We start from the raw sequence: 57,046 nt of genomic DNA, 5'->3' as shown, positions 1-57,046 counted from the left end.
CAATGTGACTTGTCTCAAGGTGGCGCGTCAATGTTTCCAGCGTATGAATCTCGTGGTTAGAGTGAAGTTCTAAACTTTTGGAGGTGTGGCGGCGTGCGACTGACCCCGACGGAACGCGACCGGCTGCTGCTGTTCGGAGCTGCCGAGCTGGCGCGTGCGCGCCGGGCGCGCGGGCTGCGGCTCAACGTGCCGGAGGCGACCGCGCTCATCGCGGACACGGTCTGCGAGGCGGCCCGCGACGGGCGGCGGCTCGCGGAGGCTATCGAGGCGGCACGGTCCGTGCTCGGCCCCGACGATGTGCTGCCGGGTGTGGCCGATGTGGTGACCGAGGTGCATGTGGAGGCCGTCTTCGACGACGGGTCCCGGCTCGCGGTCGTCTCGTCCCCGATCGGCGGCGGCGCCACACTGGGCGAGGACGCCCCGGGCGCGGTCCTGCCCGGTCCCGCGGACGCGGAGCCGGAGCCGGCGGTGCGGCTGACCGTACGCAACACCGCGACCGTCCCCGTCAGCGTCACCTCCCACTTCCACTTCTTCGAGGCCAATCCGCGCCTCGACTTCGACCGCGCGGCGGCGTACGGCATGCGGCTGTGCGTACCGGCGGGTTCTTCGGTCCGCTTCGACCCGGGCGGCGAGGCCGAGGTCGGTCTCGTCCCGATCGGCGGCGGCCGGATCGCCATCGGTTTCGCCGGGCTCGTCGACGGTTCGCTGGACGCGCCCGGCGCGAAGGAAGAGGCCCTGCGCAGGGCGGCCGCCTGCGGCTATCTGGGAGCAGCAGGAGCAGCAGGAGCAGCAGGAGTAGAGGGAGCTGAGGCATGAGCATCGATCCGCATGAGTACGCCGCCGTGCACGGCCCCCGCGCCGGGGACCGCGTCCGCCTCGGCGACTCCGGGCTGACCGTGCGCGTCGAGTCGGACGCGCAGAAGCCGGGCGAGGAGTTCCTGGCCGGCTTCGGCAAGACGGCCCGCGACGGGCTGCACCTCAAGGCCGCCGCCGTGCGCGAGACCTGCGACGTGGTCATCAGCAATGTGCTGGTCATCGACGTGGCGCAGGGCATCCGCAAGGTGTCGATCGGCATCAGGGAAGGCCGCATCCACGCCATCGGGCGGGCCGGCAACCCGGACACCCTCGACGGCGTGGACGTCGTCGTCGGCACCGGTACGTCGATCGTCTCCGGCGAGGGCCTGATCGCGACGGCGGGGTCCGTCGACACGCACGTTCACCTGCTGTCGCCGCGCATCATGGAGGCCTCGCTCGCCTCCGGCGTGACGACGATCATCGGCCAGGAGTTCGGCCCGGTCTGGGGCGTCGGTGTGAACTCGCCGTGGGCCCTGCGCCACGCCTTCGGCGCCTTCGACGCCTGGCCCGTCAACATCGGCTTTCTCGCGCGCGGCTCGTCCTCCGACGCGGCCCCGCTCGTCGAGGCGCTCGCCGAGGGCGGCGCGTCCGGCTTCAAGGTGCACGAGGACATGGGCGCGCACACCCGCGCCCTGGACACCGCGCTGCGGGTCGCCGAGGAGCACGACGTACAGGTCGCACTGCACAGCGACGGCCTGAACGAGTGCCTGTCGGTCGAGGACACCCTGTCCGTCCTCGAAGGCCGTACGATCCACGCCTTCCACATCGAGGGCTGCGGCGGCGGGCACGTCCCCAACGTGCTCAAGATGGCGGGCGTACGGAACGTCATCGGCTCGTCGACCAACCCCACGCTCCCCTTCGGGCGGGACGCGGTCGCCGAGCACTACGGGATGATCGTCTCCGTACACGACCTGAAGACCGACCTGCCCGGCGACGCCGCCATGGCGCGCGACCGGATCCGCGCCGGGACGATGGGCGCCGAGGACGTGCTGCACGACCTGGGCGCGATCGGCATCACGTCGTCCGACGCGCAGGGGATGGGGCGCGCGGGCGAGACCGTGCGCCGTACCTTCCAGATGGCCGGGAAGATGAAGGCCGAGCTGGGCCCGATGGAGGGCGACGGCCCGGACGACGACAACGCCCGCGTCCTGCGCTACATGGCCAAGCTGACCATCAACCCCGCCATCGCCCACGGTCTCGCCCACGAGATCGGGTCGATCGAGGTCGGCAAGATGGCCGACATCGTGCTGTGGCGGCCGCAGTACTTCGGCGCGAAGCCGCAGATGGTGCTGAAGTCGGGCTTCCCGGCGTACGGCGTCACGGGCGACCCGAACGCCGCGACCGACACCTGCGAGCCGCTGGTCCTCGGGCCGCTGTTCGGTGCGTACGGCGCCACCCCCGCCGACATCTCGGTGGCCTTCGTCGCGCAGGCCGCCCTCGACCAGGGCAACGACCTGATGCCCACGCGCCGGCGCCGAGTCGCCGTGCGCGGCACGCGCGGCATCGGCCCGGCCGACCTGCGCCTGAACTCCCGTATCGGACAGGTGGGGGTGGACGGACACAGTGGGCTGGTCACGCTCGACGGCGACCCGCTCCGCTCCGAACCCGCCGACTCCGTCTCCCTGAACCGCCTCTACTTCCTCTGATCCTCGGATCCCCTGATTCCAGTAAGGACCCCCCATGGCTTTCCGTATGCCCGCCGAGTGGGCCCCGCACGAGCGCACCTGGATGGCGTGGCCCAGCCCCAACGTCACCTTCTCCGACCCCGAGGAGCTCGCCGCCTCCCGCGAGGCCTGGGCGAGCGTCGCCCGCGCCGTACGCGCCTACGAGCCGGTCACCGTGGTCTGCGGACCCGGTCAGTCGGCCGGCGCCCGCGAACTGCTCGGCCCGGACATCGAGCTCGTCGAGCGTGAGCTGGACGACGCCTGGATGCGGGACATCGGCCCGACCTTCGTCAAGGACGACGAGACCGGCGAACTGGCCGCCGTGGACTGGGTGTTCAACGGCTGGGGCGCGCAGGACTGGGCGACCTGGGAGCACGACTCGAAGATCGCCGGCATGATCGCCGACCTCGCGGGCGTAGCCACGCTTTCGTCCCCGCTCGTCAACGAGGGCGGCGGCATCCACGTCGACGGCGAGGGTACGGTCCTGCTCACCGAGACCGTCCAGCTCGGCCCCGAGCGCAACCCCCAGTGGACGCGCGAGCAGGTCGAGGCGGAGATCCATGCCAAGCTGGGCACGACGAAGGCGATCTGGCTGCCGCGCGGCCTGACCACCGACTACCCGCCGCACGGCTTCGGCACCCTCGGCCACGTCGACATCGTCGCCGCGTTCGCCGCGCCCGGAGTGGTGCTGGTCCACACCCAGCCCGACCCCTCCCACCCCGACCACGAGCCGTGCAAGGCGAACGTCGAGCTGCTGCGCGCCCAGACCGACGCCAAGGGCCGCCCGCTCAAGGTCATCGAGGTGCCCGCCCCGACGAAGGTGAAGGTCGACGGCGACTGGGTCGACTACTCGTACATCAACCACTACCTCTGCAACGGCGGTGTGGTCCTCTGTGCCTTCGACGACCCGCGCGACGAGGAGGCGGCCGAGATCTTCCGCGGCCTCTTCCCCGACCGTACGGTGACGCTGGTCGACGCCCGCGAGATCTTCGCCGGCGGCGGCGGAATCCACTGCATCACCCAGCAGCAGCCCGCGACGCACAGCTGATCGGGTAAAACATACGAGTGAACGAGAACGCCTCATGACCGGGTCCGCGTCCGCGTCCGGCGACGCCGGCTCCGCGAAGCCGCCGTCCCGCCGTCGCAACTCCGCCCCGCCCCGCGAGACCGTGCTCGCCGCCGCCATGGCGAGCATCGCCGAGCACGGGCTGGAGCGGCTGACCATGGCCGGGCTCGGTCGTGAGGTCGGTATGAGCAGCGGGCACCTGCTCTATTACTTCCGCAGCAAGGACGAGCTCCTCCTCCAGACCCTGGAATGGAGCGAGGAGCAGCTCGGCATGGACCGCAGGGCCGCGCTCGCGCGGCAGGTCCCGGTGCGCGAGCGCCTCGACGCGTACGTCGATCTGTACGTGCCGTCGGGGCCCCGCGATCCGCACTGGGCGCTGTGGCTGGAGCTCTGGAACCGTTCGCACGCCGTCGACGAGGAGGCCCGCGCCCGCCTCCTCGACATCGAGCTGTCCTGGCACCGCGACCTGGTGGCCCTGCTCGTCGAGGGCGCCTCGCGCGGCGAACTGCGCACGGTGGTCGACGCCGACCGCTTCGCGACGCGGATACGGGCGCTGCTCGACGGCTTCAGCACGCATGTGGCGATGGGGCTGCCGGGTTCGGAGCGGTCGCAGGTGCTGGCGCAGATCGCGGAGTTCCTCGACGAGACGCTCCACTGAGCGGTTCTCGTACGTACGAACGCGGCCGCCCGCATCGTGAGACGGGGATACCACGCCACGCCAGACGTGCGAGACTGCCCTCGTGTTCTCGTTCGCCATGATTATCGGCAGCAGGCGCGCCGGTCCCCAGTGACCGCCCCGTACCACCCCGTGCGGCGCGGCCACCGTGCCCCAGACCCGCGCGCAGACCTCTCGCACCCGCGAGAGGTTTTTTCGTTTCCCGGCCCCATCAGGGCCGGAACGAGGTGCGCGCGATGATGGGGGCAAGTGGAGCCAGTCCTTCCACTCGACAGGAGTCCAGAAAGCCATGACCTCTTCAGGCCCCGACGACAGTTTTCACGTCTTCGACACCACGCTGCGCGACGGCGCCCAGCGCGAAGGCATCAATCTGACGGTCGCCGACAAGCTGACCATCGCCCGGCACCTGGACGACTTCGGCGTGGGCTTCATCGAGGGCGGCTGGCCGGGCGCCAACCCGCGCGACACCGAGTTCTTCGCCCGCGCGAAGGCCGAGATCAAGTTCAAGAACGCGCAGCTCGTGGCCTTCGGCGCCACCCGCCGCCCCGGCGCCAGGGCAGAGGACGACCCCCAGGTCGCGGCCCTCCTGGAGTCCGGCGCGCCCGTCATCACCCTGGTCGCGAAGTCCCACGACCGCCATGTGGAACTCGCCCTGCGTACGACGCTCGACGAGAACATCGCGATGGTCCGCGACACGGTCTCCTACCTCCGCGCCCAGGGCCGCCGCGTCTTCGTCGACTGCGAGCACTTCTTCGACGGCTACCGCGCCAACCCCGAGTACGCCAAGTCGGTCGTACGGGCCGCCTCGGAGGCCGGCGCCGACGTCGTCATCCTCTGCGACACCAATGGCGGCATGCTCCCCGCCCAGATCCAGGCCGTCGTCGCCACCGTCCTGGCCGACACCGGCGCGCGCCTGGGCATCCACGCGCAGGACGACACGGGCTGCGCGGTCGCGAACACCCTCGCCGCCGTCGACGCGGGCGCCACCCACGTCCAGTGCACGGCCAACGGCTACGGCGAGCGCGTGGGCAACGCCAACCTCTTCCCGGTAGTGGCAGCCCTGGAGCTGAAGTACGGCAAGCAGGTGCTGCCGCCCGGCGCACTCGCCGAGATGACCCGCATCTCGCACGCCATCGCCGAGGTCGTCAACCTGACGCCCTCCACCCACCAGCCGTACGTCGGCGTCTCCGCCTTCGCGCACAAGGCCGGCCTGCACGCCTCCGCGATCAAGGTCGACCCCGATCTCTACCAGCACATCGACCCCGGCCTGGTCGGCAACCACATCCGGATGCTGGTCTCCGACATGGCCGGCCGCGCGTCGATCGAGCTCAAGGGCAAGGAGCTCGGCGTCGACCTGGGCAACGACCGCGAGCTGGTCGGCCGCGTCGTCGCCCGCGTCAAGGAGCGCGAGCTCCAGGGCTACACGTACGAGGCGGCCGACGCCTCCTTCGAGCGCCTCCTGCGCGAGGAGGCCGAGGGCCACGCGCTCAGCTACTTCCGTACGGAATCGTGGCGCGCCATCACCGAGGACCGCCCCGACGGCACCCACGCCAACGAGGCCACGGTGAAGCTGTGGGCGAAGGGTGAGCGCATCGTCGCCACGGCGGAGGGCAACGGCCCGGTCAACGCCCTCGACCGCGCCCTGCGCGTCGGCCTGGAGCGGATCTACCCCCAGCTCGCCAAGCTGGAACTGGTCGACTACAAGGTCCGCATCCTGGAGGGCAAGCACGGCACCGAGTCCACGACCCGCGTCCTGATCACCACGGGCGACGGCGAGGGCGACTGGTCCACGGTAGGCGTCGGCGAGAACGTCATCGCGGCGTCCTGGCAGGCCCTGGAGGACGCGTACACCTACGGCCTCCTGAAGGCGGGCGTCGAGCCGGCGGAGTAGGCCGGCCGCCGGACGGGTGTGTGCGCGGACGGTGCCCGCGTCCGCGCACACACTGCTAAACCCATATGTCTTAAAATGCGGCCATTCGGGTAGCTTTTAAGTATGAGGACACGACTGTTCTCCACCCTGTCAGGGCTGCTGCTCTCGATCGCGGCGGCCGTACTCGCTGTGGCTCCCGGCGCGCAGGCTGCCACGGGGCTCGATGCTGCGGCGGACTCGCTGCGTCAGGGACCGGTGTACGTCGATCAGCGTGCCCGCGATCAGCTGCCGCCCCGCGAGGCCGACGCGCTGGAGGAGAAGATCCTCGACGCCGGAAAGCCGGTCTTCGTCGCCGTACTCCCGCAGACGGCGGAGTTCCCTGAGGACGGCCTGCTGGCTGACCTGCGGACCAAGACCGGGATCACCGGGGTGTACGCCGTCAGGCTCGGTGACGCGTTCGACGCCGGCGCCGACTCCGTCGTGATGTCGCGCCAGGCTGTCGCCAACCTCACCGCGTCCGTCGAGCCGGCGGGCGGCCTCGACGCCGTCACCCAGCTGAACACCTTCGTCGACGACGCACTTGATCAGGCCAGGGGCAGCGCCCCCAACACCTGGGACGGCGCCGGCCAAGGGCCCTCCTCCGTCGTCGGACTGGTCACCTTCGGTCTGGTGCTCGTCGCCGGCGCGGCCGGTGTGTTCCTGGTGGCGAAGCGCAATCGGCGGCGGCGGGCGGCGCTGGAGCGGGCCGCGCTGGAGAAGGTGCGGGTCGTCGTCGACGAGGACATCACCGCGTTCGGCGAGACCCTGGAACGCCTCGACTTCCATCCCGCAGAACCGGGCGCGGACGACGCGATGCGCGCCGACTACGAGCGGGCCCTGGACGCGTACGAGAGGGCCAAGTCGGCCATGGCCAAGGCTACTGAGGCCAGTGACGCCCGCGCGGTCACGGAGGCGCTGGAGGACGGCCGCTTCTCGCTGGCCGTGCTCGCCGCGCGCCGCGAAGGCAAGCCGCTGCCCGAACGACGCCCGCCCTGCTTCTTCGACCCGCGCCACGGCCCGTCCACGGCCGACGTCGACTGGGCCCCGGCCGGCGGCACCACACGCAGGGTGCCCGTCTGCGCGGCGGACGCGACCCGGCTGGCGGAGGGCCAGGACCCGATGTCCCGCATGGTCGAGACGGCGAACGGCCGACGCCCGTACTGGGAGGCGGGACCGGCGTACGCACCGTGGATCGGCGGCTACTACGGCGGCGGCCTCCTGCCCGGCCTGCTGATGGGCACGATGCTCGGCTCGATGCTCTCCACCCCCGCGTACGCCGACTCCGGCATGAGCGGTTACGAGGGCGGAGACTTCTCCGGAGGCGACTTCAACGCCGGGGACTTCGGCGGCGGAGGCGACTTCGGCGGTGGCTTCGGTGGCGGAGACTTCGGCGGTGGCGGCTTCTAGGCCCGGACTTCGCGGGTCGCTGAAAAGGTTCGCCGCAGCGGCTCTTCGGCGTCCGAACCCGACCGGATCGGACCGGCATTGCGATCGCCGTTGCGGACCGGACTGAGCGGCGATCGGTCGTGACCAGTTGATCTTCACGATCGGGTGACCTGCGAAGTACGGGTCTAGGCGGTCGCGCCGAGGAACGCCGTCCAGGCGGTCCATGCGGTGGGCGAGACCGTGAGTACGGGCCCGTCCGTGACCTTCGAGTCACGGACGCGGACGGCGTGGGGCTCGGCGGCGACCTCGACGCAGTTACCGCCGGTGTCGCCGCTGTAGCTCGACTTGAACCAGACCGGACCGTCCGAGCGGTCCAGGTGTGCTGCGCAGGTCATGTCACTCCTAGCAGTTCGTCCAGCAGGCCCATGCTGTCCTGAACCGAAAGAGCCTGCGAGCGCAGCATCCCATATTTCTGTTGATACACACTGACCTCGTCGGGGTCATCGGCGAGGAAGCTGGCGTACTGCACCTCCAGGTAGGCGAGTTGATCGTGGTCGGGAGTCTCCAGCAGCACGAAGGGACCTGAGAGGCCGGCGTGGATCTCCCGCTCCGTCGGCATGATCTGAAGCCCCAGAAAGGGCAGTTCGGCGCACTGGCGCAGTCGCAGGATCTGCTCCCGCATCACCGCACGCCCGCCGATCGGGCGCCGTAAGACCGACTCCTCCAGCAAGAAGCTCATCATCGGCGGCCACGGTGTGCGCTGAAACAGCTTCTGCCGGTCGAGCCGTGCGGACACGCTCTCGTCCAGCTGCTCCTTGTTGAGCGGCGGGTAGAGGCAGGAGAACACGGCTCGGGCGTACTCCTCGGTCTGGAGCAGTCCGGGCACGACGTGGTTCTCGTACGAGAGCAGGGTCAGCGCCAGCGCTTCGTAGTCGATGAAGTCCTGGGCGAAGACCGGGTATCGCTCCCGCTCCGGCATCTGCTCCACACCGACCGCGAGGGCCCCGCCCGTGTTCAGGAGTTCGTCAAGTTGATGGGCGAAATCGGGCTGCAGGGGGCGTCTGCCCTGCTCGATGGAGGCGATGGTGTCCACGTGTACGCACACGCGCTCGGCGAGCTGCGGCTGCGTCAGGCGTGCGCGCCTGCGGAAGTGGCTGAGCTGGGCGCCGACCAGGTGCCATGACGGGTTCTTCTTGCGCTTGTTCGCCGGGTGCATGGATGCTGCCTTCCCGCCCGCGGCCGTACTCGACCGGTTCTGGGTCGTACCAACGATCTGTACGACTTCACTCATTGGTCCACTCTAGTCACGGACTGTGACAGTGGATGCATGAATGAAGGAACCCAACAGCGCTGCTTCCGCGAAGTGTTCTACCGGCGCGAGCGCCGATCCGTGCCTGCCGCCAGGGGGTTCGCCGCGCAGGCGCTCCGCGCCTGGGCGGTCGTGGACCGGGCGGACGAGGTGCTGCTCTGCGTGAGCGAGCTGACCACCAATGCCCTGCTCCACGGCGTCCCGCCCGGCCGGGGCTTTCGGCTTCACCTCTGCCTGGAGTGCGACGGCCGGCTTCGCGTCGAGGTCCACGACAGTGGCCCGGGGGAGGTCCGTACCCGGCAGTCGGACGGCCCGATGGGCGTCGGCGGCCGGGGGCTGCCGCTGGTGGCCGCACTCGCGGACAAGTGGGGCGTGACGCAGCGGCACCCGGGCAAGGTGGTGTGGTGCGAGTTCTCAGACCTGCGGGGCCGCGTTCCTGATCGCGGAGATGTCGAAGGTCAGCTTGACCTTGTCGCTGACCATCACGCCGCCGGTCTCCAGCGCCGCGTTCCAGGTCAGGCCCCAGGCGGAGCGCAGGATCTCCGCGCTGCCCTCGAAGCCGACGCGCTCGTTGCCGTACACGTCGGTCGCGGAGCCGTTGAATTCCAGGTCGATGGCGAGCGGCTTGGTGACGTCCTTGATGGTCAGGTCGCCCACGATCCGGTAGTTGTCGCCGCCGAGCTGTTCCGCCGACGTGGAGCGGAAGGTCATGAGGGGGAACTGCTCCGCGTCGAAGAAGTCGCCGCTGCGCAGGTGACCGTCGCGGTCGGCGATGCCGGTGTCGATGCTGGCGATCTTGACGTCGATCGCGGCGGCGGAGCGGGACGGGTCGGAGCCGTCCAGGGTCAGCGTGCCCTCGTAGTCGGCGAAGTTGCCCCGGACGTTGGTGACCATGGCGTGGCGGACCGTGAAGCCGATGCTGCTGTGCGCCGGGTCGATGGTGTAGTCGCCGGTCAGGGCGGCCAGGGTCGGGTCCACCGCGAGGGTGGTGGTCGCGGCCGGGGTGGTGGTGTTCTTGCGGTTGAACAGAGCCATGGCTCCTCCTCGGATGGTTTGTTTAAGGTTCAACGAGATTCACTGTAGACCCGTGTTGTTCAAAATTCAAGCATCTGCTCCCCGAAGGCTTCCCGAAGCGCGCGGGGAGCTAGGGGCTTCGCCCCAGGGAACAGCGCCGCAGGCCCAGCGGCAAGCGCTTTCCGCCGGCTCTGTCCTAGTCATTGATTGCTCACGGAACCCCGTGCTACACCAGCGGGCACAGGTCTAAACCACCGCTCCTCCGGAGGCCCCCGTGCCGCTCTGGTCCCGCCGTACCTTCCTCGCCGCCACGTCCGGCACCACTCTCGCCGTCGCCCTCGCCGGCCCGGCAAAAGCGGCCGGCGTCGCCGACGACTTCGACAGCCTCCGCCTACGCTGGGTCGAGCTCTCCCTCGGCACCGGATTCGACCCGGCCACCGAGCCCTACGCCTCGCGACTCAAGGAGACCGGACGCCTCGCCACCGGCTTCCAGGCCGCCATGGCTCCGGCCGACACATCCCTGTGGCCCGGCTACAGCTTCGACCCGCCCGCCGGCATCACCCAGAGCTACGGCCGCCTGTGGACCATGGCCCAGGCCTATCTCCAGCCCGGCACCGGCCTCACCGCCGACGCCGCCCTCCTCGCCGACATCATCAGGGGCCTCGACCACCTCTCCGCCAAGATCTACAACCCCTCCACCACCCGCCACGGCAACTGGTGGGAGTGGCAGATCGGCAGCCCCCGCCTCCTCATGGACATCGTCGCCGCCCTCCACGACAAGCTCACGGCAGGCCAGCGCCAGGCCGCCTGCGCCGCCGTCGACCACTTCATCCCCGACTCCGCACTGACCAACTACTCCGGCACGAGCACCGGCGCCAACCGCGTCGACCTCTGCCGCTCCGTCGCCCTGCGCGGCGTCCTCGGCCGCAGCCCGGCCAAAATCGCCCTCGCCCGCGACGCCCTCTCGCCCGTCTTCCCGTACGTGACCAAGGGCGACGGCCTGTACGCCGACGGCTCGTTCGTCCAGCACACCTGGGTCGCCTACTCCGGTACGTACGGCCAGGTCATGCTCGACGGGCTCGGCAGGCTCTTCACCCTCCTCGCCGGCTCCACCTGGGCCGTCACCGACCCGAATCGCCAGATCATCCTCGACTCCGTCGAGAACGCCTACGCGCCCCTCATCTACAACGGCTTGATGATGGACAGCGTCAACGGCCGCGCCATAAGCCGCGGTTACCTGAAGAGCGACGACCGCAAGGTCATGCGCAGCGACCACTTCCACGGCCAGGGCCTCATCGCCGCCATCCCGCTGCTCGCGGGCGGCGCGTCGGAAGCGGAACAGCGGCGCTGGACCGCCATCGTCAAGGGCTGGATCGAGCGCGACCGTACGACGCCACTGCTCACCGCACCGCAGTTCAACGTCGCCGACCTCTCCAGACTGCACGCGGTCGCCGCGTCGCAGGTCGCCGCCGCCCCCGAGCCCGTCGCACACAAGCTCTTCGCCTCCATGGACCGGGCCGTGCACCGGCGCCCCGGCTGGGCGGCCGGCATCTCGATGGCCTCGGAGCGGATCTCGTACTACGAGTGCGGCAACGGCGAGAACCCGCGCGGCTGGCACACGGGAGCCGGAATGCTCTACTGGTGGCCGGGGGAGAAGGAGAACGACCAGTACACGAACTGGTTCTGGCCGACCGTGGACTTCTACCGCCTCCCCGGAACGACCGTGTCCACCAAGCGACTTGCCGACAAGGCGGGCGGCGAATGGGGAGCGCCCAAGCCCGCCACCAAGTGGGTCGGCGGCTGCACCGACGGCGAGTTCGCCGCCGTCGGTCAGCACCTCAAGGGCCTCGGCTCCACCCTCGAAGCGCGCAAGTCGTGGTTCTGCGTGGCCGATACGGTCGTCTGCCTCGGCGCCGGCATCACCTCCACCGACGGCGTACCCGCCGAGACGATCGTCGACAACCGCATGCTGGGTGAAAGCGGTACGAACCCCCTCACGGTCGACGCCGGCCACGCCGCTCCCCGCTGGGCCCACCTCGAAGGCCACGGCGGCTGGGTCTTCCCCGGAGCGGGCGGGGCCGGCGGCGCGGAGCTGAAGATTCTGCGCGAGGACCGCACCGGCTCCTGGAGCGACATCAACACCACCAGCACCACCGAACGGCAGACCCGCCGCTACCAGACCCTCTGGCTCGATCACGGCACCGACCCGGTGGACGCCGACTACGCCTACCTCCTGATGCCGGGCGCCTCCCGCCGCACCGTCGTCGCCCGCGCGGCCGACCGCGACTGGCTCCACATCCTCGCCAACACGCGCGCCGTCCAGGCCGTGGCGATCCACTCCCTCGGCGTCACGGCCGCCAACTTCTGGCAGCCGGGCACGGTGGGCACGGCCGGGCGGCTGACGGCGACGGCTCCGGCGAGTGTGCTCGTACGCAGGAGGCGGCGCACCGCGACCGTCGCCGTCAGTGAGCCGGCGCGCAGCGGCCGGCCCCTGGAGGTCACCTGGGAGCGCCGCGGCGTCCGCGTCATCTCAAAGGATCCGGGCGTCGAAGTGCTGTCCACCGGCCGTACGCTGAAACTGCGCGTGACGCCGGGTACCGCCGGGGCGAGCCACCGTTGTGAGGTGGCTCTCAGCTGAAGTCCCGCGTCCCCTTGTCGGACCCCCACAATCCCCGGCGGCTCTGAGCTGGTGCTTAGGCTGCATGGCGGGATGGTTCTGTCCAGTGGTGACAGGAGAACGGGCCGGAGACTGTGAAGAGTCGACGGCCTGTTTTTCTTGTACTCCTTCGTAGGGTCAGTACATGACCGTTTTGGACGAGACGCCGCGCGAGCCCACCGACACCCGTGGCCGGGTGGCCGAGCTGCTCGCGCTGCGTGAGCAGGCCCACCGCGGCCCCAGTGACCGGGCGACCGAAGCTCAGCACGCCAAGGGCAAGCTGACCGCCCGTGAGCGCATCGAGCTGCTGCTCGACCCGGGTACGTTCAAGGAGGTCGAGCAGCTGCGCCGGCACCGGGCGACCGGGTTCGGCCTGGAGGCGAAGAAGCCGTACACCGACGGTGTCATCACCGGCTGGGGCACGGTGGAGGGCCGCACGGTCTTTGTCTACGCCCACGACTTCCGCATCTTCGGCGGCGCGCTGGGCGAGGCCCATGCCACCAAGATCCATAAGATCATGGACATGGCCATCTCGGCCGGTGCCCCGCTGGTCTCGCTCAACGACGGCGCCGGCGCCCGTATCCAGGAGGGTGTTTCCGCCCTTGCCGGATACGGCGGCATCTTCCAGCGCAACACCCGCGCCTCCGGTGTCATCCCGCAGATCAGCGTGATGCTCGGCCCGTGCGCGGGCGGCGCGGCGTACAGCCCGGCCCTCACCGACTTCGTCTTCATGGTCCGCGAGACCTCGCAGATGTTCATCACGGGCCCGGATGTCGTGCGCGCCGTGACCGGTGAGGAGATCACGCAGAACGGGCTCGGCGGCGCCGACGTGCACGCCGAGATCTCGGGCGTCGCGCACTTCGCGTACGACGACGAGGAGACCTGCATCGCCGAGGTCCGCTACCTCATCTCGATGCTGCCCTCCAACAACCGTGAGAACCCGCCGACGGTCGAGTCCGAGGACCCCGAGGACCGCCGTTCCGAGGTACTGCTGGACCTGGTCCCGGCCGACGGCAACCGCCCGTACGACATGCGCAAGGTCATCGAGGAGCTCGTCGACGACGGCGACTTCCTGGAGATCCACGAGCGCTGGGCGACCAACATCCTGTGCGCGCTGGCCCGCCTCGGCGGCCAGGTGGTCGGCATAGTCGCCAACCAGCCGCAGTCCCTGGCCGGTGTCCTCGACATCGAGGCCAGCGAGAAGGCCGCGCGCTTCGTGCAGATGTGCGACGCGTTCAACATCCCGATCGTCACTCTTCTGGACGTACCCGGCTTCCTGCCGGGCGTCGATCAGGAGCACGGTGGGATCATCCGCCACGGCGCGAAGCTGCTCTACGCGTACTGCAACGCCACCGTGCCGCGGATTTCGCTGATCCTGCGGAAGGCCTACGGAGGTGCGTACATCGTCATGGACTCCCAGTCCATCGGTGCCGACCTCACCTACGCCTGGCCCACCAACGAGATCGCGGTGATGGGCGCCGAAGGTGCCGCCAACGTCATCTTCCGCAAGCAGATCGCCGAGGCCGAGGACCCCGAGGCCATGCGCGCCCGCATGGTCAAGGAGTACAAGTCCGAGCTGATGCACCCGTATTACGCCGCCGAGCGCGGCCTGGTCGACGACGTCATCGACCCGGCCGAGACGCGCGAGGTGCTGATCGCCTCTCTCGCCATGCTCCGCAACAAGCACGCAGACCTGCCGTCGCGCAAGCACGGCAACCCCCCGCAGTAATCCTGCGACGAAGACGAAGACGAGACGGAGAACTCAATGAGCGAATCCTTGCTGCGGGTCGAGAAGGGCCACGCCGAGCCCGAGGAGCTGGCCGCGATCACCGCGATCCTGATGGCCCGCGCCGCCGGCCGCCCGCAGGCCCCGGCCCACCACGGCCGCTCCACGGCCGGCTGGCGCCGCCTGGAGCGCACGCCCGGCTTCCGCGCCCCGCACAGCTGGCAGGGCTGAGCACCACCGCTTGCTTCAGCGCGTACGACGAAGGCCCCCGTCCACTCCTCGGAGTGGCGGGGGCCTTTCTCGTACGTACGTTACGTACGCCGGTTCCTACCGCAGCCGCGCCATCAGCGCGTGCTCGACGAGCGTGATCAGCGCGCTCTTGGCGTCCGCGCGGTGGCGGGCGTCCGTGGTGAGGATCGGGGTGTCGGGGCCGATCTGCAGGGCCTCGCGCACCTCGTCCGGGTTGTACGGCTGGTGTCCGTCGAAGCCGTTGAGGGCGATGACGAACGGAAGGCCGCTGTTCTCGAAGTAGTCGACGGCGGGGAAGCAGTCGGCGAGCCGCCTCGTGTCGACCAGGACCACCGCGCCGATCGCACCGCGCACGAGGTCGTCCCACATGAACCAGAAGCGGTCCTGACCGGGCGTACCGAAGAGGTACAGGATCAGGTCCTGGTCCAGGGTGATACGGCCGAAGTCCATGGCCACCGTGGTGGTGGTCTTGTCTCCGGTGTGAGTGAGGTCGTCGATGCCCGCCGAAGCGGAAGTCATGACGGCCTCGGTGCGCAGCGGGTTGATCTCCGAGACGGCTCCGACGAACGTGGTCTTGCCCACGCCGAAGCCGCCCGCCACCACGATTTTCGCGGAGGTTGTGGAGCGGGCTGCTCCGCTGCTAGAGCTTGCGAAGTCCACTGAGCACCCTTTCGAGCAGTGTCACGTCTGGCTGACCACCGGCGGACTCGTCGCCGCCGGGCTGGTGAATGGCTACAAGTCCGGCCTCTGCCAGGTCGGCGACGAGGATCCGGGCAACCCCGAGGGGGATGGTGAGAAGTGCCGAGATCTCGGCGACCGACTTGATCTCCCGGCACAGATGGCAGATCCGCTGATGCTCGGGCAGCTGCCCTTGCAGACGTGACGGATCCGCCGTGGTACTGACCAGCGCCTCGATGGCGAGCTGATAGCGCGGCCTGGTGCGCCCACCGGTCATGGCGTACGGCCGGACCAGCGGGTTGTGATTCGCCTGCGAGGCGGCGGGCGCGGGGGCCCGCCGCGACTGCGTCGGCTGGACGCGCTGCTGCGGCGGCTGCCGATGCTGCGGCGGCTGCTGCTGCTCGTACGGCTGCGCGCGGCTCGGCGCGGAGGGGAAGTTGAACCTGTTCTGCGAGGTATCACCCTGATTCTGACCCTGGCCGTAAGGCCAGTTGGCCGAAGAACCGTCCGGGGGTGTTGCCACGTTTCCTCCTCCGACTGCCGGGCGCCACATTGCTGTTGGTGCCGCGTTCTCGAACATTAAAGCCCGCGCACACCAAAGCGCACTCTACGTCTGCTAGTTGAGAAGACTTCCTTGCAGCTCGGCGCGCAGGTCCGGGGTGAGGACACTGCCGGCCCGGTCCACCAGGAGGGCCATCTCGTAACCCACGAGGCCGATGTCGGCCTCCGGGTGGGCGAGTACGGCCAGCGAGGAGCCGTCCGAGATCGACATGAGGAAGAGGAAGCCGCGCTCCATCTCCACCACGGTCTGGTTGACCGCGCCGCCCTCGAAGATCCGGGACGCACCGGCCGTCAGCGAGGTCAGTCCGGAGGCCACCGCCGACAGCTGGTCGGCGCGGTCCCGGGGGAAGCCTTCGGACATCGCCAGCAGGAGTCCGTCCGCGGAGACCACCACCGTGTGGGACACCCCGGGGGTGTTGTCCACGAAGTTGGTGATCAACCAGTTCAGATTCTGCGCCGCCTGGCTCATCGGGCTCACACTAACGCTCCTGGTTGTAGGTGTTGCCATGGCCACCGTTCTGATCGTAGGTGGCCGCCGTGTTCGTGTCCGTTCCCGCGTTGCGACCCTGCTGGACACCGCGGCGCAGGTTGCTCAGCCTGCCCCGTACGTCCTCGGGAGCGCGGGAGACCTGGGGGCCGCCCTGCGGGGTCTGCTCCGCGGTTCCCTCGACCAGGTTGGCCTTGGGCACCCGCCGGGGGAGACCGGAGGAGGTGACTCCGCCCGCCTTGGGCTCACGGAGCTTCTCCGCCCGCTGCCAGCGCTCGTCGTTCGACGAACGCCAGTCATCGGTTCCGGGCCCGTTCCCGTTTCCGTCCTGCTGCGGCGCGTCCTGCTGCGGCTGCGGGGCGGCGACCGGCTGCCGCGCCGCTTCCTGTCCGAAGGACTGCCCGGCCGGCTCCGCACCGGGCTGCCAGTGCTGCTGGCCGCCACGCCGCGGGAGGCCGACGTCGGTCACCTCGGGGCCGGGCGCCGGGGTGGAACCCGGACGGTCGAAGCCTACGCGCTCCCGGTCGCTCGCGGGAGCGCCCGGCGCAGATTCCGCTTGGGACCCGAACTCCGGCTCGTACGCGCCCTGGTAGGAGTTCTGGTCCTGCCAGGGTCCCTGGTGGGAGGTGGAATCGTACGAGTCTTCGTACGTCGCCTGCGGTGCCGCCGGTTCCTGGTACTCGGCCTCCGGATACGTCTGGTAGGCCGGGTAGTCGTCGTACCCGCCCTGGTCGTACGCCGGCTGCTGAGGCTGCTCGTACTGCTGCTGGGGGTCCTCGTACGACTGCTGCGGGTCGTCGTACGAACCCTGCTGCAGCTCGTCACGGAACAGCGGGCGGTCGCCGGTGGCCTGCGCCTCCAGCTGCGCACGCCGCTCCTCGCGGATCAGCGAGCGGCCGACCGGGTCCAGCTTCGTGTCGTCGCCGTCGTTGCCGTACGCCGAGTCGTCGAAGCCCAGCTCGGCCGCGGTGCGCATCGGAGCGCTCTCGTACGACTGCTGCTCGGGAATGATCGAGGAGACCGTGAAGTCGTCGTGCGGCAGCGGCTCGCCACCGCCACCGTGCGTGATGGCGTCGGGAAGCATGACCAGCGACGTGGTGCCGGCCTGCTCGCCCGAGGGGCGCAGCTGGACGCGGATGCTGTGCCGGTCCGCGAGGCGGCCGACCACGAACAGGCCCATGCGCTGCGACACGGCGGCGTCCACGGTCGGCGGGTTCGCCAGCTTGTGGTTGATGTCCGCGAAGTCCTCGGCGGTGAGGCCGATGCCCTTGTCGTGGATCTCGACCATGACACGGCCGTCCGGCAGCCGGGTCGCGGTGACGCGCACCTTGGTCTGCGGCGAAGAGAACGTGGTGGCGTTCTCCAGCAGCTCGGCCAGCAGGTGCACGAGGTCGGTCACGGCCTGGCCGTGAATCTCCGACTCCGGTACGCCGGTGAGCTCGATGCGCTCGTACATCTCCACCTCGGAGGCGGCGGCGCGCAGCACGTCGACCAGCGGAACCGGCTGGTTCCAGCGGCGGCCCGGCTCCTCGCCGGCGAGCACCAGGAGGTTCTCGCCGTTGCGGCGCATACGGGTCGCGAGGTGGTCCAGCTTGAAGAGGTTCTCCAGCTGGTCCGGGTCCGCCTCGTTGTTCTCGAGGTCGGTGATCAGCGTCAGCTGGCCCTCGATGAGGGACTGGTTGCGGCGCGAGAGGTTGGTGAAGATCGCGTTGACGTTGCCCCGCAGCATGGCCTGCTCGGCGGCGAGCCGGACAGCCTCACGGTGCACCTGGTCGAAGGCGCGGGCGACCTCGCCGATCTCGTCGTGCGACGTTATCGGGATCGGCTCCACGCGGGTGTCGACGCGGCCCGGCTCCGTACGCGAAAGCTGGTCGACCAGCATCGGCAGGCGCTGCTCGGCGATGCCGAACGCGGCGGTGCGCAGCTGGCGCATCGCGTTACTCATCTGACGGGCCATCATACCCGCGAGGATGACGGAGGTGAGCAGCGCGATGACCACGATCAGGCCGTTGGTGATGGCGTCGGTCTTGGCGTCGGAGGAGATCGCCCCGGCCTCTTCCACCGCCTTGTCGACGAGGTTGTTCTCGATCTCGCTGTAGCCGTCGAACTTGGCGGTCGAGGCCGCCATCCACACCTCGGGCGTGACGCCCTTCTGCTTCAGCCCGGTGGGTTTGCCCTGGCCGATCTCCGCGGCCATGCCGTCCAGGATCGAACCGTTCTTGCTCGGCGGCGGCACGAAGGGGACGCCGGCCTGGTCGGCCTGCTGCTTGGCGGCGGCGAGCTTCTTGGCGCCGTCCTCCGCCTTGCCCTTCATGATGCGCTTGAGCTCGTTGACGTCCCCCTCCGTACCACCGGAGCGGAACTCGGCGAGGGCGATCTGCTCCAGGTAGTTGTACGAGTTGAAGGCGACCGTCTGCTGGGCGAGCTTGGCCGGGTTGCCGCTCGGGCGGATCAGGAGGTGCATGCCGATGGAGCGCTGGAGCGACGCGGCGGCCTTGGCGAGCTGGACGGCGTAGACCGTACGGCCGTAGGCGGTGATGTTGCCGGTGCCCAGGCCGAGCTCGTTCGACAGCTCCATCAGCGAGTGCTGGATCTGGACGTAGCCCTCTTCGGTCTTCACCGGGTCGAGGGCCTGGGTGTACGCGGCCTTGCGGAGCGCCCCGAGCTTGGGCTCCTCGTCGGCGAAGAGGCCGAGACGGCGCTCAAGCCCCTGCCCCTCGGGGAGGTCCTTGGTGGCTTCCTTGAACTTCTTCGCGGCCTCGTCGGTCAAGGCGTACGCCTGGGTGACCTCGGAGCTTGTGCGCTTGCCCTGGAGGAGCGGGGCGGCGGTCAGGTCACGCTCGTTGAGGAGCGCCTGGCCGTACTCCGAAGCGGCGCGGATGAGAACCGCGGTCTTCTCGGCGTCCTGCGCTTCCTGCCAGGTGTCGACAGAGCCCTTGACCTGGAAGCCGCCCATGACGAGGCCGACCAGCACGGGTATGAGAAGGATGGCGTTCAGCCTGGTGGGTACACGCCAGTTGCGCGGCGCGAAGCGGCTGCTGCTGCCACTGCCCTTGCCACCGTTGCCCGCCGGGGCGGCCGCGGCGGGCGAGGTCGCGTGCGACGTCGCTGTGCGCGGCGGCGGGGTGAAGTTGCCCCGCGCGCCCTGCTGCTGTGCGGAGCTCGTCTTGCTACGCCTCACTCGACCAACAACCTCTCGGCGCCGGCACCTACGTTGTGCCGTTTTTCTCGTTCAGGGCCGTACTACTCGGGAGTTCGACGAATTCCAGCACGTCAACCGGCTGCGTTCCAAACACCAGGAACCGGCCATTCCGAGTGGTGTAAGCCTCAGACAAAACGGTCAAACAGCGCGAGCCGCGCCAAATGGCGAGGCCAATGTGAGCGCAGCGGCACCGCGCGAACGCGTGCGGTGGCCGTGGCGGAGTAATTCTCTGTCGAAACGTTATGAACAGAGGGGCGGAGAGTGTCGAAGGACACAGTCCGCCCCCCAGCCCGCTACGACAACTGCCGTATGCGAGGGACTACTTGAGACGTGCCATCAGTGCGTGCTCCACGAGCGTGATCAAACCGCTCTTGGCGTCCGCCCGGTGGCGCGCGTCGGTGGTGATGATCGGGGTGCCGGGGCCGATCTGCAGGGCCTCGCGCACCTCGTCGGGGGTGTACGGCTGGTGTCCCTCGAAGCCATTGAGGGCGATCACGAAGGGCAGCCCGCTGTTCTCGAAGTAGTCGACCGCGGGGAAGCAGTCGGCGAGACGGCGGGTGTCCACCAGGACTACGGCGCCGATCGCGCCGCGTACCAGGTCGTCCCACATGAACCAGAAACGGTCCTGACCCGGCGTACCGAAGAGGTACAGGATCAGGTCCTGGTCGAGGGTGATGCGGCCGAAGTCCATGGCGACCGTCGTCGTCGTCTTGCCGCCGGTGTGCGTGAGGTCGTCGATACCGGCGCTCGCGCTGGTCATGACGGCCTCGGTGCGCAGCGGGTCGATCTCCGAGACGGCGCCCACGAACGTCGTCTTGCCGACGCCGAAGCCACCCGCCACCACGATCTTCGCGGAGGTGGTGGCACGGGCCGTTCCGCCGCTAGAGCTTCCGAAGTCCACTGAGCACCCTTTCCAGCAGCGTTACGTCCGGCGTGCCGCCGGCCTCTCCATTGCCCGGCTGGTGGATCGCCACCAGGCCGGCCTCCGCCAGGTCGGCGACGAGGATCCGCGCGACTCCGAGCGGCATCGACAGCAGCGCCGAAACCTCGGCCACCGACTTGACCTCGCGGCACAGGTGGCAGATCCGCTGGTGTTCTGGCAGCAGCGTGGACAGGTGCGCCGGGTCGGCGGTCGTGCTGACCAGCGCTTCGATGGCGAGCTGGTAGCGCGGCCGGGTCCGGCCGCCGGTCATCGCGTACGGACGTACCAGCGGCTGGTCGCCCTCGTGGTCGTACGACGCGTCGAGGCGCGCTCCGTACGGATCACGAGAGGCGGGGGGCGGGGTCATGGATCGATCCTCCGGGCATGACAGCAGGGGATGGGCCTGCCGTCTGACGGGGCCGGGGTGGGGGGCTTCTGCGCGGCCTGACGGTTTGTTTCTCGGCAATACCTGAGGTGCGCGGCCTAGTGGAGCAGGCTGCCCTGGAGCTCCGCACGGAGATCCGGGGTGAGTACGCTGCCGGCCCGGTCGACCAGCAGCGCCATCTCGTAACCGACGAGGCCGATGTCGCAGTCGGGGTGTGCGAGTACGGCGAGGGAGGAACCGTCGGAAACGGACATGAGGAAGAGGAAACCGCGCTCCATCTCGACGACGGTCTGGGTCACAGCCCCGCCCTCGAAAATCCGGGAAGCCCCCGCGGTCAGCGAGGTCAGGCCGGAGGCGACGGCCGCCAGCTGGTCGGCACGGTCCCGCGGGAAGCCTTCGGACATCGCCAGAAGGAGTCCATCGGCGGAGACCACCACCGTGTGGGACACCCCTGGGGTGTTGTCCACGAAGTTGGTGATCAACCAGTTCAGGTTCTGGGCCGCCTGGCTCATCGGACTCAACTAACGCTCCTGCTGGTGAGTGGGGTCAATGTTGAAACTCCCGGTCGCTGAGCCGTTGTTGCCGGCCTGGCGACCTTGCTGGATACCCCGACGAAGATTGGTCAGCCGGCCGCGTACGTCATCTGGCGCACGCGAAACCTGCGGACCGGTCTGGTGGTTCTGCTGCTGCGCTGTACCCGGCACCAGATTGGCACGGGGGACGCGACGCGGCAGACCCGAGGTCGTGACACCGCCGGCTGCGGGCTTTTTGACCCGCTCGGCCTGCCGTACGAGTTCGTCGTTCGGCGAGGTGCGCCAGGCGGCGCCGTTGGTGGCGTTCGTACCGTTGGTGGTGCTGCTCGCGGCACCCGTGTCGCGCGCCTGGGCGCGCTGCGGCATCGGAGGGGTGGCGGCGGGCGCGGCAGGTGACTGCTGCGCGGGCCGCCCGGACTGCTGGTGGGGCTGCTGCGCCGCGGCGGGCGACTGCTGCTCGCCGGCCTGCTGCTGGAACCAGTTCGACTCAAGCGTGTCGAACAGCGGCGTACGTCCGTCACCGCCGCCGGGAGCCGGCGGCAGCTCGTGCTGCGGCTGCGGAGGCAGGTGCGCGGCGGGCTGACGCGGCGCGGGTGCGGCTGTGTTCTCGGGGGGCCGGGTGCTGCGGCCGTTGTCGCGACCGTGCCTGCGCGGCGCCGGGGGCAGGGCCTGCGGTCCGCCCTGGGCCTGGCCGGCCTGGGGACGGGACTGGCCGGGCCGCCGGGCGTGGCCCTGACCCTGATCCTGGCTCTGGCCCGGACCGCCGTACGCGCCGGCCGGGTTGGCCTGCTGCGGGGCGTTGAAGTCCGGCCGGGGGAGCTGGGCGGTGGACGCGGGGTCCAGCGGGCCGGGAAGCTCGGGCCGCTGGTACTGACCGGTCGAGCCGTTGCCCTGCGGAGCGTTGCCCTGCGGACCGCGCTGACCGGGGCGCTCGTACTGCCCGGTGGCCGCCGGTCCCACGGGACCGCGTACGTCGGAACGCTCGAACACACCCGTGGAGGCGGGCGCGTCCAAGTCGGGCCGCTGGAACTCGGCCGTGGAGCCGAGCCCCTGCTGCGGGGAGGCCGTGTCCGCCTCTTCGTGACCGCGCGGCAGGTCGTTGCCCCAGCTGGTGGTCTGCGGACGCGCCGGACGCTGCGCGGCGCCGTGGGAGCCGGGCAGCTCGGCGCGAGCGCCGCCGCCGCGGGGCGGCTGCTGCTGCGGACGGCCCTGGTCGCCCTGGGCGGGACCGTTCTGCTGGAAGGCATTGGGGCGTACGTCGGAACGCTCACGGTTCCCGCCCTGCCGACCGCCGCCGCCACCGAAGGCACCGCCGGGCCCGCCGCCCTGACCGGAGCCGGGCTGCTGACCGTGACCCTGGGCCGGGCCCCCGTCGCGTCCGGGCAGCGCCGCACGCTGACCCGAGCCGGAGACCTGGCCGCGCGCGCCGCCGGAACCGGCGGGCAGCCGTCCCGCCGGAGCGGGGCCGGCGCCGACCGCACCGGGACCGGCCGCCTGACGGGCGCCGGGGCCGGAAGGCACCTGCGGCTGAGCGGCGGCGCCGGTCTTCGCCGGGGCCTTCTTGCCACCCTGGGCGACATCGACGGGCAGCATGACCAGCGCGGTCGTACCACCGGAGTCGGAGGGACGCAGCTGGATACGGATGCCGTGTCGCAGGGACAGGCGGCCGACCACGAACAGACCCATGCGGCGCGAGACCGAGACGTCCACGGTGGGGGGCGAGGCGAGCCGCTCGTTGATCGCCGCGAGGTCTTCCGGCGACAGACCGATACCGGTGTCGTGGATCTCGACCAGGACGCGCCCGTCGGGCAGCGCGTGTCCGGTGACGCGGACCTTGGTCTGCGGGGAGGAGAACGACGTGGCGTTCTCCAGCAGCTCGGCGAGGAGGTGCACGAGGTCGTTGACGACGCGGCCGGCGACCTCGGTGCCGGGCACCGACGACAGCTCGATGCGCTCGTACTGCTCCACCTCGGACGCGGCGGCACGCAGTACGTCGACGAGGGGCACGGGCCGGGTCCAGCGACGGCCGGGCTCTTCACCGGCGAGAACGAGCAGGTTCTCACCGTTACGGCGCATGCGGGTCGCGAGGTGGTCGAGCTTGAAGAGCGAGGACAGCTGGTCCGGGTCGGCCTCGCGCGACTCCAGCTCGGAGATGAGCGAGAGCTGACGCTGGATAAGACCCTGCGAACGCCGCGACAGGTTGGTGAACATCGCGTTGACGTTGCCTCGCAGCAGCGCCTGCTCGGCGGCCAGTCGGACCGCCTCACGGTGCACGTCGTCGAAGGCCGCGGCCACCTGGCCGATCTCGTCGCGCGAGTGCACACCGACGGACTCCACGGACGTGTCGACGTCCTGCGGGTCGGCCTCGGAGAGCTGCTTGACGAGCTCGGGGAGACGGTCCTGGGCGACCCTGGTCGCGGTGTCCTGGAGGCGGCGCAGCGAGCGGATCATGGAGCGGGCCACGACGAACGCGCCGACGAGGGAGACGCCGAGGACGAGCAGGATCAGTACACCGTTGAGGATGGCGTCCTGCTGCGACTCGTTGCGCAGCTCACGGGCCTTCTGCTCCATCTCGTTGAGGAGCGTGGCCTCGATCCGCTTCATCGCGTTGATCTTGGTGGTGCTGGCGTCGGTCCAGTCCATGTACGAGCGCTCGGGCTCGGACTTGAGCCGGCCCGGCGTCGACAGCACGCGGTGCGCGTACTTGTCGGCGGCGTCGATCGTGGGGCTGCCGGTCTCCAGCGTGGCGGTCAGGTCCTCGTTGTCGCCGACGTAGACCTGGTCGAACGACTTGAGCGCCGCGTCCTCGCTCTCCATCGCGGACCTGGCGTAGAGGCGGTCGTTCTCGGTGAGCTTGCCGGGCTCGCGGTTGTTCGCCGGCAGCGAGGCGGCGATGATCGCGCGCTGGATGGAGGCGTACTCCTTGGCGGAGGAGAACGCGGACAGGGCGCGCGTCCGCTTGATCATCTCCGGGTTGGAGGTGGCCTGCGCCATGTCCTGGGAGAGGCTCAGCAGCGAGTTGATCAGCTGGCTGTAGTTGTTGACCGTCTGCGAGTTGGTCGTCTTCTTCGCGTACGCGCCTTCGCGGATCTGGCGAATCGAGTTCAGCCGGGACGCGATCTGGTAGAGGCTCGACCTGATGCTCAGCAGGCTCTCGTCATCGCCCGGGTCGATGTTCTGCGTGCCGGCGATGAACGCGTTCTTGGCCCGGTCGGTCTTCTCCCGGGGGCCCTTGACCTTGAAGTCGGCCGGGCTGGTGCCGTTGGCGAGCGGACCGGCCGACTTGTCGCGCTCCTCCTGGAGCGCGAGGGCGAGCTCGGTCGCCTGCTTGGTCATGTCGGTCAGCAGCTGCATGTGCTCCAGCTGCTCCATGTCGTTCATGGACTCGTTGATACGCAGCCCGCCGAGCGTGGTCGCGGCGACCACGGGCAGGGCGAGCAGGGAGACCAGACGGGTGCTGATGCGCCAGTTGCGCAGGGCTATTCGTGAGCCCGTGGAAGTGGGCTCCTTGGCTCTGGCGGGAGTCGCCTGCTCGCCGCCGCCCTTGACCCCGGTGCGCACGGCACGATCGCCGCCGTCGCCGGCCGCCGGAGCTGTGTTTCCGGCGTGTTGGGCGCGCTGGGCGTGCTGGGGCGAGGATCCGCGGTCTGTGCCGCGCGGCTCCTGCTCCGCCGCAGCGCTGCCATCCCTCTTGAAACGTCCCTGCACTAGCGTCGCAACCTCTGGACCAGGCGTTCCCCCGCGCAAACGGCGGAACGGTGTCGAGTCGTGGGGCACCGAGCGGCCCCATGGGTGGTCGTGAGTGACCGGCGCTTCTCCCCTTCCCGCCGCCACTCGGCGCTGCGTTGCGCCCTGCGCGCCGGCTGGAATCTCGCGGCGGTCCGGGGAATTCCAGCACAGTGCCGGATCTCCAACAAGGCCCGCGTGTCGGGTCGTAACCTGAGTGACACCGTGTGACTGGTGAGTAACCAGGAGTAGAAGATGTTCATGGTTAAAAGGGGCATAAGGCGACGAGTCGCTTAGGGGTGGGGGGTGTCCCAGTCCTGATGATCAGGAGCGGAATGATGGCTTCAATAGCGCAATGTCCGTTTCGCGGACCCACGTCCACCGCCTGAAATGGTCGATATGCCCGCCATCTCGTGAGGAAACTCACACACTGTTCTTCCGTGCTTCACATCTTTGGCGGGGAATCGGGTGTTTAGCCTGACGCTTTGCAGAGATGGCGAATCCGACAACACCGCGCCCAAGCGGCGCCCGTACCGAACAGGCCCGAACACCAGATGAAGACCGCGACGACGACCACGTTGAAGATTCGCAGCACCGCCAACCCCCGCCGCACCACGCTGGCGCACCTCGACGACGCCGCGGACCTGTTGGTGGCCGAGCGGCCCGAGCACCCCGTCGACCTCCCCGCCGAGACCGCCAACCCGCGCCGCACCATCCTCATGGAAGCCCCCGCCGCGTAGCCGGGCACGGCGCCAATACGGCAGGTCGGGGCCCTCGTCCGCGTTAGCCTGGAGCGTCAGTCTCCAGCCAGCCAGCAAGTAAGGGGCGGCAGCATCCCGTGCGCATCGCCAGGTTCTCCATCGACGGCAATGTCGCCTTCGGCGCGGTTGAGGGTCCCAGCGCCCCCGGCGCAGAGGCAGACCTCGTCCTCGACATCATCAAGGGCATCCCGTACGCCGACTTCGAGCTCTCCGGCGTCAAGGTCCCGCTGAGCAAGGTCCGCCTCCTGCCGCCCGTGCTCCCCAGCAAGGTCGTGGCCATCGGCCGCAACTACGCGGAACACGCGGCGGAACTGGGCAACCAGGTCCCTGACGAACCCCTCATCTTCTTCAAGCCGTCCACCTCGGTGACCGGCCCCGGCGACGACATCGCGTACCCCTCCTTCTCCAACGAGGTGCACTACGAGGCCGAACTGGCCGTGGTCATCGGCCGCATGTGCCGCGAGGTCCCGCGCGAGCGCGTCAAGGACGTCATCTTCGGCTACACCTGCGCCAACGACGTCACCGCACGCGACGTCCAGCAGCGCGAGAAGCAGTGGGCCAGGGCCAAGGGCTTCGACACCTCGTGCCCGCTCGGCCCCTGGGTGGAGACCGACCTCGACCCCGGCGACCTCGCCATCCAGTGCACGGTCAACGGTGAACAGCGCCAGCTGGGGCGTACGAGCGACATGGTCCGCTCCGTCGAGGACCTGATCGTCCACATCTCCGAGGCCATGACGCTGCTCCCGGGCGACGTCATCCTCACGGGGACCCCGGCCGGAGTCGGACCCCTGAACGTCGGCGACGAAGTCGCCGTCACCATCGAAGGCATCGGCACTCTCACCAACAAGGTGATCAAGCGTGGCTAGCGCACCCGTACGTGTACGTTTCTGTCCCTCGCCGACCGGCAACCCGCACGTGGGCCTGGTCCGCACCGCCCTGTTCAACTGGGCGTTCGCCCGGCACAACGGCGGCACGATGGTCTTCCGCATCGAGGACACCGACGCCGCCCGCGACTCCGAGGAGTCGTACCACCAGCTGCTCGACTCGCTGCGCTGGCTGGGCCTCGACTGGGACGAGGGTCCCGAGGTCGGCGGCCCGCACGCCCCGTACCGCCAGTCGCAGCGGATGGACATCTACCAGGACGTCGCCCAGAAGCTGATGGCCGGCGGCTACGCGTACGAGTGCTTCTGCACCGCCCTTGAGCTGGAGGTACGCCGCGACGCCGCCCGCGCGGCCGGCAAGCCGTCCGGCTACGACGGCACGTGCCGCAACCTCAGCGAAGACCGCATCGCCCGCTACAAGTCGGAAGGCCGCGAAGCCATCGTGCGCTTCCGGATGCCCGACGAGCCGATCACCTTCACGGACGTGGTCCGCGGCGAACTGACCTTCAACCCGGACAACGTGCCGGACTACGGCATCGTCCGCGCCAACGGCGCCCCCCTCTACACGCTCGTCAACCCCGTCGACGACGCGCTGATGGAGATCACCCACGTGCTGCGCGGCGAGGACCTGCTGTCCTCCACCCCGCGCCAGATCGCGCTCTACAAGGCGCTGATCGAGCTGGGCATCGCCAAGGAGATCCCGCGGTTCGGGCACCTCCCGTACGTCATGGGCGAGGGCAACAAGAAGCTCTCCAAGCGCGACCCCGAGGCATCCCTCAACCTCTACCGCGAGCGCGGCTTCCTCCCCCAGGGCCTGCTCAACTACCTCTCCCTCCTCGGCTGGTCCATCGCCGAGGACCGCGACATCTTCACGATCGAGGAGATGGTGGCGGCCTTCGACATCAAGGACGTCAACGCCAACCCGGCGCGCTTCGACCTGAAGAAGTGCGAGCACATCAACGCCGAGCACCTGCGCAAGCTGTCGGTCCAGGACTTCATCGCGGCCTGCGAGCCGTGGCTGAAGGCGCCGTACGCCAACTGGAAGCCGGAGTCCTTCGACCGCGCCGCCTTCGAGGCGATCGCCCCGCACGCCCAGACCCGCGTGACGGTCCTGTCCGACATCACGGCCAACGTCGACTTCCTCTTCCTCGACGAGCCGGTGGAGGACGAGGCGTCCTGGGCGAAGGCGATGAAGGGCGAGCCGGTACCGCTGCTCACCACCGCCCGGGCCAATCTGGAAGCGGCCGACTGGACCAGCCCGGAATCCCTCAAGGAGGCCGTCCTGGCCGCCGGCGAGGCCCACGGCCTGAAGCTCGGCAAGGCCCAGGCCCCGGTCCGCGTAGCGGTCACCGGCCGCACGGTGGGCCTCCCGCTCTTCGAGTCCCTGGAAATCCTGGGCAAGGAGAAGACGCTGGCCCGCATCGACGCGGCCCTGGCCAAGCTCACCGCGTAGTCGCGCCCGTACGCACGAAAGGCCCGGAAGCCGCACCGGCTTCCGGGCCTTTCCCGTACCGTCGGATCATGCCGATCCGCGCGGTGGTCTGGGACATCGATGACACGATCTTCGACTACGCGAGCGCCGACACCGCCGGCATGCGTGATCATCTCGCGACCGAAGGCCTGCTCAGCGGGTACGAGTCCGTCGGCCGGGCCCTGGACCACTGGCGCGAGACGACCGCTCTCCACTGGGCGCGCTTCGCCGCCGGGGAAGTGACCTTCGAGGAGCAGCGGCGCGACCGGGTGCGGTCCTTTCTCGGCACGCCGCTGCTGAGCGACGACGCGGCGGACGAGTGGTTCACGCGGTACGTCGCCCACTACGAGGCCGCGTGGAAGCTGTTTCCCGACACCGTCCCGGCGCTGGATGTCCTGGCGGCCGACTACCGCCACGCCGTGCTGTCGAATTCCAGCGTCCACAACCAGGACCGCAAGCTGCGCGTCCTCGGTGTGCGGAGCCGTTTCGAGGCGCTGCTGTGCGCCGCCGAGCTGGGCTTCTCCAAGCCCGCCGCCGAGGCCTTCCACGCCGCCTGCGACGCGCTCGCCCTGCCCCCGCACGAGGTCGCGTACGTCGGTGACCAGCCCGACATCGACGCCAGGGGCGCCGACGAGGCCGGTCTGGCCGGGATCTGGCTCGACCGCGGCGGTCTCGGCGGCCGTCCGGAGCTCGTCCGGATCACCGGCCTTGAGCAGCTACCTGGGCTGTTGCGGGGCGATACCCGTTTTGGAGCGCCGTCCACCTTCGGGTAATGTTCTTTCTGCGCCGCCCGAGAGGGCCGAAAGGTCCGGCCGGGAAGCGCGAGCCAAACAAGCCCCCATCAGGGGGTTGTGTTTTGGTGGGCTATGGTGTAATTGGCAGCACGAGGGTTTCTGGTTCCCTTAGTCTAGGTTCGAGTCCTGGTAGCCCAGCTCGCAGAGCTTCTTCTGCACAGGCCCCCGTTGTGTAGCGGCCTAGCACGCCGCCCTCTCAAGGCGGTAGCGCCGGTTCGAATCCGGTCGGGGGTACAGATCCTTTCTTTCCATCGCCTTCGGGTCGCTCCCGGATGCGCTGACGCAAGGATCGCTAGGGCCCCCGTTGTGTAGCGGCCTAGCACGCCGCCCTCTCAAGGCGGTAGCGCCGGTTCGAATCCGGTCGGGGGTACGGGTTGGGACCGATTGGTCTAAACCATTTTGGGCTATGGTGTAATTGGCAGCACGAGGGTTTCTGGTTCCCTTAGTCTAGGTTCGAGTCCTGGTAGCCCAGCTCGCAGAGTTCATATCTGCAAGGCCCCCGTTGTGTAGCGGCCTAGCACGCCGCCCTCTCAAGGCGGTAGCGCCGGTTCGAATCCGGTCGGGGGTACGTACGAGAAGAAGGCCTTCCGCACTGCGCGGGGGGCCTTCTTGCGTGGCCAAAGCACTACGCTGGGCCGCGTATCGAAGCCTTCGCATCCGTCCGCCTGAGGAGCGCCGAAGTTGGAACCCCTCGTACACGCCGCGGAGTTACGCGTCGTCCGCACCTGCCGGCCGGACGGACTCCGTGTCGAAGGCGTCGTGGACGCACACGGGCACCAGCACCTCCGTACCGCCCTGGAGGCGGTCGAGCGGACAGCCGGAGACGTCCAACTCGACCTGTCCGGGCTGGAGTTCCTGGACCTCGGCGGGCTGCGGCTGCTGGTGGCTTTCGCCCGAGCGCGCCCTGCGGGAAGCCAGGTGGAGCTGGTGGGTCTCGCTCCGCATCTGCGTGAAGTGATCTCACTGGTCGGCTGGGACGAGACCCCCGGCCTGCGGCTGGGAGCCAACCATGTCAACTGACAGCGGCCCGAACGGTGGGGGCTTCGTACATCACGCCTCCCTGTACGACGGCGACGAGGCATTCCTCGCGATGGCTCTGCCCTTCGCCGAGGAGGGGTTGGACGCGGGGGAGCCGGTGCTCGCCGCGACCACGCCCGCCAACATCGAATTGCTCCGTGACGCCCTCGGCGCGCGGGCCCACGGCCTCGACACGGCGGAGACGGCCTACTTCGGCCGCAGACCGGTGGAGCGCGTCTCGTCCTTCCTGCGGTACGTGAAACGCCGCGAGGTGCCGGGGCGGCGGACGCGGATCATCGCCGAGCCGCTGTGGGCCGGAAAATCCGCCCGCCAGATCGCGGAGTGGAAGCGCATGGAGTCCGGGCTGAACGTGCTGCTCGCGGACGCCGACCTCTGGATGATCTGCCCGTACGACACCAGGACCGCCCCCGAGGACGTCGCGGAGGCCGCCCGCGCCACGCACCCCGCTCATGTGGTCGGGGCGAAGATCCTGCCTTGTGCGGCGTACGTCGATCCGAACGCGTACGCCGCGGTGGCCGACGCCCCGCTGCCTCCGCCGCCGCTGGGCGCGGACCGGTTGGCCGGGCCGGCCACACCTGCTGCCGTACGCGCCTTCGTGCGCGGCAGCGCGGCTGCGGCGGGCCTTTCCGGGGCGCGTCTCGCGATGGCCGAGATCGTCGCCAACGAGGCTCTGGCCTTCCTGCTCGACCGAGGCGCGGCGGGGGCGGAGGTGTGCGCCTGGGAAGAGCCCGGCATCGTCACCTGGGACCTGCTCGCCACCCGCCCGGCCACCTCGGCTCCGGCGCCCTGGGCGGGTTTCGCACCGCCCGGCGAGCAGGCCGATCCGTTCGACGGGCTGTGGCTGATGCGGAGCCTGTGCGAATCGGTGGAGATCAGGACGGTGGAGGGCCGCATGCGGCTGCGCTTGCGGTACGGGGGGAAGGGCAACGCGGAGCGCCTCTGAGCCGGCCCTGCGGGCGTGTCCTCAAACGCCGGACGGGCTGGGTTCGGCCGCACTGTCCAGCCCCTCCGGCGTTTGAGGAGCGGGGTCCGGGGCGGAGCCCCGGTTCGGGAAGGGGCGGGTCGGGGAAAGCGCCGCAGGCACCCGCACCGCACCCCGCCCCCGCGCAGCCGCTCGCTCAGCCGCCGGAGCGGCGCAGCGCCTCCGACAGGCGGGCCGCCGAGTCGATGACCGCCTGGGCGTGCATACGCCCGGGGTGGCGCGTCAGCCGCTCGATCGGTCCGGATACCGAGACGGCCGCGACGACACGGTTCGACGGCCCGCGCACGGGTGCGGAAACCGACGCCACACCCGGCTCGCGCTCGCCGATCGACTGGGCCCAGCCCCGCCGCCGTACACCCGAAAGCGCCGTCGCCGTGAAGCGCGCGCCCTGAAGCCCGCGGTGCAGACGCTCCGGCTCCTCCCAGGCCATCAGGATCTGCGCGGACGAGCCCGCCTTCATGGTGAGCGTCGAGCCCACCGGGACGGTGTCCCGCAGTCCGGACAGCCGCTCGGCCGCCGCGACGCAGATGCGCATGTCGCCCTGCCGGCGGTAGAGCTGCGCGCTCTCGCCGGTGACGTCACGCAGATGCGTGAGTACGGGGCCGGCCGTGGCCAGCAGCCGGTCCTCACCCGCCGCGGCGGAAAGTTCCGACAGTCGCGGGCCCAGGATGAACCGGCCCTGCATGTCCCTCGCCACCATCCGGTGGTGTTCCAGTGCCACGGCAAGACGGTGTGCCGTGGGTCGTGCAAGCCCTGTCGCCGCGACCAGCCCGGCGAGGGTGGCCGGACCGGACTCCAGTGCGCTCAGTACCAGAGCTGCCTTGTCGAGAACGCCGACGCCGCTAGAGTTGTCCATGCGTCGATACTCGTGTCTCACTCTGTGAAACGCAAGTTCAATTTTTCCGGGAACTTGCGAATCTGTAGGGGAGGCCGCACAACGGCTCAGCAGCCACCGCCCCGTACGGGGGTCCGGGGCGGGGGCGATCCGATCTCTAGATGGGCCGGCGAAGACGCCGGTCGAAGGGAAAGCGATGGGTAGGACACTTGCGGAGAAGGTCTGGGACGACCATGTCGTCAGGCGCGCCGAGGGCGAGCCGGATCTCCTCTTCATCGATCTGCACCTGCTGCACGAGGTGACCAGCCCGCAGGCCTTCGACGGCCTCCGCAAGAGCGGCCGGCAGGTACGGCGGCTCGACCTCACCATCGCCACCGAGGATCACAACACCCCGACCATCGACATCGACAAGCCGATCGCGGACCCGGTCTCCCGGATCCAGCTGGAGACGCTGCGCAAGAACTGCGCCGACTTCGGTGTGCGGCTGCACCCGCTCGGCGACGTCGAGCAGGGCGTCGTCCACGTCGTGGGACCGCAGCTGGGCCTGACCCAGCCCGGCACCACCGTGGTGTGCGGCGACAGCCACACCTCCACGCACGGCGCCTTCGGCGCGCTGGCCTTCGGCATCGGTACCTCGCAGGTCGAGCACGTCCTGGCCACGCAGACCCTGCCGATGGCGCCCCCGAAGACCATGGCGATCACCGTCGAGGGCGAACTGCCCGCCGACGTAACCGCCAAGGACCTGATCCTGGCGATCATCGCGAAGATCGGCACCGGCGGCGGTCAGGGTTACGTACTGGAATACCGCGGTTCCGCCATCGAGAAGCTCTCGATGGAGGCCCGGATGACCATCTGCAACATGTCGATCGAGGCCGGTGCGCGCGCGGGCATGATCGCCCCCGACAAGACCACCTTCGACTACCTCCAGGGCCGTGCCCACGCGCCGAAGGGCGAGGACTGGGACGCCGCCGTCGCCTACTGGCAGACGCTGCGCACCGACGACGACGCCGTTTTCGACGCCGAGGTCGTCATCGACGCCGCCGAACTGGCGCCGTTCGTCACCTGGGGCACCAACCCGGGCCAGGGCTCGCCGCTGTCGGCGAACGTCCCCGACCCTGCTTCGTACGAGGACGCTTCGGAGCGCTTCGCCGCCGAAAAGGCCCTGGAGTACATGGGGTTGACCGCCGGGCAGCCGCTGCGCGACATCAAGGTCGACACCGTCTTCGTAGGTTCGTGCACCAACGGCCGCATCGAGGACCTGCGGGCCGCCGCCGCGCTCATGGACGGCCGTAAAGTCGCCGAGGGCGTACGGATGCTGATCGTTCCAGGCTCGGTGCGGGTCGCGCTGCAGGCGATCGAAGAGGGCCTGGACAAGGTGTTCACCGCCGCCGGGGCCGAATGGCGGCACGCGGGCTGCTCGATGTGTCTGGGCATGAACCCGGACCAGCTGGCGCCCGGTGAGCGCTCCGCGTCCACCTCCAACCGCAACTTCGAGGGCAGGCAGGGCAAGGGCGGCCGTACCCACCTGGTGTCGCCGCAGGTTGCCGCCGCGACGGCGGTGCTGGGCCACCTGGCCGCTCCCGCCGACCTGTCCGACGTTCCGACGCTCGTGGAGGCCTGAGCATCATGGCCATGGAAGCTTTCACCGCACACACCGGCCGGGCCGTTCCGCTGCGCCGCAGCAACGTCGACACCGACCAGATCATCCCCGCGCACTGGCTGAAGAAGGTCACCCGCGACGGTTTCGAGGACGGGCTGTTCGAGGCCTGGCGCAAGGACCCGCAGTTCGTGCTCGACCGCCCCGAGCGGGAAGGTGCCACGGTTCTGGTGGCGGGTCCGGACTTCGGTACCGGCTCCTCGCGTGAGCACGCCGTGTGGGCGCTGCAGAATTACGGCTTCAAGGCCGTCATCTCGTCGCGGTTCGCCGACATCTTCCGCGGCAACTCGCTCAAGAACGGCCTGCTGACCGTCGTGCTCGACCAGAAGGTCGTGGACGCGCTCTGGGACCTGGTCGACGCGGACCCCACCGCCGAGATCACCGTGGACCTGGAGGACCGTCAAGTCCGTGCCGAAGGCATTACGGCTGATTTTGAACTTGACGAGAACGCCCGCTGGCGACTGCTGAATGGTCTGGACGACATCAGCATCACCCTCCAGAACGAGCCGTCCATCGCTGCTTACGAGGCCGGCCGGCCGTCGTTCAAGCCCAGTACGACGCAGGTCTGACGCCCTCGCATCACTCCGTTGCCCCCTGCCGTTCGCGGTGGGGGGCAACGGCATGTTTGCGCCCCAACTCCCGTGGTAAGCGAGGGACATGGGGGCGAAATGGCAAGGATCTAGGAGGGCTTTCGGACACCCGGATTCCATTAGTTGCCCCCGCCGGAGGCGACAACTCGCCCCAGATGGCACAATCGGTGCATGGAACGCGACAGCCAACTCAAGCTCTATGCGGCAGTCGCGGACCGGTTGAAAGAAGCACACACAAGAGTGCGCACACTGCAAGTCCCGGAGGGCGTACGGATGGCGCTGACCCGGAAGCTGCTGGTCATAACGGCCGCGGCGAAACACGATCTCGCCGATGCGGCAAGGCGCCTGGACAGGTTGATGAAGGACCTCGATGAGGGTCGATTCCCTGAAGGTGACTGAGACCTCTGGAAGTCCTCAAGGTCTACTTCGTTGCGGCACTAGGGTGATTAGCCCGTTTCGTGTTTGATTTGCGGTATATATCTGCCTAACGTGCGAAAAAGCTTGAACACATTCGTTCTGGCAATGTCTCCGAAGGGGAAGACGTGAACAAGGCGCAGCTCGTAGAAGCGATTGCAGACAAGGTCGGCGGCCGTCAGCAGGCCGCGGACGCGGTCGACGCGGTACTCGACGCGATCGTCCGTGCAACGGTCGCCGGCGACCGCGTGTCGGTCACCGGCTTCGGATCGTTCGAGAAGGTTGAGCGTCCGGCCCGTTACGCCCGCAACCCGCAGACGGGCGAGCGGGTACGGGTCAAGAAGACCTCGGTTCCGCGCTTCCGTGCAGGTCAGGGCTTCAAGGACCTGGTCAGCGGCTCGAAGAAGCTCCCCAAGGGTGGCGAGGTCGCCGTCAAGAAGGCGCCCAAGGGCAGTCTTTCCGGCCCGCCCCCCACCATTGCCAAGTCCGCGGCCAAGAAGGCCGCCACCAAGCGGGCCGCCGCCAAGAAGACGACCCCGGCGAAGAAGGCGGCCCCGGCCAAGAAGACCACCGCCGCCGCGAAGAAGACGGCCCCGGCCAAGAAGGCCACGGGCGCCGCGAAGAAGGCCGCCGCCGGGAAGAAGGCGGCCCCGGCCAAGCAGGCCGCGGCCAAGAAGGCCACGCCTGCGAAGGCCACCGCCAAGAAGACCGCACCGGCCAAGAAGGCCACCGCGAAGAAGGCGCCCGCCAAGAAGACAACGGCGCGCAAGACCACCGCCAAGAAGACCGCTGCCGGGAAGTAGCAGGGCAGCAAGGACTCACGCGCCGGGCCGGGCTCCCTCCGGGGAGCCCGGCCCGCGGTGTGTTCCGGTCCGGCAGCGGGCCCCGGCAGGGGGCGCCCCTCAGAAGGTCTGCAGCGTCACCAGAGTGATGCGCAGGTCCGCGCCCTCACCGTCCCCCTCGATACGCACCCGCTGCCCGGGACGCAGCAGCCGCAGGCCGCCCGCGTCGAAGGCCCGGGCGTCGAAGTCCACCGGGGTGCCGTCGTCGAGCAGCACACTGCCGCTGCGGGTCTCGGAGTCGTACGTGTACGCGGTCGCCTGCATAACAGCAGCGTATCCGGCGGTGACCGCCGCGCTCAGCCGGGCCGTGCGCGGGCCCACGCCGAGCGCCACCGCCGCCCGCAGATCGTCGCCCGTGTCCACGTCCTGGCGTACGGAATCGACTCCGTCGAGCGGTATTTCCCGGGCCCCCGCGGCCGAATGCCGGGCGCGCGAAGGGCCGCCGAAGAACGGCGCCAATTCCACCCCCGGCGCCGCGGAAAGAAGCGTCGTGCCGATTCCGGCGGCATCCGCCAGAAATGCGCGGGGAAATGCGGCGGCGTAATCGAGCACCTGCTGCAATTCCACCGGCCGCAGTGCGGGAAGATCCGCATTCAGCGCCGCGACGGCCGCCCCCGGCCGCAGCGCCCGCACCGTGCGCGCCCCGTGCGCCAAAGCGGCATTGAGACCGGCGGCCGGCGTGTCCGGGGCGATACGCGCCCCCAGCGCGGCCAGCGCGGCGCCCGCGGGACCGTCGTCCGTGACGACCACCACATCCCGTACGGCGGGGCACGCCAGCACAGCCGCCACGGTGTCCTCGGCGAAGGCGAGAGCGAGCCTCCGGCGCAACGCGTCGCCCGCCGCGGGGGCAAGCCTGCTCTTGGCCAGCAACAGGGGCTTCAGGGGGACGACCAGGGACCAGGGAGCGGTCCGGAGCGTGTTCAGTGGCGAGCCCTCCGTCCAGTGCGCGTCGGGCCCTATTGTGGCCTGTTCGTACGGCCGGCAGGGGATCCGGGCCCTGCCCCGGGGCGTACGGTGTTCTCGACAGACAGGGGACCTGGGGCGAGACTTGTGCGGCTGACCAGGCGCATAAGCACAAGCAGCCAGGTCCTAGAGGAAGGTGTCCGAGTGTCCCGCCGCAGAATCGGCTTCTGGTACCGCCTGGCAGCGGTCATCGCCAAACCCCCGCTGGTGGTTCTGTTCAAGCGGGACTGGCGCGGAATGGAGAACATTCCGGCCGAGGGCGGATTCATCACCGCGGTCAATCACAACTCGTACCTCGACCCGCTCTCCTACGGGCACTTTCAGTACAACACGGGACGTGTTCCCCGGCTGCTGGCCAAGGCGGCCCTCTTCAAAACCCCCTTTGTCGGGATGATGCTGCGCGGTACCGGCCAGATTCCCGTCTACCGCGAGACCACCAACGCACTCGACGCTTTCCGCGCGGCGGTCGACGCCATCGAGCGCGGCGAATGCGTCGCCTTCTACCCCGAAGGCACGCTCACCCGCGACCCCGACATGTGGCCGATGGCGGGAAAGACCGGAGCGGCGCGCGTGGCCCTCATGACGAAGGCCCCCGTTATCCCGGTCGCCCAGTGGGGAGCCAACTTGGCAATGCCGCCGTACGCCAAAGAGAACAAGCTTCAGCTGTTCCCGCGCAAGACCCTCTCGGTGCAGGCGGGTCCGCCGGTGGACCTCGACCGGTTCTACGACAGGGAACCGACGCCCGAAGTGCTGCGCGAGGCGACCGAGGCGATCATGAGCGCCATCACGGAGCAGCTCGCCGAGCTGCGCGGCGAGCCCGCGCCAGTCGAGCTGTACGACCACCGCAGGGCGCGCGCGCAGCAGCGCCACACAGCGGAGCAGCACCGCAAAGCCGAGGGAGAGAACGCAAAGTGACACGCCAGCCGGTCAAGGCGGCCGTATTCGGAACAGGCTCCTGGGGCACTGCCTTCGGCATGGTGCTGGCCGACGCGGGCTGCGAGGTGACCCTGTGGGGCCGCCGCGCCGAAGTCGCCGACGCCATCAACAACGGCCGTACGAACCCCGACTATTTCCCGGACGTCGAACTCCCCCCCTCGCTGCGCGCCACCACCGACCCGGCCGAGGCCGCCGCGGGCGCCGACTTCACGGTCCTCGCCATCCCCTCGCAGACGCTGCGCGGCAACCTCGCCGCGTGGGCGCCGCTGCTGCGCGCCGACACCGTCCTCGTCTCCCTCATGAAGGGAGTCGAACTCGGCACCGCCAAGCGCATGAGCGAGGTCATCGAGGAGGTCGCCAAGGCGCCCGCCGAGCGGGTCGCCGTGGTCACCGGACCCAACCTCGCCAAGGAGATCGCGGCCCGGATGCCCGCCGCCGCGGTCGTCGCCTGCGTCGACGAGTCGGTAGCCACCCGGCTCCAGTCCGTCTGCCACACCCCGTACTTCCGCCCGTACACCAACACCGACGTCGTCGGCTGCGAACTCGGCGGCGCCGTCAAGAACGTCATCGGCCTCGCCGTCGGCATCGCGGACGGCATGGGCCTCGGTGACAACGCCAAGGGCTCGCTCATCACCCGCGGCCTCGCCGAAACGACCCGCCTGGGACTGGCGATGGGCGCCGACCCGCTCACCTTCTCCGGTCTCGCCGGCCTCGGCGACCTGGTCGCCACCTGCTCGTCGCCGCTCTCGCGCAACCACACCTTCGGCACCAACCTCGGCCGCGGCATGACGCTCGAAGGGACCATCGCGGTCACCAAGCAGACCGCCGAGGGCGTCAAATCCTGTGAGTCGGTGGCCGATCTGGCCCGCCGGCACGGCGTCGACATGCCCATCACGGACACGGTTGTCGACATCGTTCACCACGGGAAGCCGCCGATCGTTGCGCTGAAGGAGCTGATGTCACGCAGCGCCAAGCCCGAGCGCCGCTGACGCAGTCCCTACTACCAGGTACCCTCAACGCGATATGAGCAGCGAGAACCTCCCCCAGAGCCCCGCACAGGAGCCCCGCAAGCCGCGGGTGGCCGTCGTTTTCGGCGGTCGCAGCTCCGAGCACGCCATCTCGGTCGTCACGGCCGGCGCCGTACTGCGGTCCATCGACCGCGAGAAGTACGACGTACTGCCGATCGGCATCACGACGGACGGCCGCTGGGCGCTGACCGCCGACGAGCCCGACCGGATGGCCATCGCCGACCGGACCCTGCCGAGCGTCGAGAACCTCGCCGAATCGACCGAGGGCGGCGTGGTGCTCTCGGTCGACCCGAGCGTCCGCGAAGTGCTCTACACCGAGCCTGGCTCGGTGCCCAAGGCGCTGGGCGAGGTCGACGTGGTCTTTCCCGTGCTGCACGGCCCGTACGGCGAGGACGGCACCCTCCAGGGCCTCCTGGAGCTCTCCGGCGTCCCGTACGTCGGCTCCGGTGTGCTCGCCTCGGCCGTCGGCCAGGACAAGGAGTACATGAAGCGGGTGTTCATCTCCTTCGGGCTGCCGGTCGGCCCGTACGAGGTCATCCGCCCCCGGGAGTGGGAAAACGATCCTTCCGCCGCCCGCGAGAAGATCGTCGACTTCGCCGGCGAGCACGGCTGGCCGCTGTTCATCAAGCCGGCCCGCGGCGGCTCCTCGATGGGCATCACCAAGGTCAGTGACCTCTCCGGCCTCGACGCGGCGATCGAGGAGGCGCAGCGCCACGATCCCAAGATCCTCGTCGAGTCGCTGCTGCGCGGCCGCGAGATCGAGTGCGGTGTGCTGGAGTTCGAGGACGGGCCGCGCGCGAGCGTGCCCGCCGAGATCCCGCCCGTCACGTCCCACGACTTCTACGACTTCGAGGCGAAGTACATCGACTCGGCGGCGGGCCTGGTGCCCGCCCCGCTCACCGAGGAGCAGACCGCCGAGGTGCGGCGGCTCGCGGTCGAGGCGTTCGACGCCGCGTCCTGCGAGGGCCTGGTGCGGGCGGACTTCTTCCTGCTCGACAGCGGCGAGTTCGTGATCAACGAGATCAACACGATGCCCGGCTTCACGCCGATCTCCATGTACCCGCGGATGTGGCAGGAGACCGGGGTGTCCTACCCGGAGCTCGTCGACCTGCTCATCCAGGCCGCGCTGCGCCGCCCGACGGGCCTGCGCTAGAGGCTGCCGGGCACTGCCTTCTTCACCGGCCCCGCGAAGGCCGCCAACGGCGTGACGTCGTGGGCGTACTTCGCGGGGAGTGTGACTTCGACGTACGCCTCGCGGTAGGTCGTGGTGAAGCGCGGGCTGCCGTCCTCCTGCCGCTCCAGCATCCAGTTGACGCCGTCCGCCTCCACCGCCTGCGCCGCCGGATCGCTCATCTTCTCCGGCCGGGGGACACCACAGCGCAGTACGATCGCCGGATCTCCCCATACGGCGGTGAGGTCCGACTCCGGGTCGGCGGTGCGCCGCTGCTGCCCCTCGACGGACTCCGGCAGCTCACGGTGCAGCGCCCGGCACACCTCGGCCTCTTCCGAGGACGGGGTGGGAACCGGGATCGCCACGGCGTCGTGTGTGAGGGACGCGAGGGAACAGCCGGCGGCGGCAGCGAGCAGCAGGGCGGCGCACGCCATCGACGAATGCGACAAAAGCCGGCGGGAAGTGGAAGTCACCGGCCAAGAGTAGACGGGGGCTAGATGTGCACGACCGGGCAGGTCAGAGTGCGGGTGATGCCGTCCACTTGCTGGACCTTGGCGACCACCAGCCGGCCGAGATCATCGACCGTGTCGGCCTGCGCGCGCACGATCACGTCATAGGGTCCGGTCACGTCCTCGGCCTGGATCACTCCCGGAATCTTGCCGATGGTCTCGGCGACGGACGACGCCTTGCCCACCTCGGTCTGGATGAGGATGTACGCCTGTACCACGGAACCTCCAGGGCGGCCACGAGGATCATGTGGGGAGATAAAGAGACGCCACCGTATCGCGTCGTCGTGGCCGGCGGGGAGACTTGCGCGGCCGTCGGCTTACGGAGCGTGGCGTACGGAGACCAGAAGTTGACGTATGTGTTGACGGTACCTACAGCAGTGATGGCTCGCGACCGCAAGCGCACTGGGGCAGAAGGGGCACATCCATGAAGGGCACTGTGGGCGAACTGGGGGAGTTCGGGCTCATCAGAGAGCTCACCTCCCGGCTCACCACCACCCCGGCGGTACGGCTGGGGCCCGGCGACGACGCCGCCGTCGTGGCCGCACCCGACCGGCGGGTCGTGGCGAGTACGGACATCCTGCTCGAAGGGCGTCACTTCCGGCGCGACTGGTCGACGGCGTACGACGTGGGCCGCAAGGCCGCCGCCCAGAATCTGGCCGATATCGCCGCCATGGGAGCGGTGCCGACCGCTCTGCTCCTCGGCCTCGTCGTCCCCGCCGAACTCCCGGTCAGCTGGCCGACCGAGCTGATGGACGGCATCCGGGACGAGTGCCAGGTCGCGGGGGCGGCCGTCGTCGGCGGTGACGTCGTACGCGGCGAGACCATCACCGTGGCGATCACCGCGCTCGGCGACCTGCGCAACCACGAACCGGTGACGCGGTCCGGCGCCAGGCCCGGCGATGTCGTCGCCGTCACCGGCTGGCTGGGCTGGTCCGCGGCGGGCCTCGCCGTTCTCTCGCGCGGCTTCCGCTCGCCGCGCGCCTTCGTCGAGGCACACCGGCGCCCGGAGCCGCCGTACCACGCGGGTCCCGCGGCCGCCGGGCTCGGCGCCACCGCCATGACCGACGTCAGTGACGGGCTCGTCGCCGACCTCGGGCACATCGCGGAGGCCAGCAAGGTCCGTATCGACCTGCGGTCCGGGCTCATCGACATTCCGACGCAGATGTCGGACATCGGGCAGGCGGTCGGCGTGGACCCGCTGCAATGGGTGCTGACCGGGGGAGAGGACCACGCGATCGTGGCGACGTTCCCGCCGGACACGAAGCTGCCCGCCCGCTGGAAGATCATCGGCGAGGTCCTCAACCCGTCGGCGCTGCCGCAGGTGACGGTCGACGGGGCGCCGTGGACGAAGAAGGGCGGCTGGGACCACTTCGAGGACATCGAGACGGCCCCCTAGTCCCACGGCCGTGGCCCGGGCGTACCGGAGGCGTACTAGATTCGCCCGTATGCGAATACTTCCTTGCGTCCTCACCGTCGCCGGATCCGACTCCGGCGGCGGTGCGGGTATCCAGGCCGACCTCAAGACGATGCTGGCGCTCGGCGTGCACGGCATGAGCGTGCTCACCGCCGTGACGGCGCAGAACTCGCTGGGGGTGCAAGGCGCCTGGGACCTGCCCGTGGAGGCCGTACGGGCGCAGTACCGCAGCGTCGTCGACGACATCGGCGTACAGGCCGTGAAGACCGGGATGCTGTCCTCCGCCGACCTCGTCGAGACGGTGGCCGAGCTGCTGGCCGGCACCGACGCCCCGGTGGTCGTCGACCCGGTGGGGGTGTCGAAGCACGGGGACCCGCTGCTCGCCACGTCCGCCCTCGAATCCGTACGGACGAAGCTGCTGCCCACGGCGACCGTCGCGACCCCGAACCTCGACGAGGTGGCCCAGCTCACCGGCGTACGCGTGGAGTCCGAGGCCGATCTGCGGCGGGCCGCCGACGCACTCCTGGAATTCGGACCGCGCTGGGTGCTCGTCAAGGGCGGACACCTGCCGGGCGACGCGATCGACCTCCTCACGGACGGCACCGAGGAGCACTGGCTGCGTGCCCCCCGCCACGACAACCGGCACACGCACGGCACGGGCTGCACGCTGGCGTCCGCGATCGCCTCGGGCCTGGCGAAGGGCCTCGACGTACCGCAGGCCGTGTCCGCCGCCAAGGAGTACGTGACCGAGGCGATCGCGGCAGGATTCGCGCTGGGCGCGGGGATAGGCCCGGTGGACCACGGCTGGCGGCTCAGGAACAGCCAGGAGTAGTCAGGCGTAATCCTTCAGCCTGATGTTGGTCGCGGCCCGCTCCGTGAGCTTCTTGAAGAACCCGGCGAGAAGACGCGAACTCAGAACGCGGTACGCCCGGTCGCGCTGCCGGATCTTCTTCTCGGTGGGCGGCGCGAGGAACGGGCCCGCGTTGCCCGCGATCTTCTGGCAGCCCTTCGCGAAGTCGCGTACCTCCGCCTCGTACGCCGCGAAGGCGATGCGGTGGTCCCCGTGTGCGCGGGCGAGTTCGCCGGCGAGCACGTAGGCGCAGACGACCGCCGCACCGGTCCCCATGCCGCCCATGGTGGCGCCGTAACCCGCGTCGCCGATCAGGACCACCCGGCCCTTGGACAGCCGGTCGATGTGGATCTGCGCGATCGCGTCGAAGTACAGGCTGTCGGCGTCGTCGAGGGCGTCCAGCGCCTTGGGGGTCTCCCACCCCATGTCCGCGAACTTCGCGGCGAGGATCTTCTTCTGCCGGCCGAGGTCGTTGCGGTCGTACGCGAGCTGCTCGGAGGCGAAGACGAAGCTGGCGCCGGCCCGGTCGGGGTCGCCGTCGTAGTTTGCGATGGAGAGCATGCGGCCCGGGTCGCTGTAGACGCGGGCGGTGCGGTCCAGTCCGAGGTGGTTGGGCATGTCGAAGCCGGCGACGTAGTAGCCGAGGTAGCGCAGATACCGCGACTCGTCGCCGAAGGCGAGGCGGCGGGTGTTCGAGTGCAGTCCGTCGGCGCCGACGACGAGGTCGAAGCGGCGGGGGGCGCCGTGGTCGAAGGTGACGTCGACGCCGTCGACGTCCTCTGCCATGGTGGCGACCGAGGCCCCGAAGACGTACTCGACGGTGTCCAAGGTGCGCTCGTACAGGATGGCGGAGAGATCGCCGCGGAAGATCTCCACGTCGCCGCTCATCATGGCGGAGGGCAGGTCGACGCGCGGGCTTCCGTCGATGTCGACGACGGTCTGCGTGCCCATGTGGGTCTGACGGCGGTGGACGTCGTCCCAGATGCCGAGCTCCTGGAGGACCTTGCGGTGGACGTGACCGCGGAAGTCGACGGCGAAACCGCCGGTGCGCAGGGCCGGTGCCTTCTCCACGACGGTGACGTGAGCGCCGTACCGGGAGAGCTGGAGGGCGAGGGCGGGGCCGGCGATGCTGGCGCCGGAGATCAGGACGTTGAGGTTGCGCAGCTGGGTGGTCATGGGGCGAGCCTGACCCCCACCGCTGACCGCCCCCTTACCGTCGGCTGACCGCGACCGGCGGCTCCGCCACGCGGGGCCAAGCCCCGGCCCCGGCCCCCCGGACGCCCTCCGGCCGTGTTCTCAATCGCCGGACGGGCTGGGTTTTCCCGGCGGCGGCATGATCCTGCGTCCCGCCCCTTCCGGCTGCCACCTTTGTGGCTCCGCCACGGGAGCGGGGGCAAGCCCCGGACCTCTGACGCCCTTCGGGCGTGTCCTCAATCGCCGGACGGGCTGGATTTCCTGGCGGCGGCATGATTCCCCGCCCCTCCGGAACTACCGCACGCGGCAGCCTTTCCCGGGCATGGCAACATCCCGGGCGCGGCAATCTTCGGTGTGCGGAGCCCGCTGGGGGCGGTGGCCTTTGACCGCGCGGCGCCCCTCCCGAGGCGGCGGCTTTTCCCGTGCGCGGCAAACTTCCCAAGCGCAGCACCACTCGGTGTGCGGCAGCCCCCTGGGTCCGGTCTTCGGGGCCTTGCTGGGGAGGTGGCTTTGTGGTGTGCGGCGGCCCTCCGGAGCATGCAGTTGTTTCTGTGCGTGGCAACCTTCCCGAGTGCGGCACCCACTTCGGGTGTGGCAGCACCTTGGGTCCGGTGTGCGGGGGCCTTCCCCGGGTGGCGGCTTTCGGTGTGCGGCGGCCCTCCCGGGGCCGTGGCTCTTTTCGTGCGCGCCCTCCCGAGGGCGCAGCCTTCCGGAGTGCGGCGCCTCCTTTCAGCCCGTCCGGCGTTTGAGGACCGGGGTCCGGGGCGGAGCCCCTGTTACGGGAAGGGGCGGGTGGGGGAAAGAACCCTCAGCCGGCCCCGGAGCTCGCGCCCGTGCGCGTACGCCTTCTCGTACGTCCCGGGCGGCAGGCCCGCGCGAGCCCGGTCACGGACACGCGCCACATCGGGGTCCAGAGCGAGCGCCGCCCCGCGCAGCCCCTCCGCCGCGCCGAGCAGCCCGGCGGCCTCTTCGGCGGCGGCCAGGGACGCCATCGCCTCGGCCACCTCAGCCAGGTCGAGCCGCGACCCCGGCTGCTCCAGCGCCAGTTCCCGCGCCTGCCCGAACCAGTCCGCGGCCTCGTCGACACGGCCCTCGGCCCCGGCGGCCCGGCCGAGGCCGACAAAGATCCGCAGGGTCTCGCCCACGCTGAACCACGTCGCGGCGACAAGCTCCAGCGCCGCCCCGTAATGCTCCCGCGCCCCCGCAGTGTCACCGGCCAGCCGAGCCGCATCGCCCAGCCCCCGCACGGCTCCCGCGGCCTTGTCCGGGACGCCGACGCTGCGGGCCAGTTCCGCCGCGCGCGTGTACAGCCCGACCGCATCGTCCGGCCTGCCCGTGTGCAGCAGGACCGCCGCCCGGCGCACCAGCAGATCGGCCGTCTCCTCGGGCGCTTCCAGCACTTGCACGAGCGCGAGCGCCTCGTCGAGCAGCACCAGCGCCCGCCCGGCGTCGCCGCGCCAGTGCGCGAACATCGCCAGCGGATCAAGGGAGTTGGCCATGCCCCAGCGGTCCCCGGCCGCCCGGAAGCCCTCCAGCGCCGCACCGAAGGCGGCTTCGGACGCCGCGGGCCGCCCGGCGAGCATCTCCTGAAAGCCGTGCCCCATGTCGAGCACGGCCCCGGCCCACAGACCGTCGCCCAGCCGCCCGCGCGCCCACTCGATGTCGCTGCTGCGCGGACCGCTCACCAGGGACCACAGCACGAGCGTGAACGGCAGCCGCAGCCGCTGAGCCAGACTGGTCATCAGCGCGTCGGCGCGCTCGATCAGCCCGTCGTCCGCCGGATCACCGCGCCCAGCGACGGCGTTGAACACGCACAGGACGTACTCCTCGACGAGCCCCTCGGGCGGCTCGGTCCCCACCGCCGCCAGCAGTTCGGCGGCGACCGGCACCAGCTCCCCCTGTCGGCCACGCAGGCGCACGTACCAGGAGATCGCGGCCAGCAGCCGCAAGCGCAGCCGCAGCCGCAGCGCGCCGGCCCTCCGGCCGTGGAGCAGGAGCGGGCGCAGCGCCGCGAGCAAGTTCGCGTGGTCGGCGTCCAGCCGCGCCAGCCACTCCAGTTGCGCGCCGCCGCGCAGGAACGGCTCGGCGGTCTCGGCCAGCTCCAGGAAGTACGCCGCGTGCGCCGCCCGAAGCACGCTTTCCTGCGCGGGTTCCCCCGCGAGACGCTCCGCGCAGAACACCCGGATGGTCTCCAGCATCCGGTACCGCCCGCCCGCCACCTCCACGAACGACTTCTCGGCGAGCGAGGCCAGCGCGTCCTCGGCCCCCGGAACATCACAGACCCGCTCGACGGCGTCGAGCGTCGCGCCCCCGGCGAACACGGTCAGCCGCTGCGCCAGCAGCCGTTCCTCCTCGTCGAGCAGCTCCCAGCTCCACTCCACGACCGCGCGCAGTGTCCGGTGCCGCGGCGCCTTGGTGCGGTCGCCGCCGCGCGACAGCAGCCGGAAGCGGTCGTCGAGGCGCGCCGCGATCTCGTCGAGCGTGAGGGTCCGCAGCCGGGCCGCCGCCAGCTCGATCGCGAGCGGCAGCCCGTCCAGCGCGGCGCAGATGCGCTCCACGCGCGTGTGGGCGTCGTTTTCGTGTTCCGGCCCGGAGCCGGGGCGTACGGCGGGCGGCAAGACCGCGTTGACCGCTGCCGCCCGGTCGGCGAACAGCGCGACGGCCGCCGGCAGCGCGAGCGGCGGCAGCGGGCACACCACCTCACCGGTGATCCCCAGGGCCTCTCGCCCCGTCGCCAGAACGCGCACACGGGGGCACGCACCGAGGAGCAGACCGGCGAGCCGCGCCGCGCCCTCGACCACATGCTCACAGTTGTCCAGCAGAAGCAGCAGCTCCCGCTCTTCGAGCGCGGTCAGCAGCCGCTGTGTGGCATCACCCGCGGCCGTTTCCTGGAAGCCGCTTTCGCGCACCCCGAGAGCGGTCAGTACGGCGTACGGGAGCTGCGCTTCATCGGAGACCGGCGCCAGTTCGACGTAACAGACCGTTCCCGCCCACCGCCCGGCCGCCTCCACCGCCAGCCGGGTCTTGCCCGCCCCGCCGGGCCCGGTCAGCGTCACCAGCCGCCCGGCGCCGAGCAGCCGGCCGATCCGCTCCAGCTCCTCGTCGCGCCCCACAAAGCTGGTCAGCTGCGACGGCACCCCGCGCGGGGCGGCGGTCCGCTCGGCGGACTGCCCCCGCAGCAGCTCCAGATGGAGTGCGGCCAGCTCGGCGGAGGGATCGGCGCCGAGCTCGCCGGCCAGCTTGCGCCGGGCCTGCTCGTACACGGTCAGCGCCTCGGCGGGGCGCCCGCCCGCGTGCAGTGCCCGCATCAGCTGCCCGTACAGCCGCTCCCTCAAGGGATGTACGGCGATGAGCTCCCGCAGCTCCGGCACGAGCTCGGGGCCGGAGCCGAGCGCGAGATCCGCGTCGACGCGGTCCTGGAGCGCGGCCAGCCGCAGCTCGTCCAGCCGGGCCGCCCGAGCCTCGGCGAACGGCACCCCGGCCAGCCCCGCGAGCGCCGGCCCGCGCCACAGCCCGAGCGCCTCCCGCAGCAGCTCGCCCGCCCGCGCGTGAGCTCCCTCGGCCAGCGCCCGGCGTCCCGCGCGGGACAGCCGCTCGAAGCGGTGAGCGTCCACGTCGTCCGGGTCCGCGACGAGCCGGTAGCCGGCCGACAGCGACTCGATGGTTACGCCGAGACGCTTGCGGAGCCGGGACACCTGGGACTGGAGCGCGTTGGCGGCCCCGGCCGGCGGCTCGTCGCCGTACAGCCCGTCGGTCAGCCGGTCCGTGCTCACGGCCCGGCCGGCCTCCAGCACCAGCAGCGTGAGGAGCGCGCGGGGGCGGGGGCCGCCCGGATCGAGAGCGTCACCGTCGGCGGAACGGATGTCGAGAGGACCCAGGATGGCGAAGCGCACGCGCCGATTCTGGCAGGTCACAGGCGTTCTGACAGGCTCAGGACATAAATCCGGGCATAAAAAGAACCGGCCCACCGCGAGGGTGGACCGGTTCTTAAGCAACCAGCTAGGTGGCCGCGCTTGGCATACGTCAGCGCGAGACCTTGCCGGCCTTGATGCACGAGGTGCAGACGTTGAGCCGCTTCGGCGTCCGACCGACCACTGCACGCACGCGCTGGATGTTGGGATTCCAGCGACGAGACGTACGGCGGTGCGAGTGCGAAATGTTGTTGCCGAAGCCCGGCCCCTTGCCGCAGACGTCGCAGTTGGCAGCCACGGGTCACTCCAAAGACTTCAGATGCACTTACAGTGGATCCCGGCATGCCGGGATCGAAGAATCGAGTGGCGTAGCCGGGGGAATGTCCCGATTTTCATCGGGCAACCGGAGCAGCATACATCGGCTGCTCCCGTAGAACGAAACTACCATGGCTCCCGGCGGCCCTCGCCCAGTCCCCCCGCGTCCGCCCCCGCCTCCGGTGCGGCGCATCGCGCGACTACCCTGCGGTTCAACCCGCTCTCAAGGAGGACGCCAGGTGCCGCAGACCCTCGACGCCGTCGCGGTACGCACCTGGTGCTCGCTGGCACTGGAGGCCCTCGGCAGAGCCCGCGAGGAAATCGACGCGATCAACGTCTATCCGGTCGCGGACGGGGACACCGGCACCAACCTCTACCTGACCGTGGAATCGGCCGTTCAGGCCGTGGAGGCGGTCTTCACCGCTCACGAGACCGTCACCGGCGCCGCCGCCTCGGCACCCGCCCTTGCGGACGCTGTACGCGCGATGGCGCACGGCGCCCTCATCGGCGCCCGGGGCAACTCGGGAACCATCCTGGCGCAGCTCCTGCGCGGCATGGCGCAGGTGTTTTCCGACCGGGCCGCCGATGCCGAGGGCCTGCGGCGGGCGCTGCGCAGGGCGAGCGAATCGGCCTACCAGGCGGTCGCGCACCCCGTCGAGGGCACGGTCCTGACCGTCGCCACGGCGGCGGCGGACGCCGCCGAGAGCGCGGGCGGCGACGACACCACCGGCGTGGCGCGCGCGGCGTACGAAGGGGCGCGCGTCGCACTCGACGAGACCCCCCGGCAGCTGGCGGTGCTCGGCCGCGCGGGCGTTGTCGACGCGGGCGGGCGGGGCCTGGTGGCCGTGCTCGGCGCGCTGGTCGAAGCCGTCTCGGGGGAGGCCGTCGCCGTACGCAAGAGGGAAGCGCCGGCGGCGCCGCTCTCCATGGCCGACGACTGCCCGGCGGACGCGGTGCAGGAGGGCGGTCCCGCCTTCGAGGTGATCTACCTGCTGGAGGCGGACGACGCGGCGGTGAGCCGGCTGCGTACCCGGCTCGACGGGCTCGGGGACTCGCTTGTCGTCGTCGGGGGCGACGGCCTGTGGAACGTCCATGTGCACGTGGACGACGCGGGCGCGGCGGTGGAGGCGGGCGTCGAGGCCGGCCGGCCGTACCGGATCCGCATCACGCACTTCGCCGCGGACCGGGTCGCGCCGCCCCGGGAACGGGCCCAGCGGGCGGTGGTCGCCGTCGTACCCGGCGAGGGCCTGGCGGGGCTCTGCGCCGAGGCGGGCGCGACCACTGTGCTCGCGCGCCCGGGGGAGCCGCCCGCGAGCGGGGAGCTGGCGGAGGCGATCCGGCGCGCCCACGCGCGCGAGGTCGTCCTGCTGCCGAACGACGCCGACCTGCGGCACACGGCGGCCGCGGCGGCGGAACAGGTCCGCGCCGACGGGGTACGGGTCGCGCTGATCCCCACCCGCGCGGCGGTCCAGGGCATCGCGGCCCTCGCCGTGCACGAACCGGACCGCCGCTTCGACGAGGACGTCGTGGCGATGACGTCGGCGGCGGGCGCCACGCGGTACGGCGAACTGACCGTGGCGGAGCGCCAGTCCTGGACGATGGCCGGCATCTGCCAGGCCGGTGACGTGCTCGGCCTGATCGACGGCGACGTGGTAGTGATCGGGTCCGACCTGACGGCGGCGGCGCGTACGGTCCTGGACCGGATGCTGGCGGCGGGCGGCGAGATGGTCACGCTGGTGCTGGGGGAGGACGCCCCGGCGGGCCTGGCGGAGTACCTGGAGGCGCACGTCCGGGAGTCCCACCTGGCGGTGGACACGATCACGTACGACGGCGGCCGCCAGTCGTCCCCACTGCTGATCGGCGTGGAGTAGCCATGTACGGCTCCGCCGGAGAAAACCGGCCCTCCCGCGAGGGGACGTGGCCCGTTGTCAGTGGTGTGGTGTGCAATGGATCCTGTGCCCGCGCTCGACGAACCACTCAAGAAGACGCTCGGCGGCACCACCGCGAAGGTGATGGCCGAGCACCTCGACCTGCACACGGTCGGTGACCTGCTGCACCACTACCCCCGGCGGTACGCCGAACGCGGTGAGCTGACCCAGCTCGCCGACCTCCCGCTCGACGAGCACGCCACCGTCGTGGCGCAGGTCGCCGACGCCCGCGTCCTGCGGTTCGCCAACGGCAAGGGCCAGCGCCTGGAAGTGACCCTCACCGACGGCAGCGGACGGCTCCAGCTCGTCTTCTTCGGCAAGTCGATCTACCACCACCAGAAGGAACTGCTGCCAGGCCGCCGCGGCATGTTCTCCGGCAAGGTCGGCGTGTTCCGCAACATCCGCCAGCTCTCCCACCCTGCGTACGAAATGCTCGGCAAGGACAGCGGCGCCGACGCCGTGGAGGCCTGGGCGAACCAGCTCATCCCGCTCTACCCGGCCTGCGCCCAGATGGAGAGCTGGAAGATCGCCAAGACGGTCGACGTCGTCCTGGCCTCGATGGAGGCCACCGGCTGGCAGGAGATCGCCGACCCCCTGCCGCCCGCCCTGCGCGAGGGCCGAGGCCTCACCGACCTGCCCGACGCGTTCCGCAAGGTCCACCGCCCCCGTACGAAGGCGGACATCGCCGAGGCACGGGACCGCCTCAAGTGGGACGAGGCGTTCGTACTCCAAGTCGCGCTCGCCCGGCGCCGGTTCGCAGACACCCAGCTCCCGGCCGTCGCCCGCCGCCCCGCCCCCGGCGGCCTGCTCGACGCCTTCGACGCCAAGCTGCCCTTCACCCTCACCGACGGCCAGCAGAAGGTCTCCAAGGAGATCTTCGATGACCTCTCCACCGAGCACCCCATGCACCGCCTCCTCCAGGGGGAGGTCGGCAGTGGGAAGACCATGGTCGCCCTGCGCGCCATGCTCGCCGTCGTCGACGCGGGCGGCCAGGCCGCGATGCTCGCGCCCACCGAGGTGCTCGCCCAGCAGCACCACCGGTCGATCACCGAGATGATGGGCGAACTGGCCGAGGGCGGCATGCTCGGCGGCGCCGAGCAGGGCACCAAGGTCGTGCTGCTCACCGGTTCCATGGGCATGCCCGCCCGCCGCCGCGCCCTCCTCGACCTGGCCACGGGCGAGGCGGGCATCGTCATCGGCACCCACGCGCTCATCGAGGACAAGGTGCAGTTCCACGACCTCGGCCTCGTCGTCGTCGACGAACAGCACCGCTTCGGCGTCGAGCAGCGCGACGCCCTGCGCTCCAAGGGCAAGCAGCCCCCGCACCTGCTGGTCATGACGGCGACGCCCATCCCGCGCACGGTCGCGATGACCGTCTTCGGCGACCTGGAGACCTCGGTCCTCGACCAGCTCCCGGCCGGCCGCTCGCCCATCGCCACCCACGTCGTCCCGGCCAAGGACAAGCCGCACTTCCTCGCCCGCGCGTGGGAGCGCGTGCGCGAGGAAGTGGAGAACGGGCATCAGGCGTACGTCGTCTGCCCCCGCATCGGCGACGACGAGGACGACCCGAAGGCAGCCAAGGGCAAGAAGAAGCAGGCCGAGGACGATCCCGAGAAGCGGCCGCCGCTCGCCGTCCTGGAGATCGCCGAGCAGATCTCCGCCGGTCCCCTCAAGGGCCTGCGCGTCGAAGTCCTGCACGGGCGGATGCAGCCCGACGACAAGGACGACGTGATGCGCCGCTTCTCCGCGGGCGACGTCGACGTCCTCGTCGCCACCACCGTCATCGAGGTCGGCGTGAACGTCCCCAACGCCACCGCGATGGTGATCATGGACGCCGACCGGTTCGGAGTGTCGCAGCTGCACCAGCTGCGCGGCCGGGTGGGCCGTGGCTCGGCCCCCGGGCTGTGTCTGCTGGTCAGCGAGATGCACGAGGCGAGCCCGGCCCGCGCCCGGCTGGCCGCCGTGGCCGCCACCCTCGACGGTTTCGAGCTCTCCCGCATCGACCTCGAACAGCGCCGGGAGGGCGACGTACTCGGCCAGGCCCAGTCCGGCGTCCGGTCGTCGCTGCGGATGCTCGCCGTCATCGACGACGAGGAGGTCATCGTGGCGGCCCGCGAGGAGGCCGTCGCCGTCGTCACCGCCGATCCCGAACTCGAACGGCTCCCGGAGCTGCGCACCGCCCTCGACGCCCTGCTGGACAAGGAGAGGGAGCAGTACCTCGACAAGGGCTGACAATGGGTGCAGCAGGAGCCGCTCCACTCACCCTCACGACCCTAGGAACCGACACCATGACCCGCGTGATCGCCGGCACGGCCGGCGGACGCCGCCTGGCCGTCCCGCCGGGCAACGGCACCCGCCCCACCTCCGACCGTGCGCGCGAAGGCATGTTCTCCACCTGGGAGTCACTGCTCGGCACGCTCGAAGGCATCAGGATCGCCGACCTGTACGCCGGCTCGGGCGCCGTGGGCCTGGAGGCCCTGTCGCGCGGCGCCGTGCACGCCCTGCTGGTCGAGGCCGACAGCCGGGCCGCCCGCACCGTCCGGGACAACGTCCGCACCCTGGGCCTGCCCGGCGCCGAAGTCCGGGCGGGCAAAGCGGAGCAGATCATCACAGGTCCGGCGCCCGAGGCTCCGTACGACGTGGTGTTCCTCGACCCTCCGTACGCCGTCACCGATGACGATCTTCGCGAGATCCTCCTCACACTCCGCACCCAGGGCTGGCTTGCGGACGATGCCGTCGCCACCGTGGAGCGCAGCACAAGAGGTGGAGAATTCAACTGGCCCAAGGGATTTGAGCCATTGCGGGCCCGTCGCTACGGCGAGGGAACGCTTTGGTACGGTCGCGCCGCCTCTACGTGCGAAGACGCACGATGACCGGACCGGAGAGCGAGGGACTACAGATGCGCCGCGCAGTCTGTCCCGGGTCATTCGACCCGATCACCAATGGACATCTCGACATCATTGCCCGCGCCTCCAAGCTGTACGACGTCGTACACGTCGCGGTGATGATCAACCAGTCGAAGCAGGGGCTGTTCACGGTCGAGGAGCGGATCGACCTGATCCGCGAGATCACCGCCGAGTTCGGCAACGTCGAGGTCGAGTCCTTCCACGGCCTGCTCGTCGACTTCTGCAAGCAGCGCGACATCCCGGCCATCGTGAAGGGCCTGCGCGCGGTCAGCGACTTCGACTACGAGCTCCAGATGGCCCAGATGAACAACGGCCTCTCGGGGGTCGAGACCCTGTTCGTCCCGACCAACCCCACCTACAGCTTCCTCTCCTCCAGCCTGGTCAAGGAGGTCGCGGCCTGGGGCGGCGACGTCTCCCACCTGGTCCCCCCGAGGGTCCTCGGCGCGCTCACCGAGCGTCTCACCGAGAAGCGACGACAGAAGTGACGACAGAAGTGACAATCTGACGGAACGTCACCAGGTGTCGGACTCGGGCCGACTGCCCGTACAGTCGTCCCGTCCGTCTCCAGCCGGAAGAACAGGTGGCGAGCACACGGTGGACGTGCAGAAGAAGCTCGACGAGATCGTCGCTGCGGTGGGCAGTGCCCGGTCCATGCCCATGTCGGCCTCGTGCGTGGTCAACCGCGCCGATCTGCTCTCGATGCTCGAAGAGGTACGCCAGGCCCTGCCCGGCTCGCTCGCGCAGGCGCAGGAGCTGATCGGCGGCCACGAGCAGATGGTCGAGCAGGCCCGCCAGGAGGCGGAGCGGATCATCGAGTCCGCGCACGCCCAGCGCGGGTCGCTCATCTCCGACACCGAGGTCGCCCGCCGCTCCCAGGAGGAGGCCGACCGCATCCTCAGCGAGGCCCGCCGGGACGCCGAGGAGATCCGCGCCGAGGCCGACGAGTACGTTGACTCCAAGCTCGCGAACTTCGAAGTCGTCCTCACCAAGACCCTCGGCTCCGTCGACCGCGGCCGCGAGAAGCTGCTGGGCCGGGGCCCCGGCCTCGACGATCAGGGTTACGCGGACCCCGACTTCGCAGAAGCCCCGGAGCGCAGCCACGACCCGGAGACGCTGCGCCAGCGCGCGGACGAGTACGTCGACACCAAGCTCGGCGCCTTCGAGGCCGTGCTCTCCAAGACCCTCGAAGCGGTCGGCCGCGGCCGGCAGAAGCTGCACGGACGGGTCGCGTCGGACGAGCTCGGCGCGCACATGGTGGCCCAGGACGAGGCCGGAGCGCAGCGCAGCAGCGACGCGGACTTCCTCGCCGACCTGGCCGAGCCGCAGGCCGCCGTCCCGGTGCCCGGACAGCCCGGACAGCCGCACATCCCCGCCCAGCAGCCGTACGACCCGTACGCGTACCAGCAGCCGCACCACCAGCCGCAGCAGGAGCAGGACCCCTACGCGTACCAGCAGCCGCAGGACCCGTACGCCGCCCAGCAGCCGGATCCGTACGCCTACCAGCAGCAGGATCCCTACGCGTACCAGCAGCAGGGCTACGACCAGGGACAGGGCTACGGCCAGCAGCCGCAGCAGCACGTCCCTCAGCAGCAGGCCGCTCTCGACGAGACCAGCCTGTTCGACACGAGCATGATCGACCTCGATCAGCTGCGGGAGTACGAACAGGGGCGCTAGGCCGCCGATTGGGCCCTGAGCGAAGCGTCAAGTATCCTGGCACTTCGGTCGCGCGTATGCCCGCGATCACGGCTGCCCGCTTCGCGTTCCGCGACGGCGACACGGCGGCCCACCACAGCGAACCGAAAGCAGGAAGACCCCTGAACGCCCACCTCGACCACCGCAACCCCCTCGTGTTCGACACACACGAGCTGGGCCGGCGTCCCGGTGCGCTCCAGCGGCTGACCCGCTCGGTAGCGGCCCCCAAGGACTTCGGTATCGAAGGGGTCGTCGGTGTGCCGGAGGGCGCGCCGGTGAATCTCAGGCTCCGCCTCGAATCCGTCATGGAAGGGGTGCTTGTCACAGGCACCGCCCGTGCGACGGCCAAGGGGGAGTGCGTAAGGTGTCTGGAGCCGCTGGAGCTGGACGTTGCAGCGGACTTCCAGGAGATGTTCTCGTACCCTGCCGCCGATGACCGGGGCCGCCACAAGGCGGAACCGGCCGACGACGACGAGGACGACGAGGACAGGCTCTATCTTGAGGACGGCTTGTTCGACCTCGAGTCCGTGCTGCGTGATGCGGTAGTGCTCGCACTGCCTATGCAGCCGGTGTGCCGGGAGGACTGTCCCGGCCTGTGCCCGCAGTGCGGGGTCAGGCTGGACGAGAATCCTGGGCACGATCATGACGCCGTCGACATTCGATGGGCGGCACTGCAGGGACTCGCCGGGACCAACCAGGACGGCGAGAAGGACAACATTGGCGACGCCGCCGAGTCGGGCGTCGACGAGAAGCAGGAGAAGTAGCCGTGGCTGTTCCGAAGCGGAAGATGTCGCGCAGCAACACGCGCCACCGCCGGTCGCAGTGGAAGGCTGCGGTCCCCACCCTGGTTTCGTGTGAGCGTTGCCAGGAGCCGAAGCTCCAGCACATCGCGTGCCCGAGCTGCGGCACGTACAACAAGCGCCAGGTCCTCGAGGTCTGAGCGGCTGGTGAGAGGCACTGTGTCCAGCCCCAAGAAGGCGGATGACGCCAAGGCGGACTACGCCGGCAAGCCGGCGGAAAACACAGCCTCGTCCCACACGCTTCTGGAAGGGCGGCTCGGCTATCAGCTCGAGTCCGCCCTTCTGGTGCGTGCGCTGACCCACCGTTCGTACGCGTACGAGAACGGCGGTCTGCCCACCAACGAGCGCCTCGAGTTCCTCGGGGATTCCGTGCTCGGCCTGGTGGTCACGGACACGCTGTACCGGACCCACCCCGATCTGCCGGAAGGCCAGCTGGCCAAACTGCGGGCCGCGGTGGTCAACTCTCGTGCACTCGCGGAGGTGAGCCGCGGCCTCGAACTCGGCTCCTTCATCCGGCTCGGCCGAGGTGAAGAGGGTACGGGTGGCAGGGACAAGGCATCCATCCTGGCCGACACCCTTGAAGCGGTGATCGGCGCCGTTTATCTCGATCAGGGTCTCGGAGCCGCATCAGAACTGGTGCACCGGCTCTTCGATCCGCTGATCGAGAGGTCTTCGGGCCTCGGTGCGGGCCTGGACTGGAAGACCAGCCTCCAGGAACTCACCGCGAGTGAGGGTCTCGGCGTACCCGAGTACCTCGTTTCGGAGAGCGGACCGGACCACGAGAAGACCTTCACCGCTGCTGCCCGCGTCGGTGGTGTCTCGTACGGCACCGGCACCGGCCGCAGCAAGAAGGAAGCGGAACAGCAGGCGGCGGAGTCCGCGTGGCGCGCGATTCGCGCGGCCGCGGACGAGCGCGCGGCGGCCGAGGCGACGGCCGCGGCGACGCCCGTGAGGGCCACGGCCGACGACGCGACGCCGTCGGCCCGGTCCACCGCCTGAGTCGCTTACGCAGCACTGCCCTCTGTGCCCCCTGCCGGAATCCGGCAGGGGGCACAGAGGTATGCTGCACCCGTGCCTGAGCTGCCCGAAGTCGAAGTCGTACGACGCGGGTTGGAGCGCTGGGTCACCGGCCGCACCGTTTCCGAGGTGCAGGTGCTCCACCCCCGGGCGGTACGCCGCCACCTCGCCGGCGGTGAGGATTTCGCCGTACGCCTCAAGGGGCACCGCATCGGGGCCGCGCGCCGCCGCGGCAAGTACCTGTGGCTGCCGCTCGAAGACACCGCCGCTTCCGTCCTCGGCCACCTCGGGATGAGCGGCCAGCTGCTCGTACAGCCGGAATCCGCGCCCGACGAGAAGCACCTGCGCATCCGCGTACGCTTCGACGACGCCTTCCGCACGGAGCTGCGCTTCGTCGACCAGCGCACCTTCGGCGGGCTCTCGCTGCACGACAATTCCCCCGACGGGCTCCCCGACGTCATCGCGCACATCGCGCGCGACCCCCTGGACCCGGCCTTCGACGACGCCGCGTTCTGTACGGCGCTGCGCCTGCGTCGTACGACCGTCAAGCGCGCCCTGCTCGACCAGTCGCTGATCAGCGGTGTCGGCAACATCTACGCGGACGAGGCGCTGTGGCGCGCGCGGCTGCACTATGAGCGCCCCACTTCGACCCTCACGCGCCCCCGCGCGGCCGAGCTCCTCGGCCATGCGCGGGACGTCATGTACGCCGCGCTCGCCGTCGGCGGCACCAGCTTCGACAGCCTGTACGTGAACGTGAACGGCGAGTCGGGCTACTTCGAGCGGTCCCTGGACGCCTACGGGCGTGAGGACGAACCGTGCCGCCGCTGCGGGACGGCGATACGCCGGCGCCCCTGGATGAACCGCTCCAGCTACTTCTGCCCGCGCTGTCAGCGCCCGCCGCGCGTCTCGTCGTAACGCTCGCGCGCCGTCAGGCCCCCGTACGGAAGAAGCGTCAGTAGCCGAAGAAGTGACACAGGGTGTTTCTGACCTGCGGTCGCATAATTGATCAAAGCTGTGACCTGCCGTTGAGCTGTCGACAGTTGTCAGCGTTGGTCATCGTTGAGCGCCCTTCCACGGCCCCGAGACGGCCCCGGGACAGCGCTCCGTCGTGCCATGACATCCGCTCTAGGCCCGGACTTCGCG

General features: G+C 70.1%; 50 protein-coding genes, 5 tRNA genes and 2 pseudogenes. 39 read left to right on the top strand and 18 right to left on the bottom strand.

Features of this window, described 5'->3' with window-relative positions; genetic code table 11:
- Positions 1-93: 93 nt before the first annotated feature.
- The 6 genes from ureA (at position 94) to J7E96_RS03155 (ending at position 7,577) form a co-directional block, all read left to right on the top strand.
- Positions 94-816: an urease subunit gamma gene (gene ureA, locus J7E96_RS03180; protein ID WP_215127197.1), complete on the top strand. Its 723-nt coding sequence runs from the start codon at positions 94-96 to the stop codon at positions 814-816.
- On the top strand, positions 813-2,501 hold the full coding sequence (locus J7E96_RS03175) for an urease subunit alpha (protein WP_215127195.1): 1,689 nt from the start codon (positions 813-815) through the stop codon (positions 2,499-2,501). The genes ureA and J7E96_RS03175 overlap by 4 nt, the downstream gene beginning before the upstream one ends.
- Before the next feature lie 34 nt (positions 2,502-2,535).
- Positions 2,536-3,567, top strand: coding sequence for an agmatine/peptidylarginine deiminase (locus tag J7E96_RS03170; protein WP_215127193.1), 1,032 nt, complete (start codon positions 2,536-2,538; stop codon positions 3,565-3,567).
- A gap of 34 nt (positions 3,568-3,601) precedes the next feature.
- Positions 3,602-4,243, top strand: coding sequence for a TetR/AcrR family transcriptional regulator (locus J7E96_RS03165; RefSeq protein ID WP_215127191.1), 642 nt, complete (start codon positions 3,602-3,604; stop codon positions 4,241-4,243).
- A gap of 307 nt (positions 4,244-4,550) precedes the next feature.
- On the top strand, positions 4,551-6,152 hold the full coding sequence (cimA, locus tag J7E96_RS03160; RefSeq protein WP_215127188.1) for a citramalate synthase: 1,602 nt from the start codon (positions 4,551-4,553) through the stop codon (positions 6,150-6,152).
- A gap of 102 nt (positions 6,153-6,254) precedes the next feature.
- Complete coding sequence (locus J7E96_RS03155) at positions 6,255-7,577, top strand: hypothetical protein (RefSeq protein WP_215127186.1); 1,323 nt, start codon at positions 6,255-6,257, stop codon at positions 7,575-7,577.
- A 164-nt stretch (positions 7,578-7,741) separates the two neighbouring features.
- Here the strand turns inward: J7E96_RS03155 and J7E96_RS03150 are convergent, their stop codons facing one another.
- Positions 7,742-7,951, bottom strand: coding sequence for a DUF397 domain-containing protein (locus tag J7E96_RS03150; protein ID WP_215127184.1), 210 nt, complete (start codon positions 7,949-7,951; stop codon positions 7,742-7,744).
- A complete protein-coding gene (locus tag J7E96_RS03145; protein ID WP_215127455.1) occupies positions 7,948-8,772 on the bottom strand; it encodes a helix-turn-helix transcriptional regulator in 825 nt (274 codons plus the stop codon). The genes J7E96_RS03150 and J7E96_RS03145 overlap by 4 nt, the downstream gene beginning before the upstream one ends.
- Before the next feature lie 111 nt (positions 8,773-8,883).
- Between J7E96_RS03145 and J7E96_RS03140 the strand changes: the two are divergent.
- Positions 8,884-9,210 (top strand): annotated as a pseudogene (locus J7E96_RS03140) (ATP-binding protein); the annotation flags it as partial.
- Between the two features lie 69 nt (positions 9,211-9,279).
- Here J7E96_RS03140 and J7E96_RS03135 read toward each other — a convergent pair.
- A complete protein-coding gene (locus J7E96_RS03135; RefSeq protein WP_215127182.1) occupies positions 9,280-9,900 on the bottom strand; it encodes a YceI family protein in 621 nt (206 codons plus the stop codon).
- A gap of 253 nt (positions 9,901-10,153) precedes the next feature.
- Here J7E96_RS03135 and J7E96_RS03130 point away from each other — a divergent pair, with 253 nt between their 5' ends.
- From J7E96_RS03130 to J7E96_RS03120, 3 genes are all read left to right on the top strand, one after another.
- Complete coding sequence (locus J7E96_RS03130) at positions 10,154-12,517, top strand: polysaccharide lyase 8 family protein (RefSeq protein WP_215127180.1); 2,364 nt, start codon at positions 10,154-10,156, stop codon at positions 12,515-12,517.
- A gap of 163 nt (positions 12,518-12,680) precedes the next feature.
- The gene (locus J7E96_RS03125; RefSeq protein WP_215127178.1) at positions 12,681-14,264 is read left to right on the top strand and encodes an acyl-CoA carboxylase subunit beta; all 1,584 of its coding nucleotides are present in this window, start codon (positions 12,681-12,683) and stop codon (positions 14,262-14,264) included.
- 36 nt (positions 14,265-14,300) lie between these two features.
- Positions 14,301-14,492, top strand: a complete 192-nt coding sequence (locus J7E96_RS03120) for an acyl-CoA carboxylase subunit epsilon (RefSeq protein ID WP_215127176.1) — start codon at positions 14,301-14,303, stop codon at positions 14,490-14,492.
- A gap of 96 nt (positions 14,493-14,588) precedes the next feature.
- Here J7E96_RS03120 and J7E96_RS03115 read toward each other — a convergent pair whose 3' ends face one another.
- The 8 genes from J7E96_RS03115 to J7E96_RS03080 form a co-directional block, all read right to left on the bottom strand.
- Positions 14,589-15,170 (bottom strand): ATP/GTP-binding protein, encoded by a 582-nt coding sequence (locus J7E96_RS03115; RefSeq protein WP_028813754.1) that lies wholly within the window; start codon positions 15,168-15,170, stop codon positions 14,589-14,591.
- On the bottom strand, positions 15,151-15,711 hold the full coding sequence (locus tag J7E96_RS03110; protein ID WP_215127174.1) for a DUF742 domain-containing protein: 561 nt from the start codon (positions 15,709-15,711) through the stop codon (positions 15,151-15,153). Before J7E96_RS03110 ends, J7E96_RS03115 begins: the two co-directional genes overlap by 20 nt.
- A gap of 93 nt (positions 15,712-15,804) precedes the next feature.
- On the bottom strand, positions 15,805-16,218 hold the full coding sequence (locus J7E96_RS03105; protein ID WP_138894018.1) for a roadblock/LC7 domain-containing protein: 414 nt from the start codon (positions 16,216-16,218) through the stop codon (positions 15,805-15,807).
- Between the two features lie 10 nt (positions 16,219-16,228).
- Positions 16,229-19,417 (bottom strand): nitrate- and nitrite sensing domain-containing protein, encoded by a 3,189-nt coding sequence (locus tag J7E96_RS03100; protein WP_215127171.1) that lies wholly within the window; start codon positions 19,415-19,417, stop codon positions 16,229-16,231.
- Between the two features lie 340 nt (positions 19,418-19,757).
- Positions 19,758-20,339, bottom strand: a complete 582-nt coding sequence (locus J7E96_RS03095) for an ATP/GTP-binding protein (RefSeq protein ID WP_215127169.1) — start codon at positions 20,337-20,339, stop codon at positions 19,758-19,760.
- Positions 20,320-20,727 carry a DUF742 domain-containing protein gene (locus J7E96_RS03090; protein ID WP_215127167.1) on the bottom strand — a complete coding sequence of 136 codons (408 nt, stop codon included), beginning with the start codon at positions 20,725-20,727 and terminating at the stop codon, positions 20,320-20,322. Before J7E96_RS03090 ends, J7E96_RS03095 begins: the two co-directional genes overlap by 20 nt.
- A gap of 116 nt (positions 20,728-20,843) precedes the next feature.
- Positions 20,844-21,257 carry a roadblock/LC7 domain-containing protein gene (locus J7E96_RS03085; RefSeq protein WP_037649408.1) on the bottom strand — a complete coding sequence of 138 codons (414 nt, stop codon included), beginning with the start codon at positions 21,255-21,257 and terminating at the stop codon, positions 20,844-20,846.
- A gap of 9 nt (positions 21,258-21,266) precedes the next feature.
- On the bottom strand, positions 21,267-24,986 hold the full coding sequence (locus tag J7E96_RS03080; RefSeq protein WP_215127165.1) for a nitrate- and nitrite sensing domain-containing protein: 3,720 nt from the start codon (positions 24,984-24,986) through the stop codon (positions 21,267-21,269).
- A gap of 572 nt (positions 24,987-25,558) precedes the next feature.
- Here J7E96_RS03080 and J7E96_RS03075 point away from each other — a divergent pair.
- The 11 genes from J7E96_RS03075 to J7E96_RS03025 all read left to right on the top strand — a co-directional run bounded on the left by J7E96_RS03075 (position 25,559) and on the right by J7E96_RS03025 (position 30,892).
- Positions 25,559-25,744 carry a hypothetical protein gene (locus J7E96_RS03075; protein WP_215127163.1) on the top strand — a complete coding sequence of 62 codons (186 nt, stop codon included), beginning with the start codon at positions 25,559-25,561 and terminating at the stop codon, positions 25,742-25,744.
- A 98-nt stretch (positions 25,745-25,842) separates the two neighbouring features.
- Positions 25,843-26,631 carry a fumarylacetoacetate hydrolase family protein gene (locus J7E96_RS03070; protein ID WP_215127161.1) on the top strand — a complete coding sequence of 263 codons (789 nt, stop codon included), beginning with the start codon at positions 25,843-25,845 and terminating at the stop codon, positions 26,629-26,631.
- Complete coding sequence (gene gltX, locus J7E96_RS03065) at positions 26,624-28,099, top strand: glutamate--tRNA ligase (protein ID WP_215127159.1); 1,476 nt, start codon at positions 26,624-26,626, stop codon at positions 28,097-28,099. Before J7E96_RS03070 ends, gltX begins: the two co-directional genes overlap by 8 nt.
- A 68-nt stretch (positions 28,100-28,167) precedes the next feature.
- Complete coding sequence (locus J7E96_RS03060) at positions 28,168-28,890, top strand: HAD family hydrolase (RefSeq protein ID WP_215127157.1); 723 nt, start codon at positions 28,168-28,170, stop codon at positions 28,888-28,890.
- Positions 28,891-28,977: 87 nt separating this feature from the next.
- Positions 28,978-29,049, top strand: a tRNA-Gln gene (locus J7E96_RS03055).
- A gap of 23 nt (positions 29,050-29,072) precedes the next feature.
- Positions 29,073-29,145, top strand: a tRNA-Glu gene (locus J7E96_RS03050).
- Between the two features lie 63 nt (positions 29,146-29,208).
- Positions 29,209-29,281 (top strand) — tRNA-Glu (locus J7E96_RS03045).
- A 30-nt stretch (positions 29,282-29,311) separates the two neighbouring features.
- Positions 29,312-29,383, top strand: a tRNA-Gln gene (locus J7E96_RS03040).
- 23 nt (positions 29,384-29,406) lie between these two features.
- A tRNA-Glu gene (locus J7E96_RS03035) sits at positions 29,407-29,479 on the top strand.
- Positions 29,480-29,592: 113 nt separating this feature from the next.
- Positions 29,593-29,931 (top strand): STAS domain-containing protein, encoded by a 339-nt coding sequence (locus tag J7E96_RS03030; RefSeq protein WP_215127156.1) that lies wholly within the window; start codon positions 29,593-29,595, stop codon positions 29,929-29,931.
- Entirely contained in the window at positions 29,921-30,892 is a 972-nt protein-coding gene (locus tag J7E96_RS03025) for an MEDS domain-containing protein (RefSeq protein WP_215127154.1), read from the top strand. Before J7E96_RS03030 ends, J7E96_RS03025 begins: the two co-directional genes overlap by 11 nt.
- A gap of 175 nt (positions 30,893-31,067) precedes the next feature.
- Here J7E96_RS03025 and ndgR read toward each other — a convergent pair whose 3' ends face one another.
- Positions 31,068-31,787, bottom strand: a complete 720-nt coding sequence (ndgR, locus tag J7E96_RS03020) for an IclR family transcriptional regulator NdgR (RefSeq protein WP_028813744.1) — start codon at positions 31,785-31,787, stop codon at positions 31,068-31,070.
- Positions 31,788-31,962: 175 nt separating this feature from the next.
- Between ndgR and leuC the strand changes: the two genes are divergently transcribed.
- The 4 genes from leuC to J7E96_RS03000 all read left to right on the top strand — a co-directional run bounded on the left by leuC (position 31,963) and on the right by J7E96_RS03000 (position 35,230).
- Complete coding sequence (gene leuC, locus J7E96_RS03015; protein ID WP_215127152.1) at positions 31,963-33,387, top strand: 3-isopropylmalate dehydratase large subunit; 1,425 nt, start codon at positions 31,963-31,965, stop codon at positions 33,385-33,387.
- Between the two features lie 11 nt (positions 33,388-33,398).
- Positions 33,399-33,992, top strand: a complete 594-nt coding sequence (gene leuD, locus J7E96_RS03010; protein WP_215127454.1) for a 3-isopropylmalate dehydratase small subunit — start codon at positions 33,399-33,401, stop codon at positions 33,990-33,992.
- 192 nt (positions 33,993-34,184) lie between these two features.
- Positions 34,185-34,412 carry a hypothetical protein gene (locus J7E96_RS03005; RefSeq protein WP_215127150.1) on the top strand — a complete coding sequence of 76 codons (228 nt, stop codon included), beginning with the start codon at positions 34,185-34,187 and terminating at the stop codon, positions 34,410-34,412.
- 143 nt (positions 34,413-34,555) lie between these two features.
- Positions 34,556-35,230 carry an HU family DNA-binding protein gene (locus J7E96_RS03000; RefSeq protein ID WP_215127148.1) on the top strand — a complete coding sequence of 225 codons (675 nt, stop codon included), beginning with the start codon at positions 34,556-34,558 and terminating at the stop codon, positions 35,228-35,230.
- Between the two features lie 327 nt (positions 35,231-35,557).
- On the opposite strand, the pseudogene cofC reads toward J7E96_RS03000, so the two are convergent.
- A pseudogene (gene cofC, locus J7E96_RS02995) lies at positions 35,558-36,193 on the bottom strand (2-phospho-L-lactate guanylyltransferase); the annotation flags it as partial.
- 183 nt (positions 36,194-36,376) lie between these two features.
- Here cofC and J7E96_RS02990 point away from each other — a divergent pair.
- From J7E96_RS02990 to J7E96_RS02980, 3 genes are read left to right on the top strand one after another with little or no spacing between them, the layout of a single operon-like run.
- Entirely contained in the window at positions 36,377-37,147 is a 771-nt protein-coding gene (locus J7E96_RS02990) for a 1-acyl-sn-glycerol-3-phosphate acyltransferase (protein ID WP_215127146.1), read from the top strand.
- Positions 37,144-38,157, top strand: a complete 1,014-nt coding sequence (locus J7E96_RS02985; protein WP_215127144.1) for an NAD(P)H-dependent glycerol-3-phosphate dehydrogenase — start codon at positions 37,144-37,146, stop codon at positions 38,155-38,157. The genes J7E96_RS02990 and J7E96_RS02985 overlap by 4 nt, the downstream gene beginning before the upstream one ends.
- A gap of 34 nt (positions 38,158-38,191) precedes the next feature.
- On the top strand, positions 38,192-39,349 hold the full coding sequence (locus J7E96_RS02980; RefSeq protein WP_215127142.1) for a D-alanine--D-alanine ligase family protein: 1,158 nt from the start codon (positions 38,192-38,194) through the stop codon (positions 39,347-39,349).
- On the opposite strand, the gene J7E96_RS02975 is transcribed toward J7E96_RS02980, so the two are convergent.
- Positions 39,346-39,840 (bottom strand): DUF3515 domain-containing protein, encoded by a 495-nt coding sequence (locus tag J7E96_RS02975; protein WP_374196634.1) that lies wholly within the window; start codon positions 39,838-39,840, stop codon positions 39,346-39,348. The genes J7E96_RS02980 and J7E96_RS02975 overlap by 4 nt on opposite strands.
- A 20-nt stretch (positions 39,841-39,860) precedes the next feature.
- Positions 39,861-40,094 (bottom strand): Lrp/AsnC family transcriptional regulator, encoded by a 234-nt coding sequence (locus tag J7E96_RS02970; RefSeq protein WP_069926747.1) that lies wholly within the window; start codon positions 40,092-40,094, stop codon positions 39,861-39,863.
- A gap of 206 nt (positions 40,095-40,300) precedes the next feature.
- Here J7E96_RS02970 and J7E96_RS02965 point away from each other — a divergent pair, with 206 nt between their 5' ends.
- Together J7E96_RS02965 and thiD are read left to right on the top strand one after the other, a co-directional pair.
- A complete protein-coding gene (locus J7E96_RS02965; RefSeq protein ID WP_215127140.1) occupies positions 40,301-41,272 on the top strand; it encodes a thiamine-phosphate kinase in 972 nt (323 codons plus the stop codon).
- 49 nt (positions 41,273-41,321) lie between these two features.
- On the top strand, positions 41,322-42,122 hold the full coding sequence (gene thiD / locus J7E96_RS02960) for a bifunctional hydroxymethylpyrimidine kinase/phosphomethylpyrimidine kinase (RefSeq protein ID WP_215127138.1): 801 nt from the start codon (positions 41,322-41,324) through the stop codon (positions 42,120-42,122).
- Here the strand turns inward: thiD and J7E96_RS02955 are convergent, their stop codons facing one another.
- The 3 genes from J7E96_RS02955 to rpmB all read right to left on the bottom strand — a co-directional run bounded on the left by J7E96_RS02955 (position 42,123) and on the right by rpmB (position 47,543).
- Positions 42,123-43,316 (bottom strand): FAD-dependent monooxygenase, encoded by a 1,194-nt coding sequence (locus J7E96_RS02955; protein WP_215127136.1) that lies wholly within the window; start codon positions 43,314-43,316, stop codon positions 42,123-42,125. It abuts the gene before it with no gap.
- 794 nt (positions 43,317-44,110) lie between these two features.
- Complete coding sequence (locus tag J7E96_RS02950; RefSeq protein WP_215127134.1) at positions 44,111-47,227, bottom strand: BTAD domain-containing putative transcriptional regulator; 3,117 nt, start codon at positions 47,225-47,227, stop codon at positions 44,111-44,113.
- 130 nt (positions 47,228-47,357) lie between these two features.
- Entirely contained in the window at positions 47,358-47,543 is a 186-nt protein-coding gene (rpmB, locus tag J7E96_RS02945) for a 50S ribosomal protein L28 (RefSeq protein WP_003957616.1), read from the bottom strand.
- A gap of 148 nt (positions 47,544-47,691) precedes the next feature.
- On the opposite strand from rpmB, the gene J7E96_RS02940 reads away from it, so the two are divergent.
- The 9 genes from J7E96_RS02940 to mutM all read left to right on the top strand — a co-directional run bounded on the left by J7E96_RS02940 (position 47,692) and on the right by mutM (position 56,818).
- The gene (locus J7E96_RS02940) at positions 47,692-49,431 is read left to right on the top strand and encodes a DAK2 domain-containing protein (RefSeq protein WP_215127132.1); all 1,740 of its coding nucleotides are present in this window, start codon (positions 47,692-47,694) and stop codon (positions 49,429-49,431) included.
- Between the two features lie 75 nt (positions 49,432-49,506).
- Positions 49,507-51,720, top strand: a complete 2,214-nt coding sequence (gene recG / locus J7E96_RS02935) for an ATP-dependent DNA helicase RecG (protein WP_215127130.1) — start codon at positions 49,507-49,509, stop codon at positions 51,718-51,720.
- A gap of 56 nt (positions 51,721-51,776) precedes the next feature.
- The gene (gene rsmD / locus J7E96_RS02930; protein ID WP_215127128.1) at positions 51,777-52,361 is read left to right on the top strand and encodes a 16S rRNA (guanine(966)-N(2))-methyltransferase RsmD; all 585 of its coding nucleotides are present in this window, start codon (positions 51,777-51,779) and stop codon (positions 52,359-52,361) included.
- Positions 52,362-52,387: 26 nt separating this feature from the next.
- On the top strand, positions 52,388-52,879 hold the full coding sequence (gene coaD / locus J7E96_RS02925; RefSeq protein ID WP_251069324.1) for a pantetheine-phosphate adenylyltransferase: 492 nt from the start codon (positions 52,388-52,390) through the stop codon (positions 52,877-52,879).
- A gap of 109 nt (positions 52,880-52,988) precedes the next feature.
- On the top strand, positions 52,989-54,068 hold the full coding sequence (locus J7E96_RS02920) for an ATP synthase F0 subunit B (protein WP_215127124.1): 1,080 nt from the start codon (positions 52,989-52,991) through the stop codon (positions 54,066-54,068).
- A 140-nt stretch (positions 54,069-54,208) separates the two neighbouring features.
- On the top strand, positions 54,209-54,850 hold the full coding sequence (locus J7E96_RS02915) for a DUF177 domain-containing protein (protein ID WP_251069341.1): 642 nt from the start codon (positions 54,209-54,211) through the stop codon (positions 54,848-54,850).
- A 2-nt stretch (positions 54,851-54,852) separates the two neighbouring features.
- Positions 54,853-55,026 carry a 50S ribosomal protein L32 gene (gene rpmF, locus J7E96_RS02910; protein ID WP_003965982.1) on the top strand — a complete coding sequence of 58 codons (174 nt, stop codon included), beginning with the start codon at positions 54,853-54,855 and terminating at the stop codon, positions 55,024-55,026.
- A gap of 7 nt (positions 55,027-55,033) precedes the next feature.
- Entirely contained in the window at positions 55,034-55,885 is an 852-nt protein-coding gene (gene rnc, locus J7E96_RS02905) for a ribonuclease III (protein ID WP_215127120.1), read from the top strand.
- A 72-nt stretch (positions 55,886-55,957) separates the two neighbouring features.
- A complete protein-coding gene (gene mutM / locus J7E96_RS02900; RefSeq protein ID WP_215127118.1) occupies positions 55,958-56,818 on the top strand; it encodes a bifunctional DNA-formamidopyrimidine glycosylase/DNA-(apurinic or apyrimidinic site) lyase in 861 nt (286 codons plus the stop codon).
- Positions 56,819-57,046 lie beyond the last annotated feature (228 nt).

This window comes from Streptomyces sp. ISL-96 (genome assembly GCF_018614035.1).
Lineage (GTDB): Bacteria > Actinomycetota > Actinomycetes > Streptomycetales > Streptomycetaceae > Streptomyces.
Note: the sequence above shows the minus strand (reverse complement) of the source record. Positions and strands in the feature narration are given on the sequence as shown.

Excerpts from the sequence above, each read along its gene's own strand:
- J7E96_RS03175 (WP_215127195.1), top strand. The coding sequence starts at position 813 with ATGAGCATCGATCCGCATGAGTACGCCGCCGTGCACGGCCCCCGCGCC.
- J7E96_RS03170 (WP_215127193.1), top strand. The coding sequence starts at position 2,536 with ATGGCTTTCCGTATGCCCGCCGAGTGGGCCCCGCACGAGCGCACCTGG.
- J7E96_RS03165 (WP_215127191.1), top strand. The coding sequence starts at position 3,602 with ATGACCGGGTCCGCGTCCGCGTCCGGCGACGCCGGCTCCGCGAAGCCG.
- cimA (WP_215127188.1), top strand. The coding sequence starts at position 4,551 with ATGACCTCTTCAGGCCCCGACGACAGTTTTCACGTCTTCGACACCACG.
- J7E96_RS03155 (WP_215127186.1), top strand. The coding sequence starts at position 6,255 with ATGAGGACACGACTGTTCTCCACCCTGTCAGGGCTGCTGCTCTCGATC.
- J7E96_RS03150 (WP_215127184.1), bottom strand. The coding sequence starts at position 7,951 with ATGACCTGCGCAGCACACCTGGACCGCTCGGACGGTCCGGTCTGGTTC.
- J7E96_RS03145 (WP_215127455.1), bottom strand. The coding sequence starts at position 8,772 with ATGCACCCGGCGAACAAGCGCAAGAAGAACCCGTCATGGCACCTGGTC.
- J7E96_RS03135 (WP_215127182.1), bottom strand. The coding sequence starts at position 9,900 with ATGGCTCTGTTCAACCGCAAGAACACCACCACCCCGGCCGCGACCACC.
- J7E96_RS03125 (WP_215127178.1), top strand. The coding sequence starts at position 12,681 with ATGACCGTTTTGGACGAGACGCCGCGCGAGCCCACCGACACCCGTGGC.
- J7E96_RS03120 (WP_215127176.1), top strand. The coding sequence starts at position 14,301 with ATGAGCGAATCCTTGCTGCGGGTCGAGAAGGGCCACGCCGAGCCCGAG.
- J7E96_RS03105 (WP_138894018.1), bottom strand. The coding sequence starts at position 16,218 with ATGAGCCAGGCGGCGCAGAATCTGAACTGGTTGATCACCAACTTCGTG.
- J7E96_RS03090 (WP_215127167.1), bottom strand. The coding sequence starts at position 20,727 with ATGACCCCGCCCCCCGCCTCTCGTGATCCGTACGGAGCGCGCCTCGAC.
- J7E96_RS03085 (WP_037649408.1), bottom strand. The coding sequence starts at position 21,257 with ATGAGCCAGGCGGCCCAGAACCTGAACTGGTTGATCACCAACTTCGTG.
- J7E96_RS03075 (WP_215127163.1), top strand. The coding sequence starts at position 25,559 with ATGAAGACCGCGACGACGACCACGTTGAAGATTCGCAGCACCGCCAAC.
- J7E96_RS03060 (WP_215127157.1), top strand. The coding sequence starts at position 28,168 with ATGCCGATCCGCGCGGTGGTCTGGGACATCGATGACACGATCTTCGAC.
- J7E96_RS03025 (WP_215127154.1), top strand. The coding sequence starts at position 29,921 with ATGTCAACTGACAGCGGCCCGAACGGTGGGGGCTTCGTACATCACGCC.
- ndgR (WP_028813744.1), bottom strand. The coding sequence starts at position 31,787 with ATGGACAACTCTAGCGGCGTCGGCGTTCTCGACAAGGCAGCTCTGGTA.
- leuC (WP_215127152.1), top strand. The coding sequence starts at position 31,963 with ATGGGTAGGACACTTGCGGAGAAGGTCTGGGACGACCATGTCGTCAGG.
- leuD (WP_215127454.1), top strand. The coding sequence starts at position 33,399 with ATGGAAGCTTTCACCGCACACACCGGCCGGGCCGTTCCGCTGCGCCGC.
- J7E96_RS03005 (WP_215127150.1), top strand. The coding sequence starts at position 34,185 with ATGGAACGCGACAGCCAACTCAAGCTCTATGCGGCAGTCGCGGACCGG.
- J7E96_RS02980 (WP_215127142.1), top strand. The coding sequence starts at position 38,192 with ATGAGCAGCGAGAACCTCCCCCAGAGCCCCGCACAGGAGCCCCGCAAG.
- J7E96_RS02965 (WP_215127140.1), top strand. The coding sequence starts at position 40,301 with ATGAAGGGCACTGTGGGCGAACTGGGGGAGTTCGGGCTCATCAGAGAG.
- thiD (WP_215127138.1), top strand. The coding sequence starts at position 41,322 with ATGCGAATACTTCCTTGCGTCCTCACCGTCGCCGGATCCGACTCCGGC.
- J7E96_RS02955 (WP_215127136.1), bottom strand. The coding sequence starts at position 43,316 with ATGACCACCCAGCTGCGCAACCTCAACGTCCTGATCTCCGGCGCCAGC.
- J7E96_RS02940 (WP_215127132.1), top strand. The coding sequence starts at position 47,692 with ATGGCTCCCGGCGGCCCTCGCCCAGTCCCCCCGCGTCCGCCCCCGCCT.
- recG (WP_215127130.1), top strand. The coding sequence starts at position 49,507 with ATGGATCCTGTGCCCGCGCTCGACGAACCACTCAAGAAGACGCTCGGC.
- rsmD (WP_215127128.1), top strand. The coding sequence starts at position 51,777 with ATGACCCGCGTGATCGCCGGCACGGCCGGCGGACGCCGCCTGGCCGTC.
- coaD (WP_251069324.1), top strand. The coding sequence starts at position 52,388 with ATGCGCCGCGCAGTCTGTCCCGGGTCATTCGACCCGATCACCAATGGA.